General features: G+C 73.0%; 55 protein-coding genes (2 of these 55 running past the window's edge). 31 read left to right on the top strand and 24 right to left on the bottom strand.

Features of this window, described 5'->3' with window-relative positions; genetic code table 11:
• From IEX42_RS13650 to IEX42_RS13630, 6 genes are all read left to right on the top strand, one after another.
• Positions 1-425, top strand: the 3' portion of a protein-coding gene (locus IEX42_RS13650) for a glycosyltransferase family 2 protein (RefSeq protein ID WP_188780267.1). Its footprint begins 460 nt before the window's first position; only the last 425 of its 885 coding nucleotides appear in the window; the start codon falls outside the window, past its left edge; it ends in the stop codon at positions 423-425.
• Positions 422-1,483 carry an NAD-dependent epimerase/dehydratase family protein gene (locus IEX42_RS13645; RefSeq protein ID WP_188780266.1) on the top strand — a complete coding sequence of 354 codons (1,062 nt, stop codon included), beginning with the start codon at positions 422-424 and terminating at the stop codon, positions 1,481-1,483. The genes IEX42_RS13650 and IEX42_RS13645 overlap by 4 nt, the downstream gene beginning before the upstream one ends.
• Entirely contained in the window at positions 1,480-2,481 is a 1,002-nt protein-coding gene (locus IEX42_RS13640; RefSeq protein WP_188780265.1) for a CgeB family protein, read from the top strand. The genes IEX42_RS13645 and IEX42_RS13640 overlap by 4 nt, the downstream gene beginning before the upstream one ends.
• Positions 2,472-3,467, top strand: a complete 996-nt coding sequence (locus IEX42_RS18185; RefSeq protein WP_229660860.1) for a prephenate dehydrogenase — start codon at positions 2,472-2,474, stop codon at positions 3,465-3,467. The genes IEX42_RS13640 and IEX42_RS18185 overlap by 10 nt, the downstream gene beginning before the upstream one ends.
• Entirely contained in the window at positions 3,464-4,156 is a 693-nt protein-coding gene (locus IEX42_RS13635) for an acylneuraminate cytidylyltransferase family protein (protein WP_229660859.1), read from the top strand. Before IEX42_RS18185 ends, IEX42_RS13635 begins: the two co-directional genes overlap by 4 nt.
• Before the next feature lie 134 nt (positions 4,157-4,290).
• Positions 4,291-5,706: an alpha-1,2-fucosyltransferase gene (locus IEX42_RS13630; RefSeq protein WP_188780263.1), complete on the top strand. Its 1,416-nt coding sequence runs from the start codon at positions 4,291-4,293 to the stop codon at positions 5,704-5,706.
• Here IEX42_RS13630 and IEX42_RS13625 read toward each other — a convergent pair whose 3' ends face one another.
• Together IEX42_RS13625 and IEX42_RS13620 are read right to left on the bottom strand one after the other, a co-directional pair.
• On the bottom strand, positions 5,707-6,753 hold the full coding sequence (locus IEX42_RS13625) for a glycosyltransferase family protein (RefSeq protein ID WP_188780262.1): 1,047 nt from the start codon (positions 6,751-6,753) through the stop codon (positions 5,707-5,709).
• A complete protein-coding gene (locus IEX42_RS13620; RefSeq protein ID WP_188780261.1) occupies positions 6,750-7,547 on the bottom strand; it encodes a class I SAM-dependent methyltransferase in 798 nt (265 codons plus the stop codon). The genes IEX42_RS13625 and IEX42_RS13620 overlap by 4 nt, the downstream gene beginning before the upstream one ends.
• Positions 7,548-7,601: 54 nt before the next feature.
• Between IEX42_RS13620 and IEX42_RS13615 the strand changes: the two genes are divergently transcribed.
• From IEX42_RS13615 to IEX42_RS13595, 5 genes are all read left to right on the top strand, one after another.
• Positions 7,602-8,549: an FkbM family methyltransferase gene (locus IEX42_RS13615; RefSeq protein WP_188780260.1), complete on the top strand. Its 948-nt coding sequence runs from the start codon at positions 7,602-7,604 to the stop codon at positions 8,547-8,549.
• 184 nt (positions 8,550-8,733) lie between these two features.
• Positions 8,734-10,980: an N-acetylneuraminate synthase family protein gene (locus tag IEX42_RS13610; protein ID WP_188780259.1), complete on the top strand. Its 2,247-nt coding sequence runs from the start codon at positions 8,734-8,736 to the stop codon at positions 10,978-10,980.
• Positions 10,971-12,038, top strand: coding sequence for a glycosyltransferase (locus IEX42_RS13605; protein WP_188780258.1), 1,068 nt, complete (start codon positions 10,971-10,973; stop codon positions 12,036-12,038). The genes IEX42_RS13610 and IEX42_RS13605 overlap by 10 nt, the downstream gene beginning before the upstream one ends.
• Complete coding sequence (locus tag IEX42_RS13600) at positions 12,035-13,207, top strand: O-antigen ligase family protein (RefSeq protein WP_188780257.1); 1,173 nt, start codon at positions 12,035-12,037, stop codon at positions 13,205-13,207. The genes IEX42_RS13605 and IEX42_RS13600 overlap by 4 nt, the downstream gene beginning before the upstream one ends.
• Positions 13,204-14,226 carry a glycosyltransferase family 4 protein gene (locus IEX42_RS13595; RefSeq protein WP_188780256.1) on the top strand — a complete coding sequence of 341 codons (1,023 nt, stop codon included), beginning with the start codon at positions 13,204-13,206 and terminating at the stop codon, positions 14,224-14,226. The genes IEX42_RS13600 and IEX42_RS13595 overlap by 4 nt, the downstream gene beginning before the upstream one ends.
• Before the next feature lie 80 nt (positions 14,227-14,306).
• Here IEX42_RS13595 and IEX42_RS13590 read toward each other — a convergent pair whose 3' ends face one another.
• Both IEX42_RS13590 and IEX42_RS13585 read right to left on the bottom strand, forming a co-directional pair.
• Positions 14,307-14,939 (bottom strand): WbqC family protein, encoded by a 633-nt coding sequence (locus IEX42_RS13590; protein WP_188780255.1) that lies wholly within the window; start codon positions 14,937-14,939, stop codon positions 14,307-14,309.
• Positions 14,940-14,951: 12 nt separating this feature from the next.
• Positions 14,952-15,572: a PIG-L deacetylase family protein gene (locus IEX42_RS13585; protein WP_188780254.1), complete on the bottom strand. Its 621-nt coding sequence runs from the start codon at positions 15,570-15,572 to the stop codon at positions 14,952-14,954.
• Between the two features lie 40 nt (positions 15,573-15,612).
• On the opposite strand from IEX42_RS13585, the gene IEX42_RS13580 reads away from it, so the two are divergent.
• Positions 15,613-16,533, top strand: a complete 921-nt coding sequence (locus IEX42_RS13580) for a glycosyltransferase family 2 protein (protein WP_188780253.1) — start codon at positions 15,613-15,615, stop codon at positions 16,531-16,533.
• On the opposite strand, the gene IEX42_RS13575 is transcribed toward IEX42_RS13580, so the two are convergent.
• A complete protein-coding gene (locus IEX42_RS13575; protein WP_188780252.1) occupies positions 16,515-17,297 on the bottom strand; it encodes a class I SAM-dependent methyltransferase in 783 nt (260 codons plus the stop codon). The genes IEX42_RS13580 and IEX42_RS13575 overlap by 19 nt on opposite strands.
• 95 nt (positions 17,298-17,392) lie before the next feature.
• Here IEX42_RS13575 and IEX42_RS13570 point away from each other — a divergent pair, with 95 nt between their 5' ends.
• The 5 genes from IEX42_RS13570 to IEX42_RS13550 all read left to right on the top strand — a co-directional run bounded on the left by IEX42_RS13570 (position 17,393) and on the right by IEX42_RS13550 (position 23,078).
• Positions 17,393-18,349, top strand: coding sequence for a glycosyltransferase family 2 protein (locus IEX42_RS13570; protein ID WP_188780251.1), 957 nt, complete (start codon positions 17,393-17,395; stop codon positions 18,347-18,349).
• Between the two features lie 61 nt (positions 18,350-18,410).
• Positions 18,411-19,397, top strand: coding sequence for a GDP-mannose 4,6-dehydratase (gene gmd, locus IEX42_RS13565; RefSeq protein ID WP_188780250.1), 987 nt, complete (start codon positions 18,411-18,413; stop codon positions 19,395-19,397).
• A 15-nt stretch (positions 19,398-19,412) separates the two neighbouring features.
• Positions 19,413-20,384 (top strand): GDP-mannose 4,6-dehydratase, encoded by a 972-nt coding sequence (locus IEX42_RS13560; protein ID WP_188780249.1) that lies wholly within the window; start codon positions 19,413-19,415, stop codon positions 20,382-20,384.
• A gap of 8 nt (positions 20,385-20,392) precedes the next feature.
• Entirely contained in the window at positions 20,393-21,487 is a 1,095-nt protein-coding gene (locus tag IEX42_RS13555) for a glycosyltransferase (protein WP_229660858.1), read from the top strand.
• A gap of 82 nt (positions 21,488-21,569) precedes the next feature.
• Entirely contained in the window at positions 21,570-23,078 is a 1,509-nt protein-coding gene (locus IEX42_RS13550) for a sugar transferase (protein WP_188780247.1), read from the top strand.
• Here IEX42_RS13550 and IEX42_RS13545 read toward each other — a convergent pair.
• Positions 23,072-24,025, bottom strand: a complete 954-nt coding sequence (locus IEX42_RS13545; RefSeq protein WP_188780246.1) for a hypothetical protein — start codon at positions 24,023-24,025, stop codon at positions 23,072-23,074. The two genes, IEX42_RS13550 and IEX42_RS13545, sit on opposite strands and share 7 nt — an antisense overlap.
• 74 nt (positions 24,026-24,099) lie before the next feature.
• On the opposite strand from IEX42_RS13545, the gene IEX42_RS13540 reads away from it, so the two are divergent.
• Complete coding sequence (locus IEX42_RS13540; protein WP_188780245.1) at positions 24,100-25,335, top strand: LCP family protein; 1,236 nt, start codon at positions 24,100-24,102, stop codon at positions 25,333-25,335.
• Between the two features lie 7 nt (positions 25,336-25,342).
• Here IEX42_RS13540 and IEX42_RS13535 read toward each other — a convergent pair whose 3' ends face one another.
• A complete protein-coding gene (locus IEX42_RS13535) occupies positions 25,343-26,911 on the bottom strand; it encodes a tyrosine-protein kinase domain-containing protein (protein WP_188780244.1) in 1,569 nt (522 codons plus the stop codon).
• 2 nt (positions 26,912-26,913) lie between these two features.
• Between IEX42_RS13535 and IEX42_RS13530 the strand changes: the two genes are divergently transcribed.
• Complete coding sequence (locus tag IEX42_RS13530) at positions 26,914-27,909, top strand: nucleotidyltransferase family protein (protein ID WP_373286191.1); 996 nt, start codon at positions 26,914-26,916, stop codon at positions 27,907-27,909.
• Positions 27,906-28,181, top strand: coding sequence for a PqqD family protein (locus tag IEX42_RS13525; protein WP_188780242.1), 276 nt, complete (start codon positions 27,906-27,908; stop codon positions 28,179-28,181). The genes IEX42_RS13530 and IEX42_RS13525 overlap by 4 nt, the downstream gene beginning before the upstream one ends.
• A gap of 16 nt (positions 28,182-28,197) precedes the next feature.
• On the opposite strand, the gene rfbA is transcribed toward IEX42_RS13525, so the two are convergent.
• Entirely contained in the window at positions 28,198-29,058 is an 861-nt protein-coding gene (rfbA, locus tag IEX42_RS13520) for a glucose-1-phosphate thymidylyltransferase RfbA (protein ID WP_188780241.1), read from the bottom strand.
• Between the two features lie 273 nt (positions 29,059-29,331).
• Between rfbA and rfbB the strand changes: the two genes are divergently transcribed.
• Both rfbB and IEX42_RS13510 read left to right on the top strand, forming a co-directional pair.
• Positions 29,332-30,330: a dTDP-glucose 4,6-dehydratase gene (gene rfbB / locus IEX42_RS13515; protein ID WP_188780240.1), complete on the top strand. Its 999-nt coding sequence runs from the start codon at positions 29,332-29,334 to the stop codon at positions 30,328-30,330.
• Positions 30,327-31,712, top strand: coding sequence for a sugar nucleotide-binding protein (locus IEX42_RS13510; RefSeq protein WP_188780239.1), 1,386 nt, complete (start codon positions 30,327-30,329; stop codon positions 31,710-31,712). The genes rfbB and IEX42_RS13510 overlap by 4 nt, the downstream gene beginning before the upstream one ends.
• A 216-nt stretch (positions 31,713-31,928) precedes the next feature.
• Here IEX42_RS13510 and IEX42_RS13505 read toward each other — a convergent pair whose 3' ends face one another.
• On the bottom strand, positions 31,929-32,849 hold the full coding sequence (locus tag IEX42_RS13505) for a MauE/DoxX family redox-associated membrane protein (RefSeq protein ID WP_188780238.1): 921 nt from the start codon (positions 32,847-32,849) through the stop codon (positions 31,929-31,931).
• A 32-nt stretch (positions 32,850-32,881) separates the two neighbouring features.
• Between IEX42_RS13505 and IEX42_RS13500 the strand changes: the two genes are divergently transcribed.
• Positions 32,882-33,658: a hypothetical protein gene (locus tag IEX42_RS13500; protein WP_188780237.1), complete on the top strand. Its 777-nt coding sequence runs from the start codon at positions 32,882-32,884 to the stop codon at positions 33,656-33,658.
• The gene (locus IEX42_RS13495) at positions 33,655-33,960 is read left to right on the top strand and encodes a hypothetical protein (protein ID WP_188780236.1); all 306 of its coding nucleotides are present in this window, start codon (positions 33,655-33,657) and stop codon (positions 33,958-33,960) included. Before IEX42_RS13500 ends, IEX42_RS13495 begins: the two co-directional genes overlap by 4 nt.
• Here IEX42_RS13495 and IEX42_RS13490 read toward each other — a convergent pair.
• The 5 genes from IEX42_RS13490 to IEX42_RS13470 all read right to left on the bottom strand — a co-directional run bounded on the left by IEX42_RS13490 (position 33,917) and on the right by IEX42_RS13470 (position 37,903).
• A complete protein-coding gene (locus IEX42_RS13490) occupies positions 33,917-35,230 on the bottom strand; it encodes a protealysin inhibitor emfourin (RefSeq protein WP_188780235.1) in 1,314 nt (437 codons plus the stop codon). The two genes, IEX42_RS13495 and IEX42_RS13490, sit on opposite strands and share 44 nt — an antisense overlap.
• Positions 35,231-35,234: 4 nt before the next feature.
• Positions 35,235-35,516, bottom strand: a complete 282-nt coding sequence (locus tag IEX42_RS13485; protein WP_188780234.1) for a DUF2516 family protein — start codon at positions 35,514-35,516, stop codon at positions 35,235-35,237.
• A gap of 119 nt (positions 35,517-35,635) precedes the next feature.
• The gene (locus IEX42_RS13480; protein ID WP_188780233.1) at positions 35,636-36,379 is read right to left on the bottom strand and encodes a hypothetical protein; all 744 of its coding nucleotides are present in this window, start codon (positions 36,377-36,379) and stop codon (positions 35,636-35,638) included.
• Positions 36,380-36,407: 28 nt separating this feature from the next.
• A complete protein-coding gene (locus IEX42_RS13475) occupies positions 36,408-36,830 on the bottom strand; it encodes a helix-turn-helix domain-containing protein (RefSeq protein WP_188780232.1) in 423 nt (140 codons plus the stop codon).
• Between the two features lie 113 nt (positions 36,831-36,943).
• Positions 36,944-37,903 carry an asparaginase gene (locus tag IEX42_RS13470; RefSeq protein WP_188780231.1) on the bottom strand — a complete coding sequence of 320 codons (960 nt, stop codon included), beginning with the start codon at positions 37,901-37,903 and terminating at the stop codon, positions 36,944-36,946.
• A gap of 330 nt (positions 37,904-38,233) precedes the next feature.
• On the opposite strand from IEX42_RS13470, the gene IEX42_RS13465 reads away from it, so the two are divergent.
• Together IEX42_RS13465 and IEX42_RS13460 are read left to right on the top strand one after the other, a co-directional pair.
• On the top strand, positions 38,234-39,601 hold the full coding sequence (locus IEX42_RS13465; RefSeq protein ID WP_188780230.1) for an FAD-binding oxidoreductase: 1,368 nt from the start codon (positions 38,234-38,236) through the stop codon (positions 39,599-39,601).
• Positions 39,602-39,832: 231 nt separating this feature from the next.
• Positions 39,833-41,677: an MDR family MFS transporter gene (locus tag IEX42_RS13460; protein ID WP_188780229.1), complete on the top strand. Its 1,845-nt coding sequence runs from the start codon at positions 39,833-39,835 to the stop codon at positions 41,675-41,677.
• Between the two features lie 216 nt (positions 41,678-41,893).
• Here the strand turns inward: IEX42_RS13460 and IEX42_RS13455 are convergent, their stop codons facing one another.
• On the bottom strand, positions 41,894-42,487 hold the full coding sequence (locus tag IEX42_RS13455) for a DNA-3-methyladenine glycosylase I (protein WP_308422234.1): 594 nt from the start codon (positions 42,485-42,487) through the stop codon (positions 41,894-41,896).
• A gap of 73 nt (positions 42,488-42,560) precedes the next feature.
• Positions 42,561-42,737 carry a hypothetical protein gene (locus IEX42_RS13450; protein WP_188780228.1) on the bottom strand — a complete coding sequence of 59 codons (177 nt, stop codon included), beginning with the start codon at positions 42,735-42,737 and terminating at the stop codon, positions 42,561-42,563.
• Positions 42,738-43,046: 309 nt separating this feature from the next.
• Between IEX42_RS13450 and IEX42_RS13445 the strand changes: the two genes are divergently transcribed.
• Positions 43,047-43,538 carry a YajQ family cyclic di-GMP-binding protein gene (locus tag IEX42_RS13445; RefSeq protein WP_188780227.1) on the top strand — a complete coding sequence of 164 codons (492 nt, stop codon included), beginning with the start codon at positions 43,047-43,049 and terminating at the stop codon, positions 43,536-43,538.
• 236 nt (positions 43,539-43,774) lie between these two features.
• On the opposite strand, the gene IEX42_RS13440 is transcribed toward IEX42_RS13445, so the two are convergent.
• The 4 genes from IEX42_RS13440 to IEX42_RS13425 all read right to left on the bottom strand — a co-directional run bounded on the left by IEX42_RS13440 (position 43,775) and on the right by IEX42_RS13425 (position 47,584).
• Complete coding sequence (locus tag IEX42_RS13440; protein ID WP_188780226.1) at positions 43,775-44,746, bottom strand: sulfate/molybdate ABC transporter ATP-binding protein; 972 nt, start codon at positions 44,744-44,746, stop codon at positions 43,775-43,777.
• A 103-nt stretch (positions 44,747-44,849) separates the two neighbouring features.
• Positions 44,850-45,683 carry a sulfate ABC transporter permease gene (locus IEX42_RS13435; protein WP_229660857.1) on the bottom strand — a complete coding sequence of 278 codons (834 nt, stop codon included), beginning with the start codon at positions 45,681-45,683 and terminating at the stop codon, positions 44,850-44,852.
• On the bottom strand, positions 45,676-46,521 hold the full coding sequence (gene cysT / locus IEX42_RS13430; RefSeq protein WP_188780225.1) for a sulfate ABC transporter permease subunit CysT: 846 nt from the start codon (positions 46,519-46,521) through the stop codon (positions 45,676-45,678). The genes IEX42_RS13435 and cysT overlap by 8 nt, the downstream gene beginning before the upstream one ends.
• Positions 46,522-46,525: 4 nt before the next feature.
• A complete protein-coding gene (locus IEX42_RS13425) occupies positions 46,526-47,584 on the bottom strand; it encodes a sulfate ABC transporter substrate-binding protein (protein ID WP_188780224.1) in 1,059 nt (352 codons plus the stop codon).
• Between the two features lie 312 nt (positions 47,585-47,896).
• Here IEX42_RS13425 and IEX42_RS13420 point away from each other — a divergent pair, with 312 nt between their 5' ends.
• Positions 47,897-49,807, top strand: coding sequence for a 2-oxoacid:acceptor oxidoreductase subunit alpha (locus tag IEX42_RS13420; RefSeq protein WP_188780223.1), 1,911 nt, complete (start codon positions 47,897-47,899; stop codon positions 49,805-49,807).
• The gene (locus IEX42_RS13415; protein WP_188780222.1) at positions 49,804-50,871 is read left to right on the top strand and encodes a 2-oxoacid:ferredoxin oxidoreductase subunit beta; all 1,068 of its coding nucleotides are present in this window, start codon (positions 49,804-49,806) and stop codon (positions 50,869-50,871) included. The genes IEX42_RS13420 and IEX42_RS13415 overlap by 4 nt, the downstream gene beginning before the upstream one ends.
• A gap of 24 nt (positions 50,872-50,895) precedes the next feature.
• On the opposite strand, the gene IEX42_RS13410 is transcribed toward IEX42_RS13415, so the two are convergent.
• Complete coding sequence (locus tag IEX42_RS13410) at positions 50,896-51,798, bottom strand: NADP-dependent oxidoreductase (protein WP_188780221.1); 903 nt, start codon at positions 51,796-51,798, stop codon at positions 50,896-50,898.
• A gap of 88 nt (positions 51,799-51,886) precedes the next feature.
• Between IEX42_RS13410 and IEX42_RS13405 the strand changes: the two genes are divergently transcribed.
• Complete coding sequence (locus IEX42_RS13405; protein ID WP_188780220.1) at positions 51,887-52,573, top strand: SDR family NAD(P)-dependent oxidoreductase; 687 nt, start codon at positions 51,887-51,889, stop codon at positions 52,571-52,573.
• 4 nt (positions 52,574-52,577) lie between these two features.
• Here IEX42_RS13405 and IEX42_RS13400 read toward each other — a convergent pair whose 3' ends face one another.
• From IEX42_RS13400 to IEX42_RS13390, 3 genes are all read right to left on the bottom strand, one after another.
• Positions 52,578-53,258 (bottom strand): DUF1345 domain-containing protein, encoded by a 681-nt coding sequence (locus IEX42_RS13400; protein WP_188780219.1) that lies wholly within the window; start codon positions 53,256-53,258, stop codon positions 52,578-52,580.
• A gap of 181 nt (positions 53,259-53,439) precedes the next feature.
• Positions 53,440-54,819: an NAD-dependent succinate-semialdehyde dehydrogenase gene (locus IEX42_RS13395; RefSeq protein WP_188780218.1), complete on the bottom strand. Its 1,380-nt coding sequence runs from the start codon at positions 54,817-54,819 to the stop codon at positions 53,440-53,442.
• Between the two features lie 35 nt (positions 54,820-54,854).
• Positions 54,855-56,015, bottom strand: coding sequence for an alpha-hydroxy-acid oxidizing protein (locus IEX42_RS13390; RefSeq protein WP_188780217.1), 1,161 nt, complete (start codon positions 56,013-56,015; stop codon positions 54,855-54,857).
• 23 nt (positions 56,016-56,038) lie between these two features.
• Between IEX42_RS13390 and rarD the strand changes: the two genes are divergently transcribed.
• Positions 56,039-56,880: the 5' portion of an EamA family transporter RarD gene (gene rarD, locus IEX42_RS13385; protein ID WP_188780216.1), read on the top strand. 127 nt of this gene lie beyond the right edge of the window; the window shows 842 of its 969 coding nt (coding positions 1-842); its start codon is at positions 56,039-56,041; its stop codon lies beyond the right edge, outside the window.

The following is a 56,880-nucleotide window of genomic DNA, read 5'->3' as shown; positions in this document are numbered from 1 at the left end:
ACCTGGAGATCGGGGGGATGGACGAGGGGCTGCCGCCCTACGGGTGCGAGGAGTTCGAGCTGGCGATCCGCGCGGAGGCTGCGCACGTGAGGATCGGTGTCGACGAGACGATGGTGATGTTCCACCGCCCCACGGAGGGGTTCACCCACGTCGTCACCAAGATCTACCGGTCCGCGACGGCGGAGGCCGTGGTCTGGCAACGGCACCCCACCCGGTTCGCCGACCGACTGCGGCTGCGCTACCCGGTCGGGGGCCTGCTGCGGCTGCCGGCGCTCTGGCTCGCCGACGTCCGCGCCGGCCGCGGGTTCGACCGCCGTGCTGCCGCTCGCCGTGTGGTGACGCTCGTCGGCAACATCGCCGGGCTGGTGCTCCTACGCCGCGGCGCGTACGCCGAGCCGGTGCTGATCCGGGAGCAGCGCGCGTGAGGGTCCTGGTCACCGGCGGTGCCGGCTTCACCGGCCAGCACCTGGCCCGGCGCCTGGTCGCGGGCGGCCACGAGGTGACCGCGCTCGACCTGCTGCACCCGCAGGTGCATCCCGACCCCGACGGTGCCGTCGCCGCGTTCCCCGGGACTGTCACGGTGGCGGACGTGGCCGACGAGGACGCCTGGACGGGGCTCGCCTCCCCCGACGCGGTCGTCCACCTGGCGGCCGAGACCGGGACCGGCCAGTCGATGTACGAGGCCGACCGCTACCACCGGGTCAACGTCGACGGCACCGCGCTGGCCGGCCGGTTCGCGCAGGAGCGGGGCGTGCCGCTGGTGACGGCCAGCTCGCGCGCGGTCTACGGCGAGGGCCGCTACGCGTGCCCGGAGCACGGCACTCGCGTCGGCGGCCCGTGCTGCGACGCCGCGCTCCCGGTTGCCTCGACAGAGGACGACGAGCACCGTCCGGTGTCGGTGTACGGCGAGACGAAGTCGGCCGGCGAGCGCAGCCTGCACGCCCTGGACGTGCCGGTCACCGTCGTCCGGCCGCAGAACGTGGTCGGGCCGGGCCAGTCGCTGCACAACCCGTACACCGGGGTCCTCGCCGCGTTCCTGGCGATGCTGCGCGAGGGCCGGCCGCTGACGGTGTACGGCGACGGACACCAGACCCGCGACCTCGTGCACGTCGCCGACGTGGCGGATCTCCTCGCCTGGTGCCTGGAGCACCCCCCGGAGGCCGCCCGGCCCCGGGTCCTCAACTGCGGGACCGGCGTCCGCACGACGCTGCTCGACCTCGCCCGCCTGACGGCCGACGGCCGGCCCGAGGACTCGCGCGGCCCGTTCGAGATCGCCCACCTCGACGTGCGCCGCGCCGGCGACATCACGCACGCCTGCGCCGACCTCACCCACCTCGCCGCGCTCGGCGCCCCGCTGCCCACCCGGTCCACCGCGGACGCTGTCGCCGACTTCGTCGCCCACGCCTGGGCGCGACCCGGCGCGGCGGCCGCCGCGTGGGACGGCGCCCTCGACGAGCTGGCCCGGCGGGGGCTCACCGGGTGAGCCGGCTGCTGCTGGTCACCCCGACCTTCCACGGCTACGGCACCTCGATCGCCGACGCCCTGCGCCGGCGCGGCCACGAGGTGGCCGAGCACCGCTATGACGACGTCGGGCCGGTGCGCAAGAAGCTGCGCTACGAGCTGCCGGAGCGACTCGGGCGGACGAGCCCCGAGCAGCTGCGCGCCGAGATCACCGCGCGGACCGTCGCCCGGCTGCGGGCCGAGCGGCCCGAGGTCGTGCTCGTGGTCAAGGGCGACGTGCTGGGCGAGGACTTCTGGGGCCTGCTCGACGAGCGGCGGCTGCCCCGCGTGCTCTGGCTCTACGACGAGCTGGCGCGGATGGCCCACCCGCTCGACCGGCTGGGCCAGGTGGGTCCCGTGGCGTCGTACTCCCCGCACGACGTGGCCCGGCTGGACGCCGCCGGCGTGCCGGCGCGACACCTGCCGCTGGCCCACGACCCGTACGTCGCCCACGGGGCGGTCCGGGAGCGCGAGGACGTGGTCTTCGTCGGGGCCCGCTACCCCCGCCGTGAGGAGCTGCTGCTGGGGCTGCAGGCCGCCGGCGTCGCGGTGACGGCGTACGGGCGCGACTGGTCACGCCACCCGGTGGATCGGCTGCGCACCTGGGGCGGCGCCCGTCCGGCGCTGCCCACGGGGCGCGACCTGGACCGCCCCGCGGCGTACGCCGCGATGGCCGGCGCGCGCGGTGCGCTCAACGTGCACGGTGACCAGGACGGCTTCACGATGCGCACCTTCGAGGCGTGCGGAGTCGGTGGGCTGCAGCTGATCGACCGCAGCGACGTCGGCGAGCTGTACGAGCCCGGCGAGGAGCTGCTGGTCTTCCACGACCTCGAGCACCTCGTCGAGCTCCTCACCCGGGCGCGCACCGATGCCGCGTGGGCCGAGCGGGTCCGCCGCCGCGGCGCCGCGCGGACGTTGGCCGAGCACACCGTCGACCACCGCGTCGCGGTGCTGGAGGAGCTGTGGTCGACGTGGGGCTGAGGTACGCCGACCTCTCCGCCTGGCGGCGGTGGCAGCGGCGCCGACACCCACTGCGTGCGGTCCGAGGACGGCTGCGCCCCGTACGAACGGCCGGTGTCCTCACGCGGGGCAGCGCCGAGGCCGACCTGCTGGTCGTGCTCGACGGCCTCTCGCCCTCCAACCGGGCCGCGCTGCTGGCGCCGGTCGCCGCGCTGGCACCGGAGCGGGTCGCGGTCCTGTCCCCCGTCCCGGTCGTCGATCTCCTCCCCGAGCACGGCTGGTCCGAGCAACGGTGGGGCGACGGCGAGCCGCTCGGGCCGGTCTCCGCCGTGCTCACCGCCGGCCACTACCTCGCGCTCGGCGCGGTGGGGCACGCCGAGGCGCGTCGGCGTGACGTCCCCGAGCTGGTCGTCCAGCACGGGCTGCTCACCCCGCTCGCGCCGCCGCTGCCCCCGGGGGCGACGCTGTTGGCCTGGAGCGCGGCGGACGCCGACTTCTGGGGCGCCGAGCGCGCCGAGATCGTCGGGTCGCAGCTGCTGCACGACGCGGCCGCGCACCCGGCTCCCGCCACCGCCTCCTCGCCCCCGCTGACCTACCTCGGCCAGCTGCACGGCGCCGAGCTCCCCCGGCGCGACCTGGCCGCGGCCGCCGAGGCGTTCTGCGCTGCCCACGGGGCGACGTACCGGCCCCACCCTGCCGAGCGGGACCGGGCCAGCCGGCGCACGCACGCACGCTGGGAGGCCTCCGGCATGACCCTGGACCGGTCCGACGAGCCGCTCTCGGCCCTCACCGGCGGCGTGGTGAGCGTCTTCTCCACCGGCGTCCTCGAGGCGGCGGCCCGAGGCCTGCCCGCGTGGGTCGATCTCCCGACCCCTCCGGCCTGGCTCGAGGAGTTCTGGGACCGTTACGCCATGCGCCCCTGGGGATCGGACCCGACGCCGGCGCCGGCTCGGCCGGCCGTCGAGCCCGCTCGCGCGGTCGCCGCGGCCCTGGAGGCGATCGGGTGAGCCGGCTGCTCTGCCTGGTCCCCGCGCGCGGCGGCTCCCGCGGTGTGCCCGGCAAGAACCTCCGCGTGGTCGCCGGCAAGCCGCTGATCGTGTGGACGATCGAGCACGCCCTCGCGCTGGGCGACACCGACGTGGTCGTCTCCACCGACGACGAGGCGATCGCCGGCGTCGCCCGGGACGCCGGGGCCGCCGTCCCCTTCCTGCGCCCCGCCGATCTCGCGCGTGACGAGACCCCGACCGAGCCGGTCGTCGAGCACGCGCTGGACAGCCTCGGCACCGAGCCGTCGGCGGTCCTCCTGCTGCAGGCCACCTCTCCGGTCCGCCTGCCCGGCACGCTGGCCCGCGCCGTCGAGCAGTTCGAGGCCGACGGCGTGGACTCGATGGTCGGAGTGGTCCCCCAGCCCCCCTTCGTGTGGGAGCTGCGGCCCGACGGCGCACCCGTCGCGTCGTACGACGTGGCCAACCGGCTGCGTCGTCAGGACATGGGTCCGGCCGACCTGCGCTACCGCGAGACCGGCTCGCTCTACCTCACCCGCCCGGCGGTCTACCGCGAGCAGCACAACCGCCTCGGTGGGCGGATCTCGCTGTTCGTCATGGACGAGGTGGAGGGCGTCGACGTCGACACCGAGGCCGACCTCGCGGCGGCCGAGCAGCGGCTGACCGACCTGGCCGGCAGGGCCGACCTCTGAGCCGGCTCACCACCCTGGTCCGTACGACGGGCGGCACCCTGCTACGCGCCGCACGGGCCGGCGTACGACGTCGGGTCCGGCTGACCTGGTCCGCCGACCTGCGTGGGCCCCGACGCCCGGGCGAGGTCTGGCTGGTGACGATCGTGCGCGACGGCGACCCCTGGCCGGACCAAGAGCGCTGGGCCGTCCAAGGGATCAGTCACCTCGCCGTCGCCGACATGGGGGGCACCGGAGGGTCGCTCGCGCAGCGCGGGTCTGCGCTCGTCGGCACGAGCACGGACGCCTGGGCGACCGACGGTGAGCTCCTCACCGCCCTGGCCCGCCGCTCTCGGCGTGCCGGCGCCGACTGGGTGCTCGTGGCCGGTCCCGACGAACGCGGGTTTGCCCGTGGCGAATCGCTCTCCGACGCCCTCGCTGCCACTGACGCCGACGTCGTTGGCGTCCCCGTGCACGACGCCGTCCTCGACGGCGATCGCTGGCTGCTCGACCGCAGCCGCGACCGGCGAGGTCGGGTCGCGTTCCGCACGCACACGCTGGCGCGGGTCGGGCCGGACGGGAGCACGGTCGACCGGCCGGGCTCGCGGGCGGGCGCCCCCGACCTGCATCTCGTCCGCCCTGCCAGGTCACCGCACGGGCCGGTGACCGAGGTCGACCTGAAGCGATGGCGAACCTGGGACCCCGACGGCGCGCTCGCCGGGCCCGACGTGGTCCGCTCGGCCCAGGTGCCGGGGACGGGGGCTGCGCCGCGGACGAACCGGCCGACGGTGATCGTCGCTCCGCCCTGGATGGGATTCGGCAACCTGCTCTACCTGCTGCTCGCCGCGCACACCCGTCGCGCCGCCGGTCGGGACTGCCGGGTGCTCCGTACGCCGGTCCTCGACCGCTGGGCGACGTCGCTGGGCACCCTCGACGACCTCGTCGCCGACGACGTACGACGCCGTGACCGGCGGGAGGACCCGCTGCTGCGCACGTACGGCGCGTTCGGCCTGGACTTCACCGCCGACGAGCTGGCCGACTTCGTACGAGCCCGGCTGCTCGGCTCGGCGGCACTCGACGTCACCACCGACCCGGACCCCGGCCTGGTCACCCTCAACGTCCGGCGAGGCGACTACTACAGCGTCCCCGAGCACCAGGTCACCTACGGCTTCGACCAGGTGGCCTACCTGCGCGCCGCCCTCGCGGCCGCGCAGGAGGGGGCGCCGGTCAGCCGGGTACGCATCGTCTCCGACGGGCCCGAGTGGTGCCGCACCCGGCTCGGCTGGCTGGCCGAGGAGCACGAGGTCGAGCTCGCCGCCCCGAGCGACTCCGCGCTGGCGAACTTCGCCGAGGTGGCCGCCGCTCGGCGGCCGGTGATCACCAACTCGACCTTCTCCTACTGGGCGGCGTACGCGAGCAACGTCCGGCACGGCGACAACCACGCGGACACGGTCGCGCCGTGGTTCTTCAGCAGGGCCGAGGCCGGCGGCCGGGCCTACCAGGTCGACCCGCGCTGGCGGGTCGTCGCCGACATCGCCGGCGGGTGGAACGGCTCCACCGGCGAGAGCGGCTGATCAGCCACGTCGTACGACGCGCCTCCCCGCCGCCCGGATCCGCTGGGCACGCGTGGGGCCGGCGTACATGTGGCGCACCGTGACGGCACGATCCTGCCCGACCCCGCGGTCGACCAGGTCGGCAAAGACCTCGACCGTCCGCGCGGCAAAGACGTCGGCGGCGTAGTGGTCCCGGACGAAGGCACGCCCCGCGGCACGCCGCCGCCGGTAGGTCTCCTGGTCCTCGTCGAACTCGCGGGCGGCCGCGACCACCGCGTCGCGCAGCCCCACCAGGTCCGGGTCGTCGACCACGGTGCTGAACTCCGGTCGCAGGTACTCCCGTGCCCCGTCGCCGTGGAAGCCCACCACGTCGCAGCCGGCGGCCAACGCCTCGGCACCCATCAGGCTGAAGCCGTCATGGTCCGCGGTGCTGACGTACACCGCGGTCTCGGCCAGCACCCGGGCGAGCTCGGTCTTGCCGAGCCCACCGACGACCTGGAAGCGCCAACCCTCTGGCAAGTGCGGTGACCTCGCCAGGAGGTGCCCGAGGGCTGCGACGTCCCCCGGCCGGCGCGACTCGACACAGGTGACCAGTCGCTGCTTGGGCTGGTCGAGGAAGAAGTCGTCGTCCACGAGCACTGTCGCGCGCTCGACCGGAATCCGATCCGCGACCAGTGCCTCCACGAATCGAGTGATTGCCTCGCTCGTACTCACGACGGCCACGCAGTTGGGCCAGCCGGGGTAGGCCGAGGGGTCCGAGGCGGCAAGGCCGGGCTCGACGGTGTACGAGTGCCGCTGGTTGAGCACCACCACGCGCGCGTGGCGCGTCAGGTGGTGGTGCCGGGCGCCCCCGATCTCGGGCATCACCAGCACGTCGCCGGGCTCGAGCCGACGCTCGGCGCCCGACACGACCCGCGCGTCGCTGTCGAACCAGGTCGCGCGGAAGCCGTCCGACGCGTGCCAGACGGCGGCGTCGACACCGGCGCGCTCGAGCGCCTCGACCATCGCGTAGACCACCCTGATCCCGCCCGCCGGCGCCGCGTGGTCGAGGGTCGCGAAGACGATCACCGCAGGCCACGCACGCGTCGGCGTACCCGGGCGAGTGGCTCCACCAGCACCGGCGGCACGAACCTGCGGGCCGGGTGCGGCGCGGCGGTGGCCCTCGGTGCGCTGACCAGGAGCAGGTCACGGCCGTTGACCTGCTGGGTCTCGTACGGCGGGCCGCCGGCCGTCAGCCAGCTGCGGAGCGCACGGAGGTACGGCGCCGGGTCGCCCCAGGTGGCGTACATCTTCTGCGGCGAGACCGCGAACGCGTGCAGCCCGCTGCTCCCGACCGCCTGCCACGCGGCGGCCGCGACACCCGGGGTGTGCTCGGCCCGGAAGTCGTCGAGGACCAGGACGCCGTCGGGACGCAGCAGCGTGCGCGAGACCTCGAGGTCGGCGACCACGTTGTGGTGCAGGTGCGAGGCGTCGACGTGCACGAACCGGTGGGTGCCGTGCGGGGCGTGGTCGACCAGGCTCGAGGTCAGGCCGCGCACCACCACCGGCAGGTCGCGGTGCAGGCGCCGGTAGTGCCGCTCGAACGCGGCCTGGGTCAGCGTCGGGTAGCTGGTGTCGTTCTCGGCGTCGGTGGCCCGGTCGCCGGAGTCGTCGCCGAACAGGTCGACCACCGTGAACACCTCGCCCGGACGGAGGTGGTCACCGATCAGTACCGCGCTGCGACCCAGCAGCACACCCAGCTCGGCGAGGTCGCCGTCCCCCTGCGCCGCGGTCGCCTCCAGCAGCACCCGGAACAGGTCGAGGTCCGGCGCCCAGAACGCTCCAGGGACCGTGTCGACGTCGTCATCGGTCAGGCGCGGCACGCGGCACAATCTAGACCGACCCCTAGAGCGAGCAACGGGCCCTAGTTTGGGCGGGTGCACCGCTCCCTCGCCCGCGCCGCCGAGACCGCGCTGCACGTCCGCGCGGTCGAGCGAGTGCTCGTGGCCGCCGCCCACCGGCTGCCGACGGGCCGGCTGCACCGGTTCCTCGCGGCCCAGCACCGACTCCCCGCGCGCGTGGAGGTCACGCACGACCGCGGCGTCTTCACGATGGCGACCGGGACGCCGACCTGCCTGGTGGCCCAGCTGGTCTGGCTGCACGGGTCACTGGGGTTCGAGCCCCCGCTGCCCCGCGTCGTCCCCGCCCTGGCCGGTCCGGGGCCCAGTGCCGTGGTCGGCGCGAACAGCGGCTACTACGTGATGCTGCTGGCCCAGGCCACGGGGGCGGGCGTGACGGCGTACGAGCCGTTCCCGCCCGCCCTGGACCGGTTGCGGGAGAACCTCGCCGACAACAGGCTCACCGACGTGCGCGTCCGCCCCTGTGCGGCGAGCGACGCCCCGGGGACCATGCCGTTGCACGTCCCCCCGACCGACCACGGGCTGCTCGAGGGCTCGGCGTCGCTCGACCCCGCGTTCAAGGCCCGCCACAGCGGCAGCGTCGCCGTCGAGGTGGTGACCCTCGACGACGACCTGGGCGACGCCCCCGAGCTGCTGCTCGTCGACGTCGAGGGATTCGAGGCGCAGGCCCTTGCCGGTGCACGCGAGGTGCTGCGGACCGCCCGCCCGTTCCTCGTCGTCGAGATAGGCGACGAGTCGCTCGACGCCGTCGCCGACAGTCTGGCCGGGCTGGACTACGTGCCGTTCGAGATCACGCCCGGCGGGCTCGTCGAGCAGGACCGGCTCGCCGTCCCGGCCGTCACCCAGGAGGTCGCCGGCTCGGTCGGCCGTACGACGTACTGGAACGCCGTCCTCGCCCCGCGCGAGCGGCTCCCCCAGCTGCGCGAGCGGCTGGCCGGGGTGATCCCGGTGACCGGCACCCCCTGAGTGGGAGGTCTCGACAAGCTCGACCACCGGGGTCACCGCCACCACGACGGTCTCGACAGGCTCGACCACCCGGGTCACCGCCACCACGACGGTCTCGACAAGCTCGACCACCGAGAACAGCTCGACCACCGGGGCGGGGCTCGGGCCGGGCCGGCCGAGGACCGGGGCCACCTAGACTCGCCCGGTGCTCATCGAGCGACACGTGGCGCCGTACGTCGTCGACACAGAGGACACCGTCCTCCAGGCTCTCGAGGCGGTCACGGCCAACCGGGCGCGCATCGTGTTCGTCGTCACCGGCGACGGTCACCTCGAGGGCGCGATGTCGGACGGCGACTTCCGACGCTGGGTGAGCGCGAACGGCAGCACCGTCGACCTCGAGGCGCCGGTGCTCACGGTCGCCAACCGGGCGGTCCGCTCGGCGCACGAGCGCACCCCTCCCGGCGACGTGCGGCCGCTGTTCGGCGACGGCGTGGGTCACGTCCCGCTGGTCGACGACCTCGGCCGGCTGGTCGCGATCGCCGTCGACACAGGCGACGAGCTGCGGATCGGTCGGCACGCGGTCGGTCCGGGCCGCCCGGCCCTGATGGTCAGCGAGATCGGCATCAACCACCAGGGGTCGGTCGCGTTCGCCAAGGAGCTGGTCGACCGCTCGGTCGAGGCCGGGGCCGACGTGGTGAAGTTCCAGCTGCGTGACCTGGACGCGACGTACCGCCAGGCGGACGGGGCCAGCGCCGGTGAGGACCTCGGCCCGCAGTACACGCTGGACCTGCTGGCGAGGTACAACCTCTCGGCCAACCAGCTGGCCCAGGTCTTCGACCACGCTCGCGCGGCCGGGGTCGGACTGATGTGCACGGCCTGGGACCCGCTCAGCGTCGACCGGCTGGCGGAGTACGGCGTCGACGCGCTCAAGGTCGCCTCGGCCGACCTCACCAACCACGACCTGCTGCGGCGGATGGCGGCCACGGGTCTCCCGATGGTCGTCTCCACCGGCATGGCCACCGAGGGCGAGATCCGGGAGTCCGTGGCGGTGCTGCGCGAGACCGGGGTCGCGTACTCGCTACTGCACTGCCAGTCGACGTACCCCGCGCCGTACAAGGACGTGAACCTCCGCTACCTGCAGCGGCTGGCCGAGATCGGGCGCTGCCCGGTGGGCTACTCCGGGCACGAGCGCGGGTTCCACGTCCCGCTGGCGGCGGTCGCGCTCGGTGCGGTGGTGGTCGAGAAGCACTTCACCACCGACCGCGACCTGGAGGGCAACGACCACAAGGTCAGCCTGCTGCCCGACGAGTTCGCCGCGATGGTCCGCCGTGTGCGCGAGCTCGAGGAGGCGATGGGGAGCAACGCGCCGCGCTCGGTCTCGACCGGGGAGCGGATGAACCGGGTCAACCTCGCCAAGAGCCTGGTCGCCGCGCGCCCGGTCGCCGCAGGGGAGACGATCGCCGCGGACGCGGTCGACGTCCGCTCCCCCGGCCGAGGTCTGCAGCCCAACGCCCTCGACCGCCTGGTCGGTCGGACCGCGCGGCGCGACCTGGCCGCCGGCGACTACTTCTACGCCGCCGACCTGGAGGAGGGCGGCGCCCGGGCGCGCCGCTACCGCTTCCGGCGCCCGTGGGGGCTGCCGGTGCGCTACCACGACGCGGGCCCGCTCGCCGCGATGTCGAACCCCGACTTCCTCGAGCTGCACCTGTCCTACAAGGACCTCGAGATCGACCCTGCGGGCGTGTTCACCGAGCGCCAGCCGCTCGGCCTGGCCGTGCACAGCCCGGACCTGTTCGCCGGCGACTTCCTGCTCAACCTGGCCTCCTCCGACGACGACCACTGGCGCCGCTCGATCGCCGAGCTGCAGCGCGTCGTCGACCTGACCCGGGCGCTGACCCCGCGGTTCACCCTCGACGACGCGCCCGTCGTGATCGCCAGCCTCGGCGGATTCACCCACGACGCGCACCTGCACCCCTCGCAGCTGCCGGCGCTCTACGAGCGGGTCGCCGACGGGCTCGCGCAGGTCGACGACGCCGGCGTACGTCTCTGCGCGCAGACGCTGCCGCCGTACCCCTGGTACCTGGGCGGCCAGCTCTACTGCAACCTCTTCGTCCGACCCGACGACACCGCCGCGTTCGCCCGCGCCCACGAGCGCCGGCTGGTGCTCGACGTGTCGCACTCCAGGCTGGCCGCCACATGGCTGGACGTGCCCTTCACCGAGGTCGTCGACACCCTCGCCCCGCACACCGAGCACCTGCACCTCGTCGACGCGACCGGCGTCGACGGCGAGGGTGTGCAAGTGGGTGAGGGCGACGTGGACTGGCCGGTGTTGGCCGAGCAGCTCGACCGGCTCGCGCCGCGGGCCGGCTTCATCCCGGAGATCTGGCAGGGCCACGTCAACGACGGCGAGGGCTTCTGGACCGCCCTCGAGCGGTTGGAGGAGTGGTTCTGAGCGCCCCACCGACCGTGCTGTGGGTACTGCCGGTCTCGGATCTCGGCGGTGTCGCCCGCCACGCCGCCGACGTCGCACGCGTCGAGATCCCGGGCTACCGGGTCGTGTTCCTCGTGCCCGACGGCCCGGTCGTGGGCGTGCTGCGGGGCGCGGGCGCCGAGGTCGTCGTGGACCGGATCGGCCCGGCACACGGCCTGGCGGCATCCCTCGTCGCCCTGCGTCGCGCGCAGCGCCGGCTGCGACCGGCCGTCGTGCACAGCCACCTCTCGTACGCCGACGTCGTCGCCTCCCTCGGCAAGCAGCGGGGTCAGCGGCTGGTCACCACCGAGCACGGCATCGCCGCCGACGACCTCGTCTACCACCGCTCGACCGCGCGGTCGGCGCTCAAGGCACGCCTGCACCGGCTCCGGCTGCGTCGTACGGACGGCTTCGTCGCGGTCTCCCACGCCACCCTCGACGCCGCCCTGACGAAGTGGCGGCTGCCGCCGCGGCTGACCACCGCCGTGGTCCCGAACGGCGTCGACGCGTCGTCTCGCAGCGCCGCCCACGCCCCTGGCCCGCACGTCGTCAGCCTCGCCCGCCTGGCGCCGGAGAAGCGCCTCGACCGCCTCCTCGACGGGTTCGCCCTGCTGGCGGCCGAGCACCCGGCCGCGCGGCTCACCCTCGCCGGCACCGGGCCGCTCGAGGGCGACCTCCGGGCCCAGGTGTCCCGCCTCGGTCTCGGCGACCGCGTCGACCTGCCGGGACACGTCGACGCCGGCCCGCTGCTCGCCGAGGCCGATGTGCTCGCCCAGCTCTCGGTCTGGGAGAACTGCTCGTACGCGATCCTCGACGGCCTCGCCCGCGGCGTCGGGGTCGTCGCCTCCCCCGTCGGCGGCAACCCCGAGCTGGTCCCGGAGAGGTGCCTGGTCGACCCCGAGGACCCGACTACGGTGGCTGCCGTGCTCGCCAGCCAGGGACTCGACCGGGGGACCCGCCCGGCGCTGCCCGAGGGCTGGCCGTCGGTGGCCGCGATGACGGCCAGGATCGCGGCCGTGTACGACGGGGTGCTGGGGTGAACGACCGCGTCGTCGAGGGCCGGACGACCCGGCGCACGCAGAACGCGTACGGCGTCAGGCCCGACGTCGAGGACCGCAGCAAGGACCTGCACCTCCCCGACTTCGCGGCGTTCGTGCTCCTCGCCTTCCCGGCGCTCCTCGTCCCGGGGCTCGGCCTGCCCGCGAACGAGATCGCCCCCGGCGCGCTCTGCGCGCTCGCCGCCTTCCGCCGACCGGCCGTCCCGGCGAAGCTGCCGACCTGGTTCGTCCTGCTGGTCCTGGCGGTGCCGGTATGGCTCGCCCTCGTCTCCGCCCACAACGACCTGGCGCCCTACCGCCGCCTCCTCCACCTCGGGCTGTGGGCGGTGCTCGCGATCTTCGTCGCGTCCGGGCGGATCCACCTCCCCTCCGCCGCGCGAGGGCTGGGCGTGGGTCTGGTGCTGACCGTCGCCCTCACCGTCGCCGGCCTCGGCCCGGACACCTACGTCGGCCGGCTGAGCGGGACCCTCGGCGACCCGAACCTCGCCGGCTACGTCCTCACGGTCCTCGGGTGCGTCGCCGTCGGTGCCGGCGACCGGACCTGGCTGCGGCGGGTCGTGGCCGTGGTGGTGGCGGTCGCGGTCGTGCTGACCCTCTCCCGGACCTCTCTGCTCGCCGCGGTGTTCGCCGGCGCGTGGGTGCTGACCGGTCGTCGCGTACGCCCCGCGTTCAGCATCCCGATCGTCGCCGTCTACGCGTACGTCGTGTCCACCATCCCCCGCGAGACGAGTCTGCTCGGCCTGTTCTCCGACCGCACCGGGAGCGACGCCCTCCGGGACCGGCTCCTGGCCCAGGAGAAGGTCGACGTCGCGGCCTCCCCGTGGTTCGGCAGCGGTGCGGGGACCGCCCAGGTGAACCTCGGGTCGGACCGGTTCTTCTACCACTCCAGCTATCTCGCGGCCCAGCGTGAGGGCGGCTGGGTCCTGATCGGGATCCTCGCGGTCCTGGCCGTCACCGTCTTCGTCTCACTGCTCCGGATGCCGGTGCCCCGGCGCAACGGCTGGCTCGAGGGCGCGATCATCTGCGCGGCGGTCGTCGCGGTGAACCTCGGCGAGGTGCTTCTCGAGCTCCCGGCCGCCATCGCCATCGGTGCGGCGATGCACCACCTGCTGACCGCTCGCCCGCCCGATCCCCCACCCGCACCGACGTGAGCGGTCACCTCACGATCGCCACCACCAACGGCGACCTGGGCGGCGGGGAGGTCATGCTGCTGCACCTCGCCGAGGCGACACGCTCCCTCGGCCACGGGGTCACCGTCGTGGGACCGCGGCACCCCTCGGGTCTGGTCGAGGCCGCGTCGGCGACCGGTCTCGCGGTCGTCACGCTCGACGTCCGCGACCGACGCTCGTACGCCGTCGCACTCCGCGCCTGGGACCGGCGGGAACGGCAGGGGCTGCTGTGGTGCAACGGGCTGCTCCCGGCGGCCGCGACCGCGGGGCACCGGGACCGCGTGGTGCACCTGCACCGGGAGCCCGAGGGCCCTCAGAAGGGCGCACGCCTGCTCGCGGTCCGAGGAGCGCGAGCGGTCGTCGTGCCGTCCGAGTCGATGGGTGCGCGAGTCGGCCACACGGCGGTGCTGCCGAACTGGACGGAGCCGCTCGTGCTCCGCCCGGCCGCGCCGCTGCCCGAGTCGCCCACGATCGGCTTCCTCGGCAGGACGACCGTCGACAAGGGTGTCCACCTCCTCGCTCGCGCCGTCCGCCGCCTGCGGGACGAGGGTCTGAGCGCCCGGCTCCTGGTCGCGGGCGAGGCGCGCTTCGGCACCGCCGAGGACGTGCAGGTCGTGGAGGCCGCTCTCGCGCCTCTCGGCGACGCGGTCGACCGGGTCGGCTGGATCGATCGCGACGACTTCTTCGACCGCGTCGACCTGGCCGTGTTCCCGTCCACCTGGGCCGAGCCGTTCGGACTGGTGGCGGCCGAGGCGATGGGCAGCGGCGTCCCGTTCGTGATCTCGGACGCCGGGGCGCTGCCGGAGGTCGCCGGGGCGGAGCACCCCTGGGTGGCGCGCGCGGACGACGCCGTGGACCTGGCGCGGGTCGTCGGCGACGCACTCCGCGCTTCCGCCGAGCAGCGTGAGGCGGCCCGGCAGGCGTCACGGCTCCGGTGGGAGCAGCGGTTCTCGCCGGAGGCGGGGGCCGAGCGGCTCGCGGTGCTGCTGTCGCAGCTGTGAGGGGTCTCGACGTCCTCCCTCGCTGACGCTCGGTCGGGCTCGACCACCTCGAGTACCGAGCCCGACCAGCACGAGCCCGGTCAGGCGGTGCGGCGTACGACGTCCATCGGGTCGTCGTGGTCCATCAGCACGGTGACGATCGAGTCCGGCGAGGCGGGCACGTGCGCCGACCAGCGCAACGTGATGCCGTGGTCGGCGAACCGCTCGTCGGCGTCGGCGCCGAGGTAGGCGGCCCCGCCCGCACCGGAGACGTACTCGGTGCCGCCGACCGTGGCGACCTGCTCGATCAGCCGGTCGATGCCCGCCTGCCGGGGCGGCGCGGTGACGACGAGCTCGGTCCCGATGCCCAGCAGGTCGCGCACGGCCCGGATCATCGAGAGGTTCACCTCGTCGAGGGTCGTGCCCGTGCACGCGGAGATCCGCTCCAGCAGCTCGCCGCCCCGGTCACGCCAGTGCCGGGCACCGGTGTAGCGGCCGCGGATCACGTCGCACAGGTGCTGCTGCCAGCCCTCCGCCACCTCGACGTCGTCGATCGGCACCAGCGACGGCTTGCCGACCAGCCGGTGGGAGCACCACGCCTCCCGCATCGTCACCCGGCGCTGGTAGCCGTGCTTCTGGAACTGGTCGTGCACCGCGACGACGAACACGTCCGAGGTCGCCATCTTGAACCAGAAGCCGGAGTACGGCAGCAGGTCCGGCTGGTGGATCGCCACGATCACCGGCCCTCACCGCCGGATGTGGCGGACCAGGGCGTACTGCTCGGCGTACGGCACCAGCCGCACCTTGCCGACCGCGCCGGCGATCTGCTTGACGCTGCTCATCGGGTGGTCGCCGCCCGGGTTCTCCGAGGCGTAGGCCTCGCACGCGGCCACCTTGCGGTCGACCTGCTCCTCCGTCAGCCGCTCGAAGGTGTTCCAGGTCAGGTCCGACGGGTAGAGGTTGAGGTCGTAGACCGCGATGTCGTAGACGAGCACCGTCGACGGCAGCCAGTGGTCGGGGCTCATCGAGATCCGGCAGGCGCGCATCCCGGCCTCGTAGACCGCGATGTGGTCCTGGTGCAGCGACGGGAACGGCAGGTAGACCTCGTCGGGCCGCAGCTCGCGCAGGACATCGTCGAGGCGGCGCACCAGGTCGGCCATGTGCAGCTGCGCCTCGCCGTCGCGCAGCCCCAGCGCGACCGACTCACCGACGCCGAGGATCTCCAGCGCCCGCGCGTGCTCCTCGCGCCGCTGCTCGCCGCTGTCGGTGACGACCACGACCGAGCACTCCTCGGGGTGCTTCGCCAGCAGACCGCCGCAGCCCAGCGACTCGTCGTCCATGTGAGGGGCGAGGACCAGGCGGCGCACGAGGCCAACCTAGGCGACGGACGGCTCGTACGATGCCGCGGTGAGGCAAGCGGCGGCTGTCGGCGTGACGGCGGTGATCCCTCACTACGGCTCCCCGGCTCCGGCACTGGCCCTCGTCGAGCAGCTGCTCACCCAGCCGACCCGGCACCCGCTCCAGGTGATCGTGGTCGACGACCGCTCACCGGCGCCGTTCCCCGACCGCGACGACGTCACGGTCCTGCGGCGAGAGCGCAACGGCGGGTTCGGCAGCGCGGTCAACACCGGGGCGCGGGAGGCACGCCACCCGCTCCTGCTGGTGCTCAACAGCGACCTCGAGGTGCCGTCGCGGTTCCTCGACGAGCTGGTGGGCCGGGCGCTGCCGGAGCTGCCCGCCGTGGTCGCGCCCAACGTCTCGTGCGGCGGGAGGATGACGGGCGGGCAGCGCTTCCCGCGGGCACGCTTCCAGAGCGTCGAGTGGGTCTCGTTCCTCGGCCGGTGGCAGGACGCGCGCTGGTTCCGCCGGGCGATCGGGAAGGTCGACGCACCGCCGGCCGGTGGCCGGGTCGTCGTCGACTGGGTCGCAGGCGAGGCGATGCTGATGCGCACGCAGGACTTCGCGGCCGTCGGTGGTTTCGACGAGACGTACTTCATGTACGCCGAGGAGGTCGACCTGCAGCGCCGGCTGCACCAGCGCGGCGTCGGCTCGGTGGTCCTGGGCACGACTCCGGTGCTGCACGAGGGCGCGGCGTCCTCGGACCCGGCGCTGCGGGCCTCGTGGCTGACCACCGCGCGCCTGCACTACGCGCGCACCTGGGGTGGTCTGACCCGGCTGCGGGTCGGCCTGAGCGCCGCCTCGCTCGTGAACGCGGCGGTCGGCGCTGCTCGCCGGGTCGCGGGCCGTCCGACCCGCCCCGCGACGGAGCTGGCCGACCAGCTGGCCCGGGTGTGGACCCGCCGGAGGCCTCAGGACCGCGCCACGTAGTGCAGCCAGATCGACTCCGGCGAGGTCGAGCCGGCGTCCACCGGGCTCCCCCACTGGTCGTAGACGCGGACGTCGCCGAATCCCGCCGCCTCCAGCTGGCGCACCTGGGCCTCCGGCGCGACGTAGTAGAGAAGCAGGCCGTAGTCGTGGGCCTCGTCGTTCACGATCGCGTACTCGTCGGTGTGCACCTCGAGCGGCCTGAGGCGTCGACGGTTCGCGCGCGCCCGCCACGCCTCGTACGACTTCCGCAGCATCACCCGGCCCGGTCTCGGGCGTCCCTGCCAGGGCAGCCTGTGGAAGCGCGACCAGCCGCGGTTGTGCGCCGAGAACCAGAACCGTCCGCCCGGGCGGAGGACCCGACGGACCTCGGACAGGATCTGCAGCCGGTCCTCGTGGGCGACGCCGTCGATCCCGTTGAAGCTGAACAGCACGAGGTCGAACGTCGCGTCCTCGTGCTCGAGAGCCCGGGCGTCGCCGGTCTCGACGCGCACCCCGGGGAACCGTGCCCGTGCGCGCTCCGCCAGCTCGGGCACGTAGTCGAGGCCGACGTAGCCGGCCACCAGCGGGGCGAGCGCGGCGGTGGTCCGCCCACCCCCGATCCCCAGGTCCAGCAGGTCGGTGCCGGCCAGGTCGAGACCGAGGGCGTCCAGCACGGCCCTCTCCCCCACCTGCAAAGACGACTGGGCCGCGTAGTGGGAGACCGAGGCGTCGCTGGCGTAGGCCGACACGTTGGCCGCGTCGATCCGCTCGGACTCGCCTCCCATGGGCCGAGACCCTAGGGCACGTCGCTGAACCCCTGGCCTGCTGCGAACGGCCAGCGGTTCAGCAACGCACCCTCGCCACGAACTAGCATCCGCGCGTGCCCGCAACCTCGATCGTCGTCCCCTCCCGCGGCGGCGCCGAGCGGCTGGACACCCTGCTGGACAGCGTCGCGGCGCAGACCGACGACGACCTCGAGGTGGTCGTGGTCCTCGACGGCGACGTCGACGGCTCCGAGGCCGTCGTGGCCCGCCGCACGGACGTGCCGGTCCGCAGCATCGTCTTCCCCGAGAACCGCGGACGCTCGGCCGCGCTCAACGCCGGCTTCGCCGACGCCCGCGGGGAGATCCTCGTCCGCTGCGACGACGACCTCGAGCTGGAGCCCGACTTCGTCGCCCGCCACCGCGCGCTGCACGCCGACCGGGAGGTCGGGATCGTCACCATGTGCCTGGAGGCGTACGCCCGGCCCACGGCGTACTCCCGCGCGTACGGGGTGCCCGCCGACGCGCGGATCCGTCGTACGGCCCTGGCCACCACGCCCGACCAGACCTGGCGCTGGTGGTGCGGCTGCGTCTCCGCGCGCCGCGAGACCTACGACCGGGTGGGTGGGTACGACGAGCGCTACCGCGGCTACGGCATGGAGGACGTCGACTGGGGCTACCGGCTGCACGCCCTCGGCGTGCCGATCCTCGTCCCGGACGGCTTCACCACCCTGCACCACGGTCCGGTCACCAGCGTGGAGGAGCGCGCCCGCCGGGCGCTGCACTCCGGTGCGGCCCGGCTGACCTTCGAGGCCATCCACGGCGAGGGAGTCCTCGACGCACCGCTCACCGCCGAGGCCGCACGGCAGCGACAGGGACGAACGGCCTGGTCCCGGCTGGTCGACCTGGTGGCGGGCGGGGTGACCGAGCGGTCGGTGAGCAGGGTCGGCTCGGTGCTCGACCGTCGCACGCAGCACCTCCCGCCGTGGGTGGCGCAGAAGCTGGTCGCCCTGCTCGTGGAGTCGGCGGGCGTGGCCGGTCGACGCCATCCCGAACGGATCGGTGGGGCGTTCTGAGAACCACTACGATGAGGCCGCGCGAGCCGCGCGCCGAGCCCGCCGAGCCAGGAGGATCCCCATGCCGAGCGCCCTGATCACCGGAATCACGGGGCAGGACGGCCTCTACCTCGCCGAGCTGCTGACCTCCAAGGGGTACGACGTCCACGCGATCATCCGCGGGCAGAACAACCCCAAGCTCGAGCTGGTCCAGCGGCTGCTCCCCGACGTGCGGCTGCACACCGGCGACCTGACCGACCTGTCCAGCCTGATGCGCGCCATGCGCGACGCGAAGCCCGACGAGGTCTACAACCTCGGCGCGGTGTCCTTCGTGGCCTACTCCTGGGAGAACGCGCAGGTCACCTCCGACGTCACCGGCCTGGGCGTGCTGAACATGCTCGAGGCGGTCCGGCTCTACGCCGGCGACGACCCGTCCAAGGTCCGCTACTACCAGGCCTCCAGCTCCGAGATGTTCGGCAAGGTGCAGGCGGTGCCGCAGAACGAGAGCACACTGCTGTGGCCGCGCTCGCCGTACGGCGTGGCCAAGGTGTACGGGCACTACATGACGATCAACTACCGCGAGTCGTACGGCATGCACGCCAGCTCGGGGATCCTGTTCAACCACGAGTCCCCGCGACGCGGGCCCGAGTTCGTCACCCGCAAGGTCAGCCGCGCGGTCGCGCGGATCAAGCTGGGGCTGCAGGAGAGCATCACCATGGGCAACCTCGACGCCAAGCGCGACTGGGGCTTCGCCGGCGACTACGTCGAGGCGATGTGGCTGATGCTGCAGCAGGACGAGGCCGAGGACTACGTCATCTCCACCGGCGAGACCCACTCGATCCGCGAGCTGCTCGACGCCGCCTTCGCCCACGTCGGCATCGAGGACTGGAGCGACCTGGTCCTCCAGGACCCGCGCTTCATGCGGCCCGCCGAGGTCGACCTGCTGATCGGCGACTCCGCCAAGGCGCACGAGAAGCTCGGCTGGAAGCCCAAGGTCAGCTTCGAGGAGCTCGTGGCGATGATGGTGGAGAACGACCTCACCGAGCAGAAGGTGCTCGCTGGCCTCTGAGCGGCCGGCGACTCGATGACCCCCGACTCCGCCACCGCCCTGGTCACCGGCGTGACCGGGCAGGACGGCAGCTACCTCGCCGAGCGGCTCCTGGCCGACGGCGTCGCCGTGCACGGGCTCGTGCACCGGGCCAGCCCCGACGACACCCACGTGGACGGCGTCGTCACCCACCCCGGCGACCTCACCGACGCCGAGGCGATGGGCCGGCTCCTCGAGGAGGTCGAGCCCGACGTCGTCTTCAACCTCGGCGGGATCAGCTCGGTGGGCCAGTCGTGGGACCAGCCCGGTGCCACAGCCCGCGTCTCCGGGCTCGCTCCGCTGGACCTCATGGACGCCTGCCTGCGCCTGCAGGAGCGGTCGGGCCGCGAGGTGCGTTTCGTCCAGGCCTCCAGCGCGGAGATCTTCGGCGAGGCCGACAGCTCCCCCCAGGACGAGCAGACGCCCGTCCGCCCGGTGAACCCGTACGGCGTCGCCAAGGCCACCGCCCACCTCGGGGCGAACGTCTTCCGCCAGCGCGGCCTGCACGCGGTCAGCTGCGTGCTCTACAACCACGAGTCCCCGCGCCGCCCCGCCCGCTTCGTCACCCGCAAGATCACCCAGGGCGCGGCGATGATCGCCCAGGGTCGGCTGGCCCGGCTCGAGCTGGGCAACCTCGACGCCCGTCGGGACTGGGGGTGGGCCCCCGACTACGTCGACGCCATGGTCCGCGCCGCCCGGCACGTCGAGCCGATGGACTTCGTCGTCGCCACGGGCCGGGCGCACACCGTCCGGGACTTCGTCGCCGCGGCCTTCGCCCGGGTCGGCATCGAGGACTGGGACCGGGTCGTCGGCGTCGATGAGTCGCTCGTACGCCCCGCCGACCCGACCGAGCAGCGCGGCGACGCCTCCAGGGCCGCCGAGGTGCTCGGCTGGACCCCCACCGTCGACTTCGCCGAGCTGGTCGGCCGCATGGTCGACGCCGACCTGGACGACCCGCCGACCCGATGACTCCGCGGGTGGCCATCGCGCACGACTACCTCACCCAGCGCGGCGGAGCCGAGCGCGTGGTGCTCGCCATGGCGCGCGCGTTCCCCGGCGCCCGCATCCACACGACCTTCTACGACCCCGAGGGCACCTACCCCGAGTTCGCCGACCTCGACGTCGTCGCCTCACCCCTCAACCGCGTGCGGCCGCTGCGGCGCGACCCGCGCCGCGCGCTGCCGGTCCTCGCGCCGGTCGCCTCCCGCACCCGGGTCGAGGCCGACGTCGTGCTGAGCTCCAGCAGCGGCTGGGCCCACGGCTTCGACGTCCGCGGCCGCCGGCTGGTCTACTGCCACGCCCCCGCGCGGTGGCTCTACCAGCCCGAGGCGTACGTCGGCGGGCCGCTGACCCGATCCCCGAAGGGACTGGCCCTGCTGGCCCTGCGACGCCCCCTGCGTCGCTGGGACCGGCGCGCGGCCGCGCGCGCAGACGCCTACCTCTGCAACTCGCGCGTCGTGCGCGAACGGATCGCCCGGGCGTACGGCATCGACGCGACCCTCGCGCCGGCGCCACACTCCTTCGACCCCACCGCTCCCCAGGAGCCCGTCCCCGCGATCGCCGCGTGGGCGGAGGAGGGCTACGACCTGGTCGTCTCGCGGCTGCTGCCGTACAAGAACGTGGACGTCGCCGTGGAGGCGGCGCGACGCACCGGGCGCCGGCTCGTCGTCGTCGGCGACGGCCCCGAGCGGGAGCGGCTGCTGCGCGACCTGCCCGGACATGTGGCGCTGCTGCACGGCCTCGACGACGCCCAGCTGCGCTGGACGTACGCCCACGCGCGGCTGCTGGTGGCAGCCGGTCTCGAGGACTACGGCCTCACCCCGCTCGAGGCGGCCGCCTTCGGCGTCCCGACCGTGGCCCTCGGCGCGGGGGGCTACCTCGACACCGTCGTGCCCGGCGTCACCGGCGTCCACTTCGACCGGCCCGAGGCGGGACCCCTCGCCGCGGCCCTGGCCGAGGCCACCGCGACCCGATGGGACCACGACGCGGTACGCCGGCACGCCGACGACTTCTCCGAGGCGGCGTTCGCCCGACGCCTGCACGACGAGGTGGACCGGGTGCTCGGCTCCTGATCCCCGGTCCGCAGGGAACGGGCCCACCGGGCCACCGGGTCGGCTACCGTGTCGACAAGCCCGATTTGCGGCATCTCACACCATGACCACACTCACCACTCAGCGCACCGTCGACCGCGCCGTCGAGGACCGGTCGCGGTCCCTCCTGCGCACCGGTGCCCGTCGACGCCGGCCCACGCTGCCCCTGCTCGCGGTGACCCTCGACGCAGTCGTGATCGTCGGTGTGATCGTCGCGGCGTCCGCCCTCCGGGTCGCCCTCCCCTTCGACCGTGACGCAGGGGCCGTCAACCAGCTGGTCTCCCAGATCGGCGGGCCGATGGCGGTGGCCTGGCTGGTCCTGCTCGCCCTCTTCGGCACCTACGACGTCCACCGGCTCAACACCGGCGTCGAGATGTACCGCTCGGTGATGACCGCCTCCGTCGTGGCCGCCGGGGTCGTCGGGATCGTCTGCTACCTCGGCAAGATCCCGCTCTCCCGCGGGTTCTTCGTCCTCAGCTTCCTCCTCGGCATCCCGCTGCTGGTGCTCGCCCGGCTGCTGCTGCGCCGGGCCTTCCACCGCGCCCGGGTGCGCGGCCGGTTCCCGCTGCGCGTGCTGCTCGCCGGCGACGCCGCCCACGTCGACGAGATCGCCACCGTGCTGCGTCGTGAGACCTGGCTCGGCTACGCCATCGTCGGCGCCCTCTCCCCCGGCCCGGCACCGGGTGCCCCCTCGACGAAGAGCGGCCCGGAGACGCCCGGCGGTGTGGCGTACGTCGGCACCGCCGACCACGCTGCCAGCCTCGCCGAGGAGGGCGCGGTCGACGCGATCATCGTCGCCCGCGGGGCCTACCCCACCTCCGAGGCGCTGCGCCGGGCTCAGTGGGCGCTGGAGGAGCACCGGGTCCAGGTGATCGTCGCGCCGAGCATCACCGACATGGCCGCGGAGCGGGTCGCCGTACGCCCCGTCGCCGGCCTGCCGCTGGTGCACCTGGAGCGGCCGACGGGGCGCAACGCACTGCGCTGGGCCAAGCGGTCCTTCGACCTGATCGCGGGAGCCGCGCTGCTGGTCGCGTTCTCCCCGGTGATGCTCGCCGGCGCGATCGCCGTACGACGTCACGACGGCGGTCCGGTGCTGTTCCGGCAGCGACGGGTCGGCCGCGACGGCGCCACGTTCACGATGCTGAAGTTCCGCAGCATGGTGGTCGACGCCGAGCAGCAGCAGGCCGGTCTGGCCCCGGAGGAGCGTCACGACGGGCCGATGTTCAAGATGGCGCAGGACCCCCGGGTCACGCCCCCCGGCCGCTGGATGCGCCGCTTCTCGGTCGACGAGCTTCCCCAGCTGGTCAACGTGCTGCGAGGCGAGATGAGCCTCGTCGGGCCCCGGCCGGCGCTGCCCACCGAGCGGGGGCACTGGGACGAGGACGTCGCCAGGCGGATGCGTGTCCGTCCGGGCATGACCGGGCTGTGGCAGGTGTCGGGCCGCTCGGACCTGTCCTGGCAGGACACCGTCCGGCTCGACCTGTACTACGTCGACAACTGGTCGATGGTGCAGGACGCAGTGATCCTCCTGCGGACGCTGCGCGCCGTGCTCGCCTCCGCCGGGGCCTACTGATCGGCGTCGGCGGCGGCCGTCACCGGGTCGCCGTCGTACGCCGTGAACCGCTCGCCACCGTCGGTGCTCACCAGCAGCCGGTAGCCGACCTGCGCGAAGACCCGTCCTCCCCCGCTCGCCAGGCCGAGGCCGGCGGCCGACCGGGACAGGCAGGCGACTCGGGACCCCACACTGTCCGCGTCGCCGTCCCCGCCGCTCGCGGCGTCACCCTTGCTCACCCGAACCAGCGCCGCGGAGCAGTCCGGCTGCTCCGCGAGCACCAGCAGGCGATCACCGGAGACCGCGGTCGCGGCCGACGGTGACTGCACCGGGGCGGAGCCGGTGCTCTGCCCCAGCCCTCGGTCGACCGTGACGACGTTCTGGCCCTGGCACACGACACGTGCGCTCTGCCCCGCCCCGAGCGTGCTCAGCGACGTCGGGATGCAGACCACGTTGACCTCACCGTTGGGGACCGGCCCGTGGACGAAACCGCTCGAGGTGTCGGTGTCGAGCCACCAGGCGTCACGAGGCACCGCGCCGCGCTGCCAGGTCCGCCCGCCGTCCGAGGACTCGAAGCCGACCACCTCGCAGCTCGTCGTCGCTCCGACGATCGAGACGGACCGCCCGCGATAGGTGACACCCAGGCTCTCCTGCAGCCCTGCGACCTTCCGCTCGGTGAGCTCGCCGCCGGCGCCCGTGGAGGTCCAGACCCGGGCGGCGACCGGCGCCCGCTCGTCGCACGACCCGCGTGTCGCCCGGACGATCGCGCCCTCGTCCGACGCGGCCAGGACGAGCGGCCCCTGGATCGGCGCCACGTCGTCCTGCGCCGACGCAACGGACGGGGCCGCGGAGCCGCCGGCGTCCGCCGGGGCGCCGTCGCGGTGGCTGAGGGCGAAGGCGACCACGACGATCAGCAGGTCGAGGGCCACGAGCCCCGCCACCAGCAGGACGGACCGGGGCGAGCGCACGGCCCCCATCCTGACAGCCCCCGCACGGGTCCTCACGTACGCTCTGCCGTGCCTGCCGCCGTGAGGAGGACGCGATGCCCGGCACCGGCCGCCCGTCCTCCGCGGAGCCCGACCTGTCGCCCTCCGGCGCCGACGACGCGCCGGGTCCCGGGCGCGAGGTCGACCCCTGGGCGGAGGGAGGACCGATCTCCCGCCGATCGTCCTCGCACCGCTCGGGCCGATCCCGCTCGGGCCGATCCCGCTCGGGCCGCTCCCGCTCGCGCCGCTCCCGCTCGCGCCGGACACCCGCGCGGAGCTGGATGAGGCGCCACAAGGCGCTCACCGCGTTCCTCGCCCTCGTCGGGATCATCCTCGTCGCGGTCGTCGGCGCGGCGTGGTGGCTCAACACCCAGCTGGGGTCGATCCCGCGGGTCGAGATCGACGCCACCAACCGGCCGGCCGCCCCCACCGACGGGTCGATGAACCTGCTGCTCGCGGGCGCGGACAACGGCGACGCCGGCACGATCGCCCAGGAGCTCGCCGACGGCTCCTGGACCCCCGGGTCGCACCGCTCCGACACGCTGATCGTGCTGCACCTGACCGCGGACCGGAAGCACGCGTACCTCGTCTCCATCCCCCGCGACACCTACGTCCCGGTCAGCGGGCACGGCGAGCAGAAGATCAACGCCGCGTTCTCCTACGGCGGCCCGAGCCTCGCCGTGCAGACCGTCGAGCAGTTCACCGGACTGCGGATGCAGCACACCGCGATCATCGACTGGACCGGGTTCCGTGACCTCGCGACGGCGCTGGGCGGCGTGCAGGTCTACATCTCCGAGGCGACCTCCAGCCAGCAGGGCGCCGGCGGGGAGTGGAAGCCCGGCTACACCACGCTGAAGGGCGACCGGGCGCTGCGCTACGTCCGCACCCGCTACGGGCTGAAGAACGGCGACTACGACCGGATCCAGCGCCAGCAGAACTTCCTGCGCGCCGCGCTCAGCCAGTCCGCGTCGCGCGGCACGCTCACCGACCCCGTCCGGTTCCGCAACCTGCTGCGGGCGATCACCGGCAACCTGACGGTGGACAGCGGGCTGACCAACGGCGACATCCGCCGGCTGGCCTGGTCGCTGCGCGGGTTGCGCGCGGACGACCTCAGCTTCGTCACTGCCCCGATGAAGCGCTTCGCCACCAACGCGGCCGGGGCCGTGATCATCCCCGACGTCGCGCGCACCAAGGAGCTGTTCGGCGACGTCCGGGCCGACCGGCTCGACGCCTACATCGAGAAGTACGGCGCCGACGCAGGGACCCTCAACCCCGAGAAGGGCGTGCGCTGAGCGCTGCTCAGCCCCGCCGCCGAGCGGGTTCGCGGCGCTCCGGCCCGGGCTCCTCCCCGTCGCGCTCCGGTGACATCGGGGTGATTCGCGCCGTGGCCGACCGACGACGGCGGCCGGCCAGCCACGCCAGCCACGAGAGCGGTCCGCGCCCGGCGGGCGACCGGGACCCGCCGCGGTAGCCGTACGCGCTGTAGTAGTCGCGGGAGTAGGCCGAGTAGCCGTAGCCGTACCCGTAGAGCACCGAGCCGATCCCGTGCAGCGGCGCCCGGTTGAGCACCGACCCGACGAGGTGCCCGCCGACCTGGTCGAGGACCTTGGCCGAGAGCCGCGCCTGCTCCTTGTACGTGCGCCCGACCGCCAGCACGAGGATCGTGCCGTCCACGGTGGCGCTGAGCAGCCCCGCGTCGGTCACCGGCAGCAGCGGCGGGGCGTCGAGGAGCACCATGTTGCCGCGAGCCACGAGGTCCTCGATCAGCTGCTGCATCCGCTGGGAGCCCAGCAGCTCCGAGGGGTTCGGCGGGATCCGGCCGGCGGTCATCACCGCCAGGTTGGGCAGCGTGGTCGACTGGACGACGTCGTCGAGGGCGACGTCGCCGGCCAGGACCTGGGTCAGGCCGACGGCCGGGTCGGCGTCGAAGAGCGAGGCCACCATCGGCCGCCGCAGGTCGCCGTCGACGAGGACCGTGCGCTGCCCGGCCGCCGCCAGCACCCGGGCGAGGTTCGCGGTCAGCACCGACTTCCCCTCGCCGGCGCTCGCGCTGGTGATCACGATGCTGCGGGGCGGGTGGTCGACGTCGACGAAGCGCAGGTTCGTGCGCAGCTGGCGCAGGGCCTCCGCCGCCGGCCCGGTCTGCGAGGCGACCAGACCCTTGGCGCCCCGCCGGTCCAGCTCGTCGGACTCCGGGAGGATGGAGAGCACGGCCGTCCCGACGGCCTCCTCCATGTCGTCGACCGTACGCAGGCGCCGGTCCAGCTGCTTGCGGATCAGCGCCACGCCGTAGCCGGCGGCCAGGCCGAGCAGCGCACCGATGCCGAGGTTGCGCGGGTAGCTCGGCGACGACGGGGCACCCGGCGACACCGCCTGCTCGATCGGCTGGAGCTTGACCAGGCTCTGGGTCGCCGCCCCCTGGGGCCGTGCGGCGGACTCGAGCCGCGCCGCCGCACGCGACAGCGCACCGACCGCCGCGTTGGCCAGGTCGCGGGCCTCGTCGGGCGAGGACGCGTTGGCCGAGATGGTCAGCTCGGGGGAGCCCTCGCTGGCGGTCGCCACGTAGCGCGAGGCGATGTCGCCGGGCGTCGTGTCGAGCTTGAGCTGGTCGATCACGTCCTCGGCCACCTGCGTGTTGGTGGCGAGGGTGACGTACGTCGAGAGCTTCTGCTGGGCGAGGTTCTGCGCGCTGAACACGTCGCCGACCGAGCTGCCGGAGTCGACGACGACGTACCCCTTCGAGGTGGCCGTGTAGACGACCGGCTGCCGCACCGTGTGGCCCAGCGCCAGCAGCAACCCGAGCGAGACGAAGACGAGCAGGAGCGTGGCGTTGGCCCTGCTCAGCCGCACGAAGTCGATGACGGTCACGGGTGCCCTCGGGTGGGTCGTCCGAACCAGTGCACTGGTCCCTGTCGTCGGCCGAGTGTACGGGGAACGCAGCCGCACGGCAGGCCGCCGAGTCCCCTGCCACACCTATCCTCGGCCGCATGGACGCCGTGGAGGTCGGCCTGCAGGCCCGGGTGCGGATGGCGCACGCGACCCTGGGCTCCCTCGCGACCGAGCACCGGCTGGACCTGCTGCACGTCAAGGGGCCGGCGCTGGATCCCGCGCTGACGGGCGAGGGCGAGCGCTCGAGCAGCGACGCCGACGTCCTGATCCGTCCCGGGCACGTCGACCGGCTCGTCTCGCTCCTGGTCGCGCACCACTGGCGGCTGGTCACCGGCTTCGCCCGAGGCTCGGCGTTCGAGCACGCGGCCAACTACCGCCACCCGCACTGGGGGTACGCCGACCTGCACCGCTCGTTCCCCGGCCTCACCGTCCCGGCGGCCGACGCCTTCGACGCGCTGTGGGCCGATCGCGCGACGACACGTATCGCGCACGTGGAGTGCGCCGTCCCGTCCCTGCTCGACCAGGGGTTGCTGCTCCTGCTGCACGCCGCACGTGACGGCCGGTCGACACGTGCGCAGCATGACGTGCGCCGTGCCTGGGAGGAGCAGCCGGCGAGCGCCCGCTCCGCGCTGCGCGAGCGTGCCGACGGGCTCGGGGCCGAGGTGGCGCTCGCCGCCGCGCTCGGCGAGCTGGGCCGGCACGCCGACGACCGCACCGCCGCGCTGTGGCGCTACTACTCCGAGGGCGGAAGCCGGCTCGACGAGCTGCGCGCCCGGGTACGCGCGGCGCCCACACCCCGGGCGAAGCTCCGGGTCGCCGCCGACGGCCTCCGGGTCAACCCGGAGTACGTCGCCATGGCGATCGGCCACGAGCCGTCGGTTGCCGAGCTCGCCCAGGCGCGCCGCGAGCGTCGGCGCAACGCCCTCGGCGACGTACGTGACCTCGTGCGCTCCCGCCTCCGCGGGCGGACGCGGTGACCTACGCCGCGGCGCCCGACGTCGCCTGGACCGTCGACGAGTCGACCGAGGCACCGCAGTCGGTCCTGCTGGCCCGGATGCCCGGCGGGGAGCCGGTGGTCCTGCCCGCCTCCGCCGCGCAGATCTGGCTGGTGGCGCTCGAGTCCCGCGACGCCGGCGAGGTGGTCGCCCGCATGGCCGACCTCACCGGGGAGGACGCCGAGACCCTCGACGCACCCGTGCGCGACCTCCTCGACGACCTCGTCGGACGCGGGCTGCTCGTCGCGCCCTGATCGTCGCCCGAACGGGTCAGTCGAGCAGGCCGAGGAGGTACTCGCCGTACCCGCTCTTGACCAGCGGCTCGGCCCGCTCGCGCAGCGCGTCGTCGTCGAGCCAGCCCTGCCGCCAGGCGATCTCCTCGGGCGCGCCGATCTTGAGTCCCTGCCGGCTCTCGATGGTGCGGACGAAGTCGCCGGCGTCGTTGAGCGAGTCGAAGGTGCCGGTGTCCAGCCAGGCGGTGCCGCGCGGGAGCACATCGACGCGCAGCTCACCGCGCTCGAGGTACACCCGGTTCAGGTCGGTGATCTCCAGCTCGCCGCGCGGCGACGGGGTGAGGGTGGAGGCGATGTCGACGACCTGCTCGTCGTAGAAGTACAGCCCCGGGACCGCGTAGGGGCTCCGCGGCCGCGCCGGCTTCTCCTCCAGCGAGATCGCCCGGCCGGTCTCGTCGAACTCGACGACGCCGTACGCCGTGGGGTCGCTGACCTGGTAGCCGAAGACCGCCGCACCCTCCAGGTTCTCGAAGCGGGTGAGCTGGTGGCCGATCCCGGCGCCGTAGAAGATGTTGTCGCCCAGCACCAGGGCCGACTTCTCCCCGCGCACGTGGTCGGCGCCGATCACGAACGCCTGCGCCAACCCGTCCGGCGAGGGCTGCACCGCGTAGGTGATCTCGATCCCGAACCGCGACCCGTCGCCCAGCAGCCGCTCGAACTGCGCCGCCTCGTGCGGCGTCGTGATGACGAGGACCTCGCGGATCCCGGCCAGCATCAGCGTGGACAGCGGGTAGTAGATCATCGGCTTGTCGTAGACCGGCACCAGCTGCTTGCTCACCCCGAGCGTGATCGGGTGCAGTCGCGAGCCGGTCCCCCCGGCCAGGATGATTCCTCGCATGGGTCGCGATCCTAGAGCGCCGACCTGGCTGCTGCCGCGGTACGCCGGCCCACGTCGCCGCCGGCGCGCACCTCACCGGGTCTCGACGTCGCTCGTCGCCAGCGCTCCTCGCTGCTCGACCACCTCCGCCCGAGGTGGTCGAGCCCGACGCGAGCACAGCGTGATGTCCTGAGCCTGTCGAAGGGAGCGAGGACGTCGAGACCACCGCGACCGACGCACCAACCGCGGCCACCGACGTCGTACGCCGTGACCGGCCTGTCCTACCGTGGCCCCATGCAACGCCTCCTCGTCACCGGCGGCGCCGGGTTCATCGGCTCCGCCTTCGTCCGGCACGCAGTGGCGCAGCCGGACACCCACGTGACCGTGCTCGACAAGCTCACCTACGCGGCGACCCGCGAGTCGATCGCCGACCTGCCGGCCGACCGGGTGGAGCTGGTGGTCGGCGACGTCGCCGACCCGGGTGCGGTCGACCCGCTGGTCGCGGCCGCGGACGCGGTCGTGCACTTCGCCGCGGAGTCACACAACGACAACTCGCTCTCCGACCCCTCACCGTTCGTGACGACCAACCTGGTGGGCACGTTCACCCTGCTGGAGGCGGTCCGCCGGCACGGGACCCGCTACCACCACATCTCGACCGACGAGGTGTACGGCGACCTCGAGCTCGACGACCCGGAGCGCTTCACCGAGCACACGGCCTACCGCCCGTCGAGCCCGTACTCCGCCACCAAGGCCGGCTCGGACCTGCTGGTCCGGGCGTGGGCCCGCAGCTTCGGCATCCCGGCGACGATCAGCAACTGCTCCAACAACTACGGCCCCTGGCAGCACGTCGAGAAGTTCATCCCGCGCCAGATCACCACGCTGCTCGACGGCGGCCGGGCCAAGGTGTACGGCACCGGCGCCAACGTCCGCGACTGGATCCACGTCGACGACCACTCCTCGGCCGTCTGGGAGATCCTCCAGCGCGGCCGGATCGGGGAGACGTACCTCATCGGCGCCGACGGCGAGCAGGACAACCTGCACGTGGTCCGGATGCTGCTCTCGATCCTCGGCAAGGGCGCCGACGACCTCGAGATGGTCACCGACCGGGCCGGCCACGACCTGCGCTACGCGATCGACCCGACGAAGCTGCGCGACGAGCTCGGCTGGCGCCCGCGGTTCTCCGACCTCGAGGCAGGACTGCGCGACACCGTGGAGTGGTACGCCGCCCACGAGGACTGGTGGCGTCCCGCCAAGGCCGAGACCGAGGCGGCGTACGCCGCACGCGGCCAGTGAGCGCCCTGCCCGCCGTCCACGCGACGGCGATCCCCGGGCTGCTGCGCCTCGAGTTGGACCTGCGCGGCGACGCGAGGGGCTTCTTCAAGGAGAACTGGCAGCGCGCCAAGATGGTCGCCGGCGGGCTGCCGGACTTCGCGCCGGTTCAGCAGAACATCTCCTTCAACGCCACCCGGGGCGTCACCCGCGGGATGCACGCCGAGCCGTGGGACAAGCTCGTCTCGGTGGCCACCGGCCGCGTGTACGCCGCCTGGGTCGACCTGCGTCCCGGCGAGAGCTTCGGGACGGTCGCCACGCAGGAGATCGGCCCCGGCGACGCCGTGTTCGTCCCGCGCGGGGTGGCCAACGGCTTCCAGGTGCTCGAGGACGGCACGGCGTACTCGTACCTCGTCAACGACCACTGGAGCCCCGACGCCATCTACCTCGAGGTCGACGCCGCCGACCCTGCGCTCGGCATCGGCTGGCCGGTGCCGCTCGACGACCCGGCCGTGGAGATGTCGGCCAAGGACCGTGCGAACCCGGCGCTCGCCGACGTCGCGCCGTTCCCCGGCCCGCACGTGCTGGTGATCGGCCGCGGCCAGGTCGGCCGCGCGGCGTCCCTGCTGCTCGGCGGCGACTCGGTCGACCTCCCCGAGCTCAACATCGGCGACCCGGCCTCGGTCGCGGCCTTCGACTTCTCCCCGTACGACGTGGTCGTCAACGCCGCCGCCTACACCGCGGTCGACGCGGCCGAGACCGACCGCGCGGCTGCCTGGGCGGTCAACGCCACCGGGCCGGCGCTGCTCGCCGCGGCCGCCCGGGAGCACGGCTTCACGCTCGTGCACTACTCCAGCGACTACGTGTACGACGGCACCGCAGAGGAGCACGTCGAGACCGAGCCGCTGGCGCCGCTCGGCGTGTACGGCCAGTCCAAGGCGGCCGGCGACCTCGCCGTCGCGGCGGCGCCGCAGCACTACCTGCTGCGCACCAGCTGGGTGGTCGGCGACGGCAACAACTTCGTCCGCACGATGCTGCGGCTGGCCCGCGACGGGGTCTCGCCGTCGGTGGTCGACGACCAGGTGGGTCGGCTGTCCTTCGCCGACGAGCTGGCCCGCGCGACCGCGCACCTGCTGCAGGCCCGGCCGGCCTGCGGGACGTACCACGTGACCAACGGTGGGCAGACCCGCAGCTGGTGCGACTACGCGCGGATGGTCTTCGCGGCGGCCGGCCGGGACGCCGGCGACGTCACCGCCGTGAGCACCGAGGAGTACGCCGCCGGCAAGGTGCTGTCCCCCCGCCCCGCGTACTCCACGCTGAGCCTGCAACGGATCCGCGCGACCGGCTTCGAGCCCGTCGACGCCGACGAGGCGCTCGCCGCCTACGTCGCCGCCGAGCTGGCCTAGGGCACGTCTCTCAATTCTGGCCGACCGCTGAACGTCGTCCAGCGCGTGCGCTGGCAGCTCCGGGGTCCCTGCGGGAGCGCGAGCGCAGCGAGCGGTCTCGTGGGGTGGTGGCTTGGCGCGGGAGCGACGGCGGGCCGGCGGCCCGTCGAGCTTCCGCAACGATGCCAGCGTGCGTGAGGGGCGGCGGACAGCAGGCCACGAATTGAGAGACAGGGCCTAAGCCTCGTCGAGCCGGGCCCGGACGTCGGACGCCAGCCGCAGGACGTCGCCGGCACCGGTGACCGGTCCACCGGCCACCAGGGCGTCGGCGCCCAGCAGCACCGCCGACGGCCGACCCATCCCGAGCACGCGGGCGATCTGCTCCTCGGGGTCCCGCAGGACGGCGGGCCAGCGCGGGTCCGCGTCGGCTCCGGCTCCCACGACGTGGACGGCGACCTCGGGCAGCATCGCCGGCCAGTCGGCCACCTGCGCACTGACCCGCTCGCAGTGGCTGCACGAGGTGGAGAGCAGGACCAGGAGCACCGGTCGCAGGCTGGCCAGCTCGGGGAGGCTGGTGCTCTCGCCGTCCTCGGTGTGCACCGTGAGGTACGGGATGCCCGCGCGCTCCTCCGCCGTCGCCCGCGAGGACCCGACGACCAGCGCCGCCAGCAGCGCCAGCAGCACACCGCCGACCAGCCACGCCCAGCCCTCGCCGCCGAGATCCGGGACCCGCCCGACCACGGACCCGCCGCTCGCCGCGTCGACGACGCCGAGGAGACCGGCGAGCAGCAGCAGGACGTTGCGCGCCAGCGCGCGGGAGTCCACGGCGCCGTCGCCGATCCCGCCGAAGCACTGGCACGACACCTCCTCCCCGGCGCGCAGCACCCGCAGGACGAGACCGACGTACACCACGAGGAGGAGGGTGGCCGGCACCGCCGCCACCAGCGTCCACGGCGCGGGGAGCGCCACGAGCCCGACCGCGAGGACGATCTCGACCCACGGCAGGGCCAGGACGGCCCTCGGCCCGCTCAGTGCCGCCGGGACGCCCAGGTCCTCGAACGCGATCGCGCTCCCGACCGGGTCGCGCAGCTTGGCCACGCCGGCGACGGCCAGCGAGACCGCCAGCGCCAGCGGGGCGAGGAGGACGGCGTCGGTCACCCGGCGACTGTAGGCGCTCTATCCTCGCTGGGGTGCTCCCGCCGATCCCGCTGCGCCTGCTGCGCGCGGACGTCGACCTCGACGTGTCGGGCCCGGGCGCCGAGGAGATGCACCGCTCGCTCGCGGCCCTCTGGGCGGGCTGCGGACGCGACGCGACGGCGCCCGGACGCCGGGTGACGGTACGCGTCGGCGCCCCCGCCGAGCCCGAGAGCATCGCCGACCCCGACGCCGAGCGGCTGCCGACCACGCTCACCCACGCCCTGGTGCGCATCGCGATCGAGTCCGGCGCGGGCGAGCTGCTGATGCTGCACGCCGCCGGGCTGGCCGATCCGGTCACCGGCGCCGCCGTCGCCTGCGTCGCGAGGGGCGGTACGGGCAAGACCACGCTGTGCCGGACGCTGGGCCCCGGTCGCCGCTACCTCACCGACGAGACCCTCGCGCTGCGTCGCGACGGCACCGTGGTGCCGTTCGCCAAGCCGCTGTCGGTCCGCCGCGCCGATGAGGTCACCAAGGACGAGGTCGCGCCGGGCAGCCTGGCACTCGGGACCGAGGGCGCCGCACCGTGGCTCGCCGCTCTGGTGCTGCTTCGCCGCGAGCCCACGCACGTCGGGCAGCCGAGCGTCGAGAGGCTCGGACTCTTCGACACGATCGTCGCGCTCGCCGAGGAGACCTCCTCGCTGGACCGGCTGGACCGACCCCTGCACCTGCTGGCCGACCTGCTCGATGTGCGCCCCGTGCTGGCGGTGACGTACGCCGAGGCCACCACGCTCGGCCCGCTGCTCGACGAGCTGATCGGCCCGGCCCGATGAGCGGCGGGCCGCTGCGACGCGTGACGCCGGTCGACGAGCTGGACCGCGACGGGGAGCGGCTGGTGCTCCTGGCCGGCCGGGTCGTGCACGTGCACGGCCTCGGACCGTACGTCCTCGACCTGCTGGCGGAGCCGACCCCGCTCGCCGCACTCACGCAGCGGCTCGTCGAGGAGCTCGGCGCACCGCCCGGCCAGGACCCCGGCGCCCTCGTCGCCGCCGCCGTGGCCACGCTGTCCGCGGAGGGGCTGGTCGAGGAGGTCAGCCCAGGAGCAGACGGACCAGCTGCTGGAGGTCCTCGGTGAGGTCCTGCTCGGCCACCGTCACCGGTGCGGCGCCGGGCACCTCGATCCGGTAGGCGAACCGGTCCGGGTGGCTGTCCTGGGGTGCTCTGGCGCGCACGGACGCCAGGTCGGTCCGGGCGACCAGCTCCTGCGCCTGGGCCGCCCTCGGGTCGGTGCCGTCGAGGTCCAGCTCGGCACTGGCCCCGATCCCGGCGAAGCCGCCGCTGCGGGTGACGCGGACCGCCCGACCGGCCGCCGGGGCTGGCGACGCCGCCGTGCCGGGCGTGACCCCGACCTGCTCCCACGCCGAGCGCACCGCGTCGGCGTGGTCACCGGCCGCCGCGACACAGGCCTGCGCGAAGCCGGCGAAGTCGGTGTCGGGCCCGATGCCCGAGGTGAGGGCGGCGTACCAGACCCGGCCGGCGCCCTCGGCGCTGTCCCCGCCGATGGCCCTCGCCGCGAGCACGAAGGCGCGGTTGGGGATGCCGGAGTTGATGTGGACGCCGCCGTTGTCCTCGTCGGTCTCGACGTAGTCGGCCATCGACCCGACCTGGGGGTCCTTGCCGAGCGTGGGGTCGTCGTACGCCGTACCGGGCTCGATCATCGAGCGCAGCGCCTTGCCCTGCACCCCGGGGAGGAAGATCCCCTCCCCGACCAGCCACGTCGCGGTCTCGGCGGTACGCCCCAGGACGCGCTGCTTCACGCAGGCGCCGACGACGTCGGAGACCGACTCGTTGAGCGCGCCCGGCTGGCCCTGGTACGCCAGCCCGGCGGTCCGCTCGGTGAGCGCGTGCGCGAGCTCGTGGGCCAGCACGTCGACAGGCTCGGTGAACCGGCCGAAGACCTTGCCGTCCCCGTCGCCGAAGACCAGCTGGGTGCCGTTCCAGAACGCGTTGTCGTAGTCCTGCCCGTAGTGCACCGTGCCGAGCACTCCGGCGCCGTCTCCGTCGTAGGAGTCCCGGTCGAAGACCTCGCGCAGCATCGCCAGGGTGGCCGCGATCCCGGCGGCCGCCTCGTCGACGGCGGCGTCGCCGCTCTCGGGCTCGCCGGCGCTGCGGACCAGACGGCCCGGCAGATCGGTGGTGTTGCCGGCCGTGTGGATCGCCCAGTCCCCGGTGACCGGCGTCGGTCCGGCGACGTCTCGGGTGAGCGTGCGCTCGCGCAGCTCGGCGTCCAGCGCCAGCGTCTGCGAGGCGCAGGAGGCGCAGTGCGGGTCGTCGTGGCCACGCATCCGCTCGAGGAGGTACGGCGGCACGATGGTGCAGGGGTACGCGTGCAGCGGCGCGCTCATCGACTCATCGCCGCCGCGTCACTCGCGCCAGCGCCGGACGCACGTCGAGGTGGTAGACGAGCATCCCCACCGCGCCGATGAACAGGCCGAGACCGGGCAGGAAGATCGCCACCGCCAGGCAGATCCCCAGGATCAGGAGCCAGGTGTTCTTCTGCTGCTTGTCCGCGGCCACGAACGCCTGCGGGTTGCGGGTCAGCGCATCGATGAGCGCCCACGCCGTCCCCGCGACGATCACGAGGAGGATCGCGGTCACCGCGAGATTCTGGAACTCGAACGCGTAGCTCACCTTGACGAGCCTACCGAGATCCACCGACGGTGCCCGCGAGCGACGAGCGATCCGGCGAAAACCGGAACGAGGCGCCTCCCGTCATCGGACGGGAGGCGCCTCGCGGTGCGGGTCGAGGGTCAGTCGCCGATCTTCTCGGCGGCGTCGCTCACGGCCTCGGTCGCCTTGGTGGCGGCCTTCTTGGCGGTGGTGCCGGTCGCCTTGGCGCGGCTGGTGGTGGACTTGGCGGCCTTCTTGGCCGTCGTCCCCGTCGCCTTGGCGCTGCTCGACGTCGAGGAGGCAGCGGACTTCGTGGCCTTCTTCGCGGACTTCTTGGCCGTCGTCGAGGTCGCCTTCGCACGCGAGCTGGTGGCCTTCGCGCCCTTCTCGGCGGTGGTCGCCGTGGCCTTGGCCTCCGCGACACCGGTCTTGACCGAGGACTTCAGGTCCTGGCTGGACTGCTGGGTGCGGATCCGGGTGACCAGCTGCTCACCGCGGGTGGCCAGCTCGGCGTACGTCTGGTTCAGGTCGGAGACGGTGTCCTTGGCGTAGGACTCCACGCGACCGGGCAGCGCCTGGACGCGGTCCTGCAGGTCGGTGACGGTCTTCTCGATCTCGCTGCGACGCGCCTTGGCGCGGCTGCCGACCTCCTCGACGCGCGCGGCGACCAGCGAGCTGGCCGAGCTCTGCAGCGTCTTCGGGTCGAGGTCGACCGAGGAGAACCGCTTCTGGGCGCTCTTCTGCGCCCCGGTCACCTTGGCCTGGGCCCCGGCGACGTACCCGCGCGCCATCTCGACGGCGAGGTCGGTCGCACCGGCCACGGCGTACAGCGGGCGCACCGCCGTGTCGATCGCGTTCTTGGACTTCGTGCTGGTGCCAGCCATGTGTGGGCTCCTTCTCGTGGTGGTGGTGCTACTCGGTGCCGACGGTGCTGTCGGCGCGGACCGTGCGTGGGCTCCCGGACCGGTCCTCGGCGTCGTCGCCGAGGTTGGAGGACCGGAACGAGGAGTAGATGTCGAGCAGCGACTGCTTCTGCCGCTCGGTGAGGTCGGGGTCGCCGAGGACGGCCAGCTCGACTGACCGGGTCTGACCCTCGGGTGTCACGATCCCCGCGTGGAGGTAGAGCGACTCCGCGGAGATCCGCAACGCCTTGGCGAGCTGCTGGAGCACCTCGGCCGAGGGCCGGCGGAGTCCGCGCTCGATCTGGGAGAGGTACGGGTTGGACACGCCCGCCTGGGCGGCGAGCTGGCGCAGGGACAGCTGGGCGCCGGTGCGCTGCTCGCGGAGGTACTCCCCGAGGGAGACCACCGCGTCGCCGACCTTGCTTCGTGCCATGCCTCCATGCTGCTAGCAAGTGCTAGCGCTTGCAACCGCTAGCAGCGTGAACGTAGTCACAGATACTCAACAGTGGTTGAGCAGACAACCGCTTGCTCTGCTAGCAGCAGGAGTCAGGGAAGTGCTGCGCGGATCGCGCCGACGACGACGCCGCCACCCAGCAGCGACAGCTCGCCGAGTCGTCGTACGGCACCGGTGTCGACGCCGGGCTCGGTGTCGACACCCGAGCGGCTCAGCAGGGCCGTCATCGTCACCGGACGCACCCGGTCGGCACCGTCGTCGTGCTTGAGCGCGAACGCCCTGCCGTCGGCGAGCGCGACGACGTAGCAGGACTCGGCACCCATCTTCGCGATCGCCCCGGGGACCGCCGCGAGGAGCGCGCGCTCGTCGCGCGTGGTGCCGCTGGTCCACTCCGGGTGCTGCCGGATCGCATCGGCCACTCGGCGCTCGGGACCGTCGACGGCCGTGGCCAGCCTCGCGAAGGCCCTCGCGAGCCCGGCCAGCGACGTCGACAGCAGGGGCGCACCGCAGCCGTCGGTGGCGTGGACGGCGATCGGCTCCCCGGTCAGCTCGGCGACCGTCTCCTCGATCCCCTGCTGCAACGGGTGCTGCGGGTCGAGGTACGACGAGGTGTCCCACCCGCGCACGGCACAGGTCGCGAGCATCGCCGCGTGCTTGCCGGAGCAGTTCATCAGCAGCCGGCTCGGCTCCACGCCGCCGCGCAGCGCCATGTCGCGCACCTGCGGCTGCAGCGGCAGGTCGGGCGGGTCCTGCAGGGCGGAGGCGTCCAGCCCGGCGCCGCGCAGGATCCGCAGCGCCCCCTCCGCGTGGAACCCCTCCCCGGAGTGCGAGCCCGACGCCAGCGCGAGCAGCTCGCCGTCGAGCTCGAGGCCCATCCGGAGCATCGCCACCGCCTGGAGGGGCTTGGCGCACGAGCGCGGCAGCATCGGCGTGCTCACGTCGCCGGCGGCGTACGCGAGCGTCCCGTCGGCCGCCAGCGACACCGCCGACCCGTGGTGCGCTCCCTCCACGAACCCCGACCGAACGATCTCCGCGAGCACCACCGACGCCATGACCACGAACCTACGACGCCGTGGACGTGACGGTGCGGCCGCCGTCGGGACCGTCCCCGAGGTGGTCGAGCCCGACCGAGCGCCAGCGAGCGAGTCGATGTCCTGAGCAGCGACGAAGGAGCGCGCGTCGAAGGGACGTCGAGGCCGCCACCGAGGTGGTCGAGCCCGACCGAGCGCCAGCGAGCGAGTCGATGTCCTGAGCAGCGACGAAGGAGCGCGCGTCGAAGGGACGTCGAGGCCGTCACCGAGGTGGTCGAGCCCGACCGAGCGCCAGCGAGGGAGGACGTCGAGACCTCCGCCCGTGTCGGCCGGCGTGGTTGGGTGTGAGTCGTGACCACCCCGGACCTGCCGTCGCTCGCCGAGGTGCTCCCGGCCGGCGTGCTGACCACCGAGCCCGCGACGCTGGAGGGCTACCGCTTCGACTGGTCGCACGACGAGACGGCGGGGACCCCGCTCGCCGTCGTCCGGGCCGAGTCCGCCGAGCAGGTGCAGGCGGCCGTGCGCTGGGCCGCCGCACACCGGGTGCCGGTCGTCCCGCGCGGCGCGGGCAGCGGCCTGTCGGGCGGCGCCTCCGCGGTCGACGGCGGGATCGTGGTCTCGCTCGAGCGGATGCGGGCGATCGAGATCGACGCCGCGTCCGGCGTCGCCGTCGTCGAGCCGGGTGCGCTCAACGCCGCGGTCAAGCAGGCGGCCGCAGCCGAGGGCCTGTGGTACCCGCCGGACCCGGCGTCGTACGAGATGTGCTCCATCGGCGGCAACATCGCGACCAACGCCGGCGGGCTGTGCTGCGTGAAGTACGGCGTCACCGCCGACTACGTCCTGGGACTCGACGTCGTCCTCGCCGACGGCACGCTGGTCACCCTCGGCGGCAAGCGGGTCAAGGACGTCGCGGGACTGCCCCTGCTCAAGCTGTACGTCGGCAGCGAGGGCACGCTGGGCATCGTCACCCGTGCGGTCCTGCGGCTGGTCCCCTCGCAGGGGCCGCTCGCGACCATGGTGGCGACGTTCGCCTCGATGACCGAGGCGGCCCGGGCCGTGGTGGAGATCCGGCGACGGATGCGTCCCTCGATGCTGGAGCTGATGGACACGGCCACCATCAACGCCGTCGAGGACCTCAAGCCGCGTGGCCTCGACCGCGAGGCCGGCGCGTTCCTCATCGCCCAGTCCGACGCCCCGGGAGACGCGCGCGGGCTCGAGATCGAGGCGATGGGCGAGGTGTGCGAGGCGAGCGGCGCCGCCGAGGTGCTGGCGACCACCGACCCCGAGGAGTCGGAGATGTTCGTCGACGCCCGCCGGGCCGCGTTCACGGCGCTGGAGACCAAGGGCTCGGCACTCCTCGAGGACGTCGGCGTCCCGGTGCCGCTGCTGCCCGAGCTCGTCGGCGGGGTGGCCCGGATCGCCGCCGAGCGTGAGACGACGATCGCCGTCGTCGCCCACGCGGGCGACGGGAACAGCCACCCGTTCATCGTCTTCGACGCGAACGACCCCGACGCCGTCGCGCGATCGCGCCGGGCGTTCGAGGACGTGATGGCCCTGGCGATCTCCCTGGGCGGCACGATCACGGGCGAGCACGGTGTCGGACGCGCCAAGCGCGACGCCCTGCCGGCCCAGCTCGGCGAGGACGTCATGGCCCTCAACCTGACGGTGAAGCGGGCGCTGGACCCGGCCGGCATCCTCAACCCCGGGGCCCTGCTCTAGCGCGCCGACCGGGCACTTCACGCACACGGCCCGGACGAGAACGCCCGCTCGGCGTCGTACGACGTGCCCCAACTGCGCGCTCGGCGCCCTGGGGGCGCACCGGAGCGAGGAACACATCCACGGGTGAGGGGGTTCACCCCCAAATCCGGTGCGACTCGTTGCCCGAGGCAACTAGCCTGTCGGGGGCCCACCGGCCCAGCAGCCCGCCCACCAGCCACACCGGGAGCTCCCATGGCCACCACCGCCACCCGCGCCGAGACCGGCGGTCGTACGACCCACGACGACGTCAACGCCAGCGGCTACACCCACCGCCAGGTCCTGACGATCCTGTCCGGCCTGATGCTGGGCATGTTCCTCGCCGCGCTCGACCAGTCGATCGTGAGCACCGCGATCCGGACGATCGCCGACGACCTCGACGGTCTGTCGCTCCAGGCGTGGGCGACGACGGCGTACCTCATCACGACCACGATCACGACGCCGATCTACGGCAAGCTCGGCGACCTCTACGGCCGCAAGAAGCTCTTCCTGTTCGCGATCAGCATCTTCATCATCGGCTCGGTCGCGTGCACCTTCGCCAGCTCGATGTACATGCTCGCCGTCACCCGGGCGCTCCAGGGCATCGGCGGCGGTGGCCTGTTCACCCTGGTCCTGGCGATCATCGGCGACATCGTGTCGCCGCGCGAGCGTGCCCGCTACACCGGCTACTTCATGGCCACGTTCGCCACCTCCAGCGTGCTCGGCCCGGTCATCGGCGGCCTCTTCGCCGGCCAGGCCTCCATCCTCGGCGTCACCGGCTGGCGCTGGGTCTTCCTGGTCAACGTCCCGATCGGGATCATTGCGCTGGCGGTCGTGACCAAGAACCTCCACCTCAGGGCGGTCACCCGGAAGCCGAACCTGCGCATCGACTGGTGGGGGGCGCTGTTCATCGCCGTCGCCACCGTCCCGCTGCTGATCGTCGCCGAGCAGGGTCGCGAGTGGGGCTGGGGCTCGGCGCGGGCACTGGTCTCGTACGCCGTCGGTGTCGTGGGGATCCTCGGCTTCGTCCTGGTGGAGCGGGCGATGCGCGACGACGCGCTGATCCCGCTGCGGCTCTTCCGGCTGCGGGCGGCGACCGTCACGATCATCGCCAGCGTCCTGATCGGCGCCGGGCTGTTCGGCGCGATCTCGGTGCTGCCGCAGTACTTCCAGATCGTCCACGGCGCCTCCCCGACGGAGGCCGGCCTGTTCATGCTGCCGATGGTGGTCGGGATGATGACCGCGGGCATCGTGGTCGGTCAGATCACCGGCCGCACCGGTGCGATCCGGATCTTCCCGATCATCGGCTCCGGCCTGGCGGCGATCATGATGGGCGCGCTCTCGTTCCTCACCGCCGACACGAACGTCGTCCTCGTGATGGCGGGGATGCTGCTGCTGGGTCTCGGCATCGGGCAGTGCATGCAGCCGATCACGATCATCGTGCAGAACGCCGTCCCGCCGAAGGAGATCGGCGTCGCCACCGCCTCGGCGACCTTCTTCCGGCAGACCGGTGGCGCGCTCGGTGTGGCGGTGTTCCTGTCGCTGCTGTTCAGCACGGTCGGCAGCAACATCTCCTCGGCGTTCAAGTCCGAGGGGCCCGACATCATCGCCGCGGCCAGGAGCGGGCAGATCCCCACGACCGGCGTCGACGGCCAGGTGCTCAAGGGCCTGCAGAACCCCGGATCGAGCAACGGGGTGTTCGCCTCGGTGCAGGACGACTCCTCGATCATCAACAAGATGAGCGACCTGGTCGCCCACCCCTTCCAGGCCGGCTTCGCGAGCTCGATGGGCACCGTGCTGATCGGTGGCGCGATCGTCATGGCGGTGGCGTTCGTCGTGCTGAACTTCCTGCCGAAGATCGAGCTGCGCGAGAGCGCGCCCGCGAGCGCCGCGGCCGAGGGCTCCGAGGGCGAGCGCGTCGAGTACGCCGCGGGCGAGGCCGCCGGCTCCCCGGTGACCGAGGAGGCGGGCGAGCTCGAGGCGACCGTCGGCGGACACCACCGCAAGGACGGCCCGCCGCACCTGCCCGAGGAGCACGGCCGGCACGAGCGCGAGGGCTAAGGCATGTCTCTCGATTCTGGCCGTCCGCTGAACGTCGTCGAGCGCGTGCGATGGCAGCTCCGGGGTCCCTGCGGGAGCGCGAGCGCAGCGAGCGGTCTCGTGGGGTGGTGGCTTGGCGCGGGAGCGACGGCGGGCCGGCGGCCCGTCGAGCTTCCGCAACGCAGCCAGCGTGCGTGATGAGCGGCGGGCAGCAGGCCACGAATTGAGAGACAGGGCCTAGGTCGCGTGGCGGACGCCGCGCCGGTGGCAGCCGAGCAGGTGGGTGTCGACCAGTCCGCTGGCCTCCATCAGGGCGTACATCGTCGTCGGCCCGACGAACGAGAATCCGAGCCTGCGCAGCGCCTTGGACAGCGCCGTCGACTCCTCGGAGACCGTCGGCACCTCCTCGACGACGGCCGGCCGCGGCGTCTCCTCCGGGGCGTACGAGGCGAGGAGCGCCCCGAGCCCGCCGCGCTCGCGCAGCGCCTGCGTCGCCCGGGCGTTGCCGCGCGTGGCGAGGACCTTGGCGCGGTTGCGGACGATCCCCGGGTCGGCCATCAGCAGCTCCAGGTCGGCGTCGGTCATCGCCGCGACCTCGTCGACGACGAAACCGTGGAAGACCTCTCGGAACCGCTGCCGCTTGTCCAGGATCGTCCGCCACGACAGGCCCGCCTGGAAGCCCTCGAGGCTCAGCCGCTCGAACCAGGCGTCCTCACCGTGCAGCGGCACGCCCCACTCGGTGTCGTGGTACGCGATCATCGCCGGCCCGCCGCCCCACGGGCAGCGCGCGACACCGTCCTCGCCGACCAGCGGCCCGGTCCCCTCGCTCACGCGTCGAGAGACTAGTGGCGCACGACGACGGCCCCCGACGCGTGGTGCGTCGGGGGCCGTCGTGGAGCGTGGCTCAGAACGGGGTGACGTGGTCGATGCTGGTGCGCAGCTCGGCCATCCGGCGGTTGGCGGCAGCGGCGTCGCGCATCGCCGTACGCACCCCGCGACCGGCGCGGAGGACCCACTCACGGGATCCGACGCTGGTCTGCGCGCGAACCGACAGCAGGTCGTAGGGGGGCTTGGTCGTCATGAGCGATCACTCCTTCGAGGGGCCGGGCGGACCGTTTCCGCCGTCATGAGCATTCTCTCGCATGACTCATGACAGGACCAAGCTCGGACAGGGTGATCTCGCTCTCCCGCAGATAGGCGTCCGAGCGGTGAGCGCACCCCGCGTCAGTCGTCGGGGACGACGAAGGCCGGGCCCGTCCGGGCCCGGCCTCTGACGACTCGGTGGCAGGTGCCAACCTGCCGGGTGCGCGACGCCACTACAGTGGCCAGCGCGCGAGCGACTCTAGCGCAGACCCCTGGTCCCCGATAAATCGGAAAGGCAGCCCCTCTCGTGGCCGACTCCTCCTTCGACATCGTCTCCAAGCTCGACCGCCAGGAGGTCGACAACGCGCTGAGCCAGGCGGCCCGCGAGGTCACCCAGCGCTTCGACTTCAAGGGGACCGGGGCCAGCATCGAGTGGGCCGGCGAGGCGGCCGTGGAGATCAGCGCGAACGCCGACGACCGGGCGACTGCGGTGCTCGAGGTCTTCAAGGAGAAGCTGGTCAAGCGGCAGCAGTCGCTGAAGATCCTCGACGCCTCCGAGCCGCGCCCGTCGGGCCAGCAGTCCAAGATCACGGTGGCGCTGAAGGAGGGCATCACCTCCGAGGACGCCAAGAAGATCGGGAAGCTGATCCGCGACGAGGGCCCCAAGGGGGTCAAGGCCCAGGTCCAGGGCGACGAGCTCCGGGTCAGCTCCAAGAAGCGCGACGACCTGCAGGCCGTGCAGCAGCTGGTCAAGGCACAGGACTACGACTTCGCGGTGCAGTTCACCAACTACCGCTGACGTCGGCGCCGGGGTGTATGCCCTGCTGTCCTCACGGTCGGGGTGTCGCCGCAGGAGCGGGTCCCTCACGATGCGCCGGGAGGCCAACGGCACGTCGGGTACGCCGCACTGCTCCCCACGGCGTACCCGCACCTCCCACGGCGTACCCGTCGTGGGAGGTGCGGGTTCGTCGTGGGGCCTGCGAACTCGTCTGCATACCGTGGGGAACCTGCAGCCGCGAGCCACCGCGGCCCTCCTCAGACCACTGCGTCGACCCGGGTCGCGTCGGACGTCGGCGAGAGCCAGACCGCGCTGCCCTCGCCGAGGGCGAGCTGCCGCTGGTGGGCGCGGGTCACGGTGACCGAGACCGGCTCCTCGCTGGGCGCCGTCTCCACCCAGAGTCGTACCTCGAAGCCGACCCGCAGGAGGCGTACGACGCGTCCCGGCACGGCTCCCGGCTGCCCCGGGTCGGTGCTCACCTCGATGTCGTGCGGACGCACCTGGGCCCCGCCGAGCCGGGTGACCGGGCCGAGGAAGCCCATCACGAAGTCGGTGGCCGGGGCGTCGTACAGCTGGTCGGGGGTGCCGACCTGCTCGACCCGGCCCTCGTTGATCACCACGATCTCGTCGGCGACCTCGAGGGCCTCCTCCTGGTCGTGGGTGACGAACACCGAGGTCACGTGCACCTCGTCGTGCAGCCGGCGCAGCCACTCGCGCAGCTCCTTGCGTACCTTCGCGTCGAGCGCGCCGAAGGGCTCGTCGAGCAGCAGCACCGACGGCTCGACGGCGAGCGCCCGGGCCAGTGCCATCCGCTGCCGCTGCCCGCCGGAGAGCTGGGAGGGCAGCCGGTGCGCGAACTGGTCGAGGTGGACCAGCTCGAGCAGCTCGGCGACCCGCTTCTTCACCTCGGTCTTCGGGCGGTGGCGGATCTCGAGGCCGAAGGCGACGTTCTTGGCCACGCTCATGTGCTTGAAGGCGGCGTAGTGCTGGAAGACGAAGCCGACGTTGCGCTTCTGCGGGGGCAGGTGCGTGGCCTCGCGGCCCTCGATGGTCACGGTGCCGGTGTCGGCGGTCTCCAGGCCGGCGATGATGCGCAGCAGCGTCGACTTGCCCCCGCCGCTGGGCCCGAGCAGCGCCGTGAGCTGGCCGGTGGGCAGGTCGACACTGACGTCGTCGAGGGCGACGAAGTCCCCGAAGCGCTTGCTCACGCCGTCGACGTGGATGCTCATGCGGGGTCCCCGGCGAAGCGCGGGCGAAGCGAGTGGTTCGTCGATGTGTTCGTGCGGCGTCCCCGACGAAGCGCGAGCGGGGCGAGCGGGATCGTTGGCGTGTTCATGACTTGTGCTCCTTGGGCCTCAGCACGGCGACGACGACCAGGCTCACCATCGCCACCAGGGCGAGGAGGGCCGAGACGGCGTACGACGTCTGCTGCTGGAAGTTCTGGTAGGTCTCCTCGACGACCAGCGTCGCGGTCTGCGACTGGCCGACGACGTTGCCCGAGACGATCTTGACGGCGCCGAACTCGCCGATGGAACGGGCCAGCGCGAGGACGACGCCGTACACCACCGCCCACTTGATGCCCGGCAGGGTGACGCGCCAGAAGGTCTGCACCCCGTTGGCGCCGAGACTGCGGGCGGCCTGCTCCTGCTCGTCGCCGATCTCCTCCAGCACCGGCACGATCTCGCGGATCACCAGCGGCAGCGCGACGAAGACGGTGGCCATCACGATGCCGGGGGTCGAGAAGATCACCTGGTAGCCGAGCCTCTCCAGCGTCGGTCCGAACCAGCCGTCCTGGCCGTTGTAGACCAGCACCAGCGCGAGGCCGACCACGACGGGCGAGACCGACAGCGGCACGTCCAGGAGCGCGGAGAGCAGCCGCTTACCGGGGAAGTCGTAGCGGACGAGCAGCAGCGAGACGGTCAGGCCGAAGGCCAGGTTGATCAGTACGGCGTACACCGTGATCGTCACCGTCAGGTCGATCGCGTGCGCGACGTCGGGGTCGCGCAGTCCGTCCAGCATCGCTCCGAGGCCGGGCTTGAGCGCGTTCTCGAAGACGAGGTACGTCGGCCACGCGACCAGCAGGACGACGTACACCACCGCGACGACCCTCAGCCCCCAGCGCACCGGCGCCGGGTCGCGGGTGAGCGGGGCCTGCGCCCTAGCCACGGCGCGCCACCCGTCGCTGGATCAGGTCCAGGGACACGATCACGACCAGCGAGACGACCAGGAGCACGGCCGCGATCGCCGAGGCCTGCCCCTTCTGGCCGTTCTCGAGGTAGGTGAAGACCCGCACCGAGGCGACCTCGGTGCGATTGGGCAGGTTGCCGGAGAGCAGGACGAGGGAGCCGTACTCGCTGATCCCGCGGGCGAAGGCCAGCGCCGCACCGGCGGCGATCGCCGGGACCAGCGAGGGCAGGATCACCCGGCGAAACGTGGTCAGCCGCGACGCACCGAGCGACGCGGCAGCCTCCTCGACATCGTGGTCCAGCGTCTCGAGCACCGGCTGCACCGTACGGACCACGAACGGCAGCGTGACCAAGGCGAGGGCGAGGAAGACCGCCCAGCGGGTGTTGTTGACGTCGATGCCCACCGGCGAGCGGGGCCCGTACAGCGAGACCAGCACCAGCCCGGCCACGATCGTGGGCAGCGCGAAGGGCACGTCGATGACGATGTCGAGCACGACCTTGCCGGGGAAGCGGTCGCGCACGAGCACCCAGGCCAGTGCCGTCCCCATCACCACGTTGAGCGCGGTGACCAGCAACGACTGCACCACCGTGAGCCGGATCGCGGCCGCCGTCTGCGCGTTGGTGAGGACGTCGAGGAACTCCTTCGGCCCCAGACCGGCCGCCGAAACCAGCACGGCCACCAGCGGGATCAGCACGAGGAGGCTGAACCACAGCACGGAGACGCCCAGGCCCAGGGTCGCCCCGGCACCGAGCCGCCGCGCCCCCCGCGCGCGTCCTCGGACGCGCGCGCGAGACGGGGCGGTGAGACTGCTGGTCACGCGGTCAGCTCTTGCCCGACGCCGCGAGGGCCTTGGTGACGATCCCGTCGTTGTCGTCGAAGTAGAGCTTGTTGGCCTTGCTCCACCCGCCGAAGTCGTCGTCGATGGTCAGCAGCTTTGTCGGGGCCGGGAAGGGGTCGCTCGGGTCATTCGCGCCCTTGACGTCGACCTTGATCGAGTCGTCCAGGGGTCGGAAACCCTGCTCGGCGTAGTCGGTCTGACCCTGCTTGCCCTGCTGGAAGGCGAGGAAGTCCTTGGCCGCCTGGCCGGCGCCCTCGGTCAGCACGGCCGGGTTCTGGATCAGCAGCGTCTGCGGCGGCACGACGTAGTCGAAGTCCGCACCGGCCTGGCGCGCCTCGATCGCCTCGTTCTCGTACGACAGCAGCACGTCCCCGGTGCCGCCCTCGAACGCGGTCGTCGCATCCTTGCCGGAGCCGGGCAGGGCGGCGACGTTGCCGAGGAGCTTGGTGAGGTAGGCGTTGGCGTCGGACTCGCCGCCGCCCTGGGCGAGGATGTGGCCGTACGCCGCGAGGATGTTCCACTTCGCCGAGCCGGACGAGCCGGGGTTCGGCGTGACGATCTTGACGCCCGGCTTCACCAGGTCGTCCCAGGTCTTGATCCCCTTGGGGTTGCCCTTGCGGACCACCATGACGACGACGGACTGGGTCAGGATCCCCTTGTCCGGACCCGCGGCGGCGCCGGTCTTCCAGTCGTCGGCCACCTTGCCGGCGTCGGTCAGCTTGGTGACGTCGGGCTCGAGCGACAGGTGCGCCTCGTCGGCCTTCAGCCCCGAGACCACGGCGCGGGCCTGGTCGCCGGACGCGCCGTAGGACTGGGTGAAGGAGACGCCCTTCCCCTCGGACGTCTTCTTGAAGTCCGCGATCACCTTGGCGTTGGCGGTCTTCATCACCGAGAAGCCGACGATGCTGACGGACTTGGCGCCGTCGGAGCTGCTGCCGCCGGCGGTGGCGCCGCAGCCCGACAGTGCGAGTGCGGTGGTCGCGGCGACGGCGGCGACCAGGGTCGGGGCGAGACGCCGGGACAGGGGGCGGGTGCTGGGCATGGCGATCTGCTCTCTTCTCGGTCACTGCACCGACGAGGACGGCCCCGAGCTCGCCCCGTCAATGTCTATTGAAATAATTGAATCTGGCGAGACAGTAGAGCGCATCGACACCGTCGAGCAAGCGGAACGCGCGCAGCGACGTACGGGCGTGTCGTTGCTCACAACGCCCCGCCCCGGCCCGTCCACAGCGCAGACACCCTCGGGAGAGCGGCCTCTCGCGGCTAAGGTGGCACTCGCGCCGCGGACAATGCCGACTCGCCGTCGCGAGTCAGGCCGACCCGTCCGGCGGCCCCTCGCACAGCAGGAGCAACGTTGAGCAAGCAGGTCCAGCAGCTCGACCGGGTGATCATCCGGTTCGCGGGCGACTCCGGCGACGGCATGCAGCTGACCGGAGACCGGTTCACCAGCTCGTCGGCGGCGTTCGGCAACGACCTGTCGACGCTGCCGAACTTCCCCGCCGAGATCCGCGCGCCGCAGGGCACGCTGCCGGGGGTGTCCTCGTTCCAGGTCCACTTCGCCGACCACGACATCCTCACCCCGGGTGACGCCCCGGACGTGCTGGTGGCGATGAACCCGGCGGGGCTGAAGGCGAACCTCCCCGACATGCGGGCGGGGAGCACGCTGATCGTGGACTCCCACGACTTCACCGGCCGCAACCTGACCAAGGCCGGGTACGCCGAGAACCCGCTCGAGGACGACTCGCTGGCGGACTGGGCGCTGACCCCGCTGGACCTGACCGGGATGACGGTCGAGGCGGTCAAGGAGTTCGGGCTCTCGCGCAAGGATGCCGCCCGGGCGAAGAACATGTTCGCGCTGGGGCTGCTGACCTGGATGTACGGCCGTCCCACCGAGACCACGATCGAGTTCCTGGAGAAGCGGTTCGCGAAGAACCCGGCCATCCGCGACGCCAACGTCACCGCGTTCAACGCTGGCTGGGCGTTCGGGGAGACCACCGAGGCCTTCGCGGTGCGCTACGAGATCAAGCCGGCGCCGATGGCCGCGGGGACGTACCGCAACATCACCGGCAACCTCGCCCTGGCGTACGGAGTGGTCGCCGCGGGCGTGCAGTCCGGGCTGCCGGTGTTCCTGGGCACCTACCCGATCACCCCGGCCTCGGACATCCTCCACGAGCTGAGCAAGCACAAGCGGTTCGGCGTCACCACCTTCCAGGCCGAGGACGAGATCGCCGGCATCGGTGCCGCGCTGGGGGCCTCCTACGCCGGCTCGCTGGGCGTCACCTCCACCTCCGGGCCCGGTGTGGCGCTGAAGTCGGAGACCATCGGCCTCGGCGTGATGACCGAGCTGCCGCTGCTGGTCATCGACGTCCAGCGTGGCGGCCCCTCGACGGGTCTGCCCACCAAGACAGAGCAGGCCGACCTGCTCCAGGCGATGTTCGGCCGCAACGGCGAGTCGCCGGTCCCCGTCGTCGCACCGCAGTCGCCCGGCGACTGCTTCGACGCCGCGCTCGAGGCGGCCCGGATCGCGGTCACCTACCGCACCCCGGTGATGCTGCTCTCCGACGGGATGCTGGCCAACGGCTCCGAGCCGTGGCGGGTCCCGGAGATCGCCGACCTGCCGGTCATCGACCCGGCCTTCGCGACCGGCATGAACCACACCACCACCGGCAAGGACGGCGCCGAGGTCGACGACTTCTGGCCCTACCTCCGCGACCCCGACACTCTCGCCCGCCCGTGGGCGGTGCCCGGCACCCCCGGCCTCGAGCACCGCATCGGCGGGCTGGAGAAGGGTGACGGCCACGGCAACATCGCCTACGACCCGGCCAACCACGACTTCATGGTCCGCACCCGCCAGGCCAAGATCGACCGGATCGCGGAGTCGCTGCCCCCGCTCGAGGTCGACGACCCGTCCGGCGAGGCCAAGGTGCTCGTGCTCGGCTGGGGGTCGACGTACGGGCCGATCGGCGCCGCCGCACGGCGGGTACGTCGGACCGGCCTCGACGTCGCGCAGGTCCACCTGCGCCACCTGAACCCGTTCCCGAACGACCTCGGCGACATCCTGAAGCGCTACGACGCCGTCCTGGTCCCCGAGATGAACCTCGGCCAGCTGTCCATGCTGCTGCGCGCGAAGTACCTCGTCGACGCCGTCGGCTACAACCACGTCCGCGGGCTGCCGCTCAAGGCCGCCGAGCTCGCCGAGGCGATCACGGACCTGATCACGACCACCACCGGCGCTGAGCCGGTCGTGGAGGAGGTGTCCTCATGACTGCCACCGACCTGCCCTTTCCCGGCCTGACCGGCGTCCCCACCCGCGGCGACGACGAGCTCCTGACCGGCAAGGACTTCACCTCCGACCAGGAGGTCCGCTGGTGCCCCGGCTGCGGCGACTACGCCGTCCTCAAGGCCGTGCAGGGCTTCCTGCCCGATCTCGGGCTGCGTCGAGAGAACATCGTCTTCGTCTCCGGCATCGGCTGCTCGTCGCGGTTCCCGTACTACCTCGACACGTACGGCATGCACTCGATCCACGGCCGTGCGCCGGCGATCGCGACCGGCATCGCCACCACCCGCGAGGACCTCTCGGTGTGGGTCGTCACCGGCGACGGCGACGCGCTCTCCATCGGCGGCAACCACCTGATCCACGCCATGCGCCGCAACGTGAACATGACGATCCTGTTGTTCAACAACCGGATCTACGGCCTCACCAAGGGCCAGTACTCCCCCACCTCCGAGCCCGGCAAGGTCACCAAGTCCACCCCGGTCGGGTCGGTCGACCACCCGTTCAACCCGGTCTCGCTCGCACTGGGCGCCGAGGCCACCTTCGTCGCGCGGACCGTCGACTCCGACCGCAAGCACCTCACCTCGGTGCTCGAGGCCGCCGCCGCGCACCGCGGCACGTCGCTGGTGGAGATCTACCAGAACTGCCCGATCTTCAACGACAACGCGTTCGAGGCGATCAAGAACCCCGACACCAAGGCCGACGCGATCATCCCGCTGGTCCACGGCGAGCTGATCCGCTTCGGCGTCGACGGCGCCAAGGGCATCGCCCGCGACGAGACGACCGGCGGTGTCCGCGTGACCTCCGGCGACGACCCGGGTGTGCTGGTCCACGACGCCCACGCCGACGACCCGACGACCGCGTTCGCCCTGTCCCGGCTCACCGACGCCGGCGTCCTCCACCAGTCACCGATCGGCATCTTCCGCCAGGTCGAGCGGGCGACGTACGACGACGACGCCCGACAGCAGCTGGTCACCGCCGAGCAGGGCGAGGGCGACCCGCAGGAGGCGCTGGCCGCCCTCATCTCCGGGCCCGACACGTGGACCGTCGTCTGACGCTGACCCCGCGCGAGTAGGGGCTCAGCGCACGGTGAGCACGATCTTGCCGCCGGTCGAGCCGCGCTCGGCGATCCGGTGCGCCTCGGCGGCCTCAGCCCACGGCAGCTCCCGGGCGACGCGCGGCGTGTAGCGGTCCGCGAGGTCCACCGCGGCGCGCAGCCACTCCGAGCGGTTCTCCGCCCAGACCTCGGTGACCCCCAGGCCGGCGGCGCGCTGCTGGTCGGCGACGGTGACGACGTGCTCCGGGCCGCCGGCGATCCGGACCAGCTCGGCCAGCGACCCCGACGCGGCGGTGTCGACGACGAGGTCCACTCCCCCGGACGCCACGGACGCCACCCGGTCGGCGAGGCCGTCGCCGTACTCGACGGGGACGCCGCCGAGCTGCTCGACGACGGCGTGCTCGGAGACGCGGGCGGTGCCGACCACCCGCGCGCCGCGCGCCACGGCGAGCGCGACCACGGCGGCGCCCACCGCACCGGCGCCGCCCTCGACGAGCAGCGTGCGACCCGCGATGTCACCGAGCGCGGTGAGTGCGCCCATGGCCGTCGCCGGCGCCAGTCCCGCCGACGCCGCCTCGTTCGCCGACCACTGCGCCGGCACGGGGGCGTACGCCGTCAGCACCGCGAGCTCGGCGTACGTGTCCTGGACGCCGCCCAGCCCGAAGACCCGGTCACCGACCGCGACGTCGGTGACGCCCTCGCCGACGGCCTGGACGACACCCGCGGCGTCGCGACCCGGGACGACCGGGAAGTCGAGCGGTACGACGTCACGAGCGAGCCCGGCGCGCAGCTTCCAGTCGATCGGGTTCACGCTCACCGCCTCGACCCGGACGAGCACGGCACCCGGTGCGAGGACCGGGTCCGGCGCCTCCTCGATCCGCATCACGTCGGCCGGTCCGTACTCGTGGTAGCGCACTGCACGCATCGCGATCGCCTCCTCAGCGTCCTGCACGCGGAACAGATCGCAGGGCCGAGGGCTTCCCCGAGGGTCGAGCCGAGTCAAGGAGCCGCTCATGCCCAGCACCATCCTCGTCGTCGGGGCCTCTCGCGGTCTCGGTCACGCCCTTGCCGCGGAGCTGGTCGGGCGCGGCTGGTCGGTCGTCGGCACGGTCCGCGACCCCGGTCGGCGTACGCCGCTGCACGCGCTCGCCGACGCCCACCCCGGCAGGGTCGAGGTCGAGACCCTCGACATCAACGACGCCGCGCAGCTCGACGCACTGCACCGGCGGCTGGGCGGGCGCGCACTCGACGCGCTGTTCGTCAACGCCGGCACCACCAGCCACCAGGACACCCCGATCGGCGAGGTCCCGCTGGAGGCGTTCGTGGAGGTGCTGGTGACCAACACGCTCAGCCCGATGCGGGTCGTCGAGACGCTGGACGACGTCGTGGCCGCGGACGGCCTGATCGGCGCGATGACGTCGGGCCAGGGCAGCATCACGAACAACACCGCCGGCTCGCGCGAGGTCTACCGGGCGAGCAAGGCGGCGCTGAACATGAGCTTCCGCTCGTACGCCGCCCGTCACCCCGAGCGGCCGCTGCTGCTGCTGGCTCCGGGCTGGGTGCGGACGGACCTCGGCGGGTCGGAGGGGACGTACTCGCTGGAGGAGACGACCCCGCTGCTCGCCGACCTCATCGAGGCCAAGCGGGATCGTCCCGGCCTGGAGTACCTCGACCGGTTCGGCGCGACCGTCCCCTGGTGAGTGCCTAGAGAGACGTCAGCGCAGTCACGAGGGCGGCGACGATCACGGTGTTGAAGACGAAGGCCACCACGCCGTTGACCGACACCGTGCGGCGCATCTCCTGCGAGGTGACGGTCACGTCGGTGGTGCCGAAGGTGGTCATCACCGCCATGGCGAAGTAGACGTAGTCCGACCACTCCGCCCGCTCCCCGCCGGGGAAGTCGAGCCCCTTGCCGTCGCGCAGCAGGTGGTCGGCCTCGTACGCGACCGCGAACGAGACCACCACGCTGCCCCACGCGACCGCGACGAGCGCGGCGGCGACGCCCACCCGCGCACCGGCGGGCAGCGAGCTGCCGAGCACGCCCGGCAGCCACAGCATCGCGATGATCAGCGCGATCGCGGCCAGCGAGATCGAGACCCCCGGTCCGGGCGCCGTACCGAACACGTAGCGCTGCACGAAGCTGCCGCGAGCGGAGCGGCTGGCCCACGTACGCACCAGCTCGTGGGGGGCGGCGATGAAGACCACCACCGTCGCCACGAAGTACGCGACGAGGTAGGGCAGCAGGAAGAGCACCCCCGCGTCGACCCCCGAGAGCCGCAGCGGGACCAGCAGCGCCAGCAGCAGCCCGACGACCACCCCGACGCTGATGCTCAGCGCCGTCCGCCGGCTCTCGGAGAGCAGCGACTCGGTCAGCGAGGAGGCCATCGCCGGCCCACCCTACTCACCGCTGCGCGCCGCACCTGCCTCGTTGAGTGGTGCCTTCTGCTGGCATGAGTGGTGCCTCCTGCCGGGGTCCGCCGGTAGGAGGCACCACTGGGCCCGGTAGGAAGCACCACTCGGCCCGGTAGGAAGCACCACTCAACGGGTAGGTGCCGCGCAGCTGCTGCTACTTGGCGGCGCTCACCCGGACGAGCTTCTTGTTGACGAACTCGTCGAGCCCCCAGGGGCCGAGCTCGCGACCGAAGCCGGAGCGCTTGACGCCACCGAAGGGCAGCCCCGGCAGCGTGGTGCCGTGCTCGTTGACGTACGACATCCCGACGTCGAGCCGCTCGGCCACCGACTGCGCGGCGTCGGCGTCGGAGGACCACACCGAGCCGCTGAGGCCGTACGAGGACGTGTTGGCCAGCTCGACCGCCTCGTCGACCGACCCGGCCTTGTAGACCACGGCCACCGGGCCGAACAGCTCCTCGGAGAAGGCCCGCATGTCCGGAGTGATGTCGGTCAGCACGGTCGGCTCCACGAAGGCGCCCGGGCCGTCGACCGCCTTGCCGCCGGCGCGGACCGTCGCCCCCTCGTCGATGGCGTTCTGGATCTGCTCCATCAGGCCGTCGGCGGCGCTCTTGGACGACAGCGGGCCGACCAGCGTGCCCTCCTCGAGCGGGTCGCCGGTGCTCATCCCCGACACGGACGCGGTCAGCTTCTCCACGAACTCGTCGTAGATCGCGTCGGCCACGATCATCCGCTTCGGCGCGTTGCAGGCCTGGCCGCAGTTCATCATCCGGCCCATGGCCGCCGCCTTGACGACGCCGTCGACGTCCGCGTCGTCGAGCACGATGAACGGGTCGGAACCGCCGAGCTCGAGCACGACCTTCTTGAGGTTCTTGCCCGCGATCTCGGCGACGGCGGCGCCGGCACGCTCGCTGCCGGTGAGCGAGACGCCCTGGACGCGCGGGTCGGCGATCACGTCGGAGGCCTGCTCGTTGGTGAGGAACACGTTGACGTACGCGTCCTGCGGCACGCCGGAGGTGTGCAGCACGTCGGCGATCAGCTCGGCCGACCCGGCACAGATCGGGGCGTGCTTGAGCAGGATGGTGTTGCCGGCGAGCAGGTTCGGCGCCGCGAACCGAGCCACCTGGTAGTGAGGGAAGTTCCACGGCATGATCCCGAGCAGGACGCCGACCGGGGAGCGGCGTACGAGCGTGGTCTCCGCGCCCATCCGGTCGAGCGGCTGGTCGGCGAGCAGCTCGGGCCCGTGCTCGGCGTAGTAGGAGTAGATCATCGAGCACAGCTTCAGCTCGCCGGTCGCCTGGTTCAGCGGCTTGCCCATCTCGGTGGCGACCTGGCGGGCGAGCTCGTCGGCGCGCTCGTCGTACGCCTTCGCGACGGCGCGCAGCACGTCGGCGCGCTCCTCGACGGACTTGTCACGCCAGCTCTCGAAGCCCTTCTGGGCCGTGGCCAGGGCGTCCTGCACCCCCGCGTCGTCCAGGGTGTCGAACTCCTTCAGCGTCTCCCCGGTGGCGGGGTTGGTCGTGGTGTAAAGACTCATGCCGTCGACCGTACCCACTCGGGTGGGGCTCACCCTCACAGGCGGCGCATCGCCTCGGGGCCGAGATCGGGCACCGTCGGGTAGCCGTCGACCGCCATCAGCAGGTCCGCCTCGGCGAGGATGTTGCGCAGCACGTGGACGATGCCGTCGGTGCCGCCGAGCGCCGCCCCGAAGGCGTACGGGCGCCCCACCCCGACGGCGTCCGCGCCCAGCGCCAGCGCCTTGACGACGTCGGAGCCGGAGCGGACGCCGGAGTCCAGGAGGACCGTCGTGTCCGGCACCGCCTCGCGCACGGCCGGCAGGCAGTCGATCGCGGCGATGCCGCCGTTGGCCTGGCGCCCGCCGTGGGTGGAGACGTAGATCCCGTCGACGCCCTCGTCGACCGCCCGGCGCGCGTCGTCGGGGTGGCAGATCCCCTTGAGCACGACCGGGAGGTCGGTGAGCGAGCGCAGCCAGGCCAGGTCGTCCCAGCCGAGCGGCCGACCGAACATCTGCGCCCACGCGAGGATCGCCGAGCCGGGGTCCTCGTCCGGCGGCGCCGCGAGCCGGCTGCGAAAGACCGGGTCGGAGAAGTAGTTGGCCAGGCAGCGGCCGCGCAGCTGCGGGAAGTTGGCGGTGGAGAGGTCGCGCGGGCGCCAGCCGGTCACCCAGGTGTCGAGCGTGACCACGATGGCCCGGTAGCCCGCGTCCTCCGCCCGGCCGACCAGGCTCTGCGCGACCTCGGGGTCGGTCGGGCAGTAGAGCTGGAAGAACCCCGGCGTCTCCCCCTGCTCCGCGGCGACGACCTCCATCGGGTCCTCGGTGAGCGTCGAGGCGATCATGGGGACGCCGGTGGCCGCCGCGGCGCGGGCGGTCGCGAGGTCGCCGTGGCCGTCCTGGGTGCAGATCCCGATGACGCCGATGGGCGACATCAGCAGCGGCGTCGGCAGCCGGTGCCCGAACAGCTCGACCGACTGGTCGCGCTCCGTGGTCGCGCGCAGCATCCGCGGGACGAGCCCCCAGTGGTCGAACGCCTCGCGGTTGGCCCGCTGGGTGCGCTCGTCGCCCGCACCGCCGGCGACGTACGACCAGGTCCCCGGCGACATCGCCAGCTCCGCCCGCCGCTCGAGCTCGTCGTACGACATCGGGTAGGCCGGGACCTGCCCGCCGAGCCCGGCGAGGTAGATCTCGTTCTGCCGGTCACCGAAGTTGGCCATGCTCGGCAGCCTAGGCTGTGCCGGTGACGGCGACCGACACCCCGCGAGCGGCCTCGGGCACGAGCCCGGGCACACTGCGCGACGAGGGTCGTACGGGCTTCCTGCTCGGCGCCGCGGCGTACGGCCTGTGGGGCGTCTTTCCGATCTACTGGACGCTGATGGAGCCGGTCGGCGCGATCGAGCTGCTGGCCCACCGGATCGCGTGGTCGCTGATCACGATGCTGGTGCTGCTGGTCGCGCTGCGTCGTACGACGCACCTGCGCGCGATCCTGCGCGACCGCCGCAAAGTCGCGCTGCTGTCGGTCGCCGCGGTGGTGATCGCGGTCAACTGGGGCGGCTTCATCTGGGGCGTGAACAACGGTCACGTCGTGGAGACGTCGCTGGGCTACTTCATCAACCCGCTGGTCACCGTGCTGATGGGCGTGCTGCTCCTCGGTGAGCGGCTGCGACGCGCGCAGTGGGTGGCGATGGGCGTCGCGCTGGTGGCGGTGCTGGTGATCTCGGTGGAGTACGGCCGGCTCCCGTGGATCGCGCTGCTGCTGGCCTTCTCGTTCGGCTCGTACGGACTGGCGAAGAAGAAGGCGGGCGCCGAGGCGATCGAGTCGCTGACCTTCGAGACGGTGCTGCTGTTCCCGATCGCGGTCGGCTACATCGTCTGGCTGCAGGCCACCGGCGACGGCCACTTCACCTCGGAGGGGACGGGGCACGCGCTGCTGTTCGCCAGCACCGGCATCGTCACCGCGATCCCGCTGCTGTGCTTCGGCGCTGCCGCGATCCGGGTGCCGATGACGGTGCTCGGCCTGCTGCAGTACGTCACCCCGATCTGCCAGTTCGTCCTCGGTATCGTCGTCTTCGGAGAGGACAT

The organism is Marmoricola endophyticus (assembly GCF_014644415.1).
Lineage (GTDB): Bacteria > Actinomycetota > Actinomycetes > Propionibacteriales > Nocardioidaceae > Marmoricola > Marmoricola endophyticus.
Note: the sequence above shows the minus strand (reverse complement) of the source record. Positions and strands in the feature narration are given on the sequence as shown.

Excerpts from the sequence above, each read along its gene's own strand:
- IEX42_RS13495 (WP_188780236.1), top strand. The coding sequence starts at position 33,655 with ATGAGCGGCGGGCCGCTGCGACGCGTGACGCCGGTCGACGAGCTGGAC.
- gmd (WP_188780250.1), top strand. The coding sequence starts at position 18,411 with ATGCCGAGCGCCCTGATCACCGGAATCACGGGGCAGGACGGCCTCTAC.
- rfbA (WP_188780241.1), bottom strand. The coding sequence starts at position 29,058 with ATGCGAGGAATCATCCTGGCCGGGGGGACCGGCTCGCGACTGCACCCG.
- IEX42_RS13415 (WP_188780222.1), top strand. The coding sequence starts at position 49,804 with ATGACTGCCACCGACCTGCCCTTTCCCGGCCTGACCGGCGTCCCCACC.
- IEX42_RS13390 (WP_188780217.1), bottom strand. The coding sequence starts at position 56,015 with ATGGCCAACTTCGGTGACCGGCAGAACGAGATCTACCTCGCCGGGCTC.
- IEX42_RS13410 (WP_188780221.1), bottom strand. The coding sequence starts at position 51,798 with ATGCGTGCAGTGCGCTACCACGAGTACGGACCGGCCGACGTGATGCGG.
- IEX42_RS13490 (WP_188780235.1), bottom strand. The coding sequence starts at position 35,230 with ATGAGCGCGCCGCTGCACGCGTACCCCTGCACCATCGTGCCGCCGTAC.
- IEX42_RS13460 (WP_188780229.1), top strand. The coding sequence starts at position 39,833 with ATGGCCACCACCGCCACCCGCGCCGAGACCGGCGGTCGTACGACCCAC.
- IEX42_RS13550 (WP_188780247.1), top strand. The coding sequence starts at position 21,570 with ATGACCACACTCACCACTCAGCGCACCGTCGACCGCGCCGTCGAGGAC.
- IEX42_RS13540 (WP_188780245.1), top strand. The coding sequence starts at position 24,100 with ATGCCCGGCACCGGCCGCCCGTCCTCCGCGGAGCCCGACCTGTCGCCC.
- IEX42_RS13405 (WP_188780220.1), top strand. The coding sequence starts at position 51,887 with ATGCCCAGCACCATCCTCGTCGTCGGGGCCTCTCGCGGTCTCGGTCAC.
- IEX42_RS13470 (WP_188780231.1), bottom strand. The coding sequence starts at position 37,903 with ATGGCGTCGGTGGTGCTCGCGGAGATCGTTCGGTCGGGGTTCGTGGAG.
- IEX42_RS13440 (WP_188780226.1), bottom strand. The coding sequence starts at position 44,746 with ATGAGCATCCACGTCGACGGCGTGAGCAAGCGCTTCGGGGACTTCGTC.
- IEX42_RS13560 (WP_188780249.1), top strand. The coding sequence starts at position 19,413 with ATGACCCCCGACTCCGCCACCGCCCTGGTCACCGGCGTGACCGGGCAG.
- IEX42_RS13450 (WP_188780228.1), bottom strand. The coding sequence starts at position 42,737 with ATGACGACCAAGCCCCCCTACGACCTGCTGTCGGTTCGCGCGCAGACC.
- IEX42_RS13395 (WP_188780218.1), bottom strand. The coding sequence starts at position 54,819 with ATGAGTCTTTACACCACGACCAACCCCGCCACCGGGGAGACGCTGAAG.
- rfbB (WP_188780240.1), top strand. The coding sequence starts at position 29,332 with ATGCAACGCCTCCTCGTCACCGGCGGCGCCGGGTTCATCGGCTCCGCC.
- IEX42_RS13480 (WP_188780233.1), bottom strand. The coding sequence starts at position 36,379 with ATGGCTGGCACCAGCACGAAGTCCAAGAACGCGATCGACACGGCGGTG.
- IEX42_RS13475 (WP_188780232.1), bottom strand. The coding sequence starts at position 36,830 with ATGGCACGAAGCAAGGTCGGCGACGCGGTGGTCTCCCTCGGGGAGTAC.
- IEX42_RS13400 (WP_188780219.1), bottom strand. The coding sequence starts at position 53,258 with ATGGCCTCCTCGCTGACCGAGTCGCTGCTCTCCGAGAGCCGGCGGACG.
- IEX42_RS13575 (WP_188780252.1), bottom strand. The coding sequence starts at position 17,297 with ATGGGAGGCGAGTCCGAGCGGATCGACGCGGCCAACGTGTCGGCCTAC.
- IEX42_RS13425 (WP_188780224.1), bottom strand. The coding sequence starts at position 47,584 with ATGCCCAGCACCCGCCCCCTGTCCCGGCGTCTCGCCCCGACCCTGGTC.